General features: G+C 60.0%; 50 protein-coding genes and 1 pseudogene (2 of these 51 cut by a window edge). 27 read left to right on the forward strand and 24 right to left on the reverse strand.

What is annotated here, in order from left to right:
* Nucleotides 1-860, forward strand: partial view of an arginine decarboxylase gene (gene speA, locus HBN68_RS09560; protein WP_094992045.1) — the 3' portion only. 1057 nt of this gene lie to the left of the window's left edge; only the last 860 of its 1917 coding nucleotides appear in the window; its start codon lies off the left edge, out of view; it ends in the stop codon at nt 858-860.
* Nucleotides 861-928: 68 nt separating this feature from the next.
* Here the strand turns inward: speA and HBN68_RS09565 are convergent, their stop codons facing one another.
* Nucleotides 929-2278, reverse strand: a complete 1350-nt coding sequence (locus HBN68_RS09565) for an MATE family efflux transporter (RefSeq protein ID WP_169963799.1) — start codon at nt 2276-2278, stop codon at nt 929-931.
* Between the two features lie 115 nt (nt 2279-2393).
* Between HBN68_RS09565 and HBN68_RS09570 the strand changes: the two genes are divergently transcribed.
* Nucleotides 2394-7286, forward strand: coding sequence for an alpha-2-macroglobulin (locus HBN68_RS09570; protein ID WP_169963802.1), 4893 nt, complete (start codon nt 2394-2396; stop codon nt 7284-7286).
* Between the two features lie 75 nt (nt 7287-7361).
* On the opposite strand, the gene HBN68_RS09575 is transcribed toward HBN68_RS09570, so the two are convergent.
* Complete coding sequence (locus HBN68_RS09575; protein WP_094992048.1) at nt 7362-7655, reverse strand: hypothetical protein; 294 nt, start codon at nt 7653-7655, stop codon at nt 7362-7364.
* 92 nt (nt 7656-7747) lie between these two features.
* Between HBN68_RS09575 and pbpC the strand changes: the two genes are divergently transcribed.
* The 3 genes and pseudogenes from pbpC to HBN68_RS09595 all read left to right on the forward strand — a co-directional run bounded on the left by pbpC (nt 7748) and on the right by HBN68_RS09595 (nt 14157).
* Nucleotides 7748-10084 (forward strand): peptidoglycan glycosyltransferase PbpC, encoded by a 2337-nt coding sequence (gene pbpC / locus HBN68_RS09580; RefSeq protein WP_169963804.1) that lies wholly within the window; start codon nt 7748-7750, stop codon nt 10082-10084.
* Between the two features lie 310 nt (nt 10085-10394).
* Nucleotides 10395-12291: pseudogene (locus HBN68_RS21975) on the forward strand (collagen-like triple helix repeat-containing protein).
* Between the two features lie 183 nt (nt 12292-12474).
* Entirely contained in the window at nt 12475-14157 is a 1683-nt protein-coding gene (locus tag HBN68_RS09595; protein WP_094992051.1) for a POTRA domain-containing protein, read from the forward strand.
* A 55-nt stretch (nt 14158-14212) separates the two neighbouring features.
* Here the strand turns inward: HBN68_RS09595 and HBN68_RS09600 are convergent, their stop codons facing one another.
* Entirely contained in the window at nt 14213-14623 is a 411-nt protein-coding gene (locus HBN68_RS09600) for a response regulator (RefSeq protein ID WP_169963808.1), read from the reverse strand.
* A 52-nt stretch (nt 14624-14675) separates the two neighbouring features.
* A complete protein-coding gene (locus HBN68_RS09605) occupies nt 14676-14903 on the reverse strand; it encodes a Flp family type IVb pilin (RefSeq protein ID WP_094992053.1) in 228 nt (75 codons plus the stop codon).
* A 342-nt stretch (nt 14904-15245) separates the two neighbouring features.
* On the opposite strand from HBN68_RS09605, the gene cpaB reads away from it, so the two are divergent.
* The 8 genes from cpaB to HBN68_RS09645 are packed head-to-tail and all read left to right on the forward strand — an operon-like array spanning nt 15246 to nt 22660.
* Complete coding sequence (gene cpaB / locus HBN68_RS09610) at nt 15246-16181, forward strand: Flp pilus assembly protein CpaB (RefSeq protein WP_169963810.1); 936 nt, start codon at nt 15246-15248, stop codon at nt 16179-16181.
* Nucleotides 16182-16211: 30 nt separating this feature from the next.
* Nucleotides 16212-17438 (forward strand): type II and III secretion system protein family protein, encoded by a 1227-nt coding sequence (locus HBN68_RS09615; protein WP_094992055.1) that lies wholly within the window; start codon nt 16212-16214, stop codon nt 17436-17438.
* Nucleotides 17435-18625, forward strand: coding sequence for a pilus assembly protein (locus tag HBN68_RS09620; RefSeq protein WP_169963813.1), 1191 nt, complete (start codon nt 17435-17437; stop codon nt 18623-18625). The genes HBN68_RS09615 and HBN68_RS09620 overlap by 4 nt, the downstream gene beginning before the upstream one ends.
* Entirely contained in the window at nt 18622-19899 is a 1278-nt protein-coding gene (locus HBN68_RS09625; RefSeq protein WP_169963815.1) for a CpaF family protein, read from the forward strand. Before HBN68_RS09620 ends, HBN68_RS09625 begins: the two co-directional genes overlap by 4 nt.
* A gap of 10 nt (nt 19900-19909) precedes the next feature.
* Nucleotides 19910-20794 (forward strand): type II secretion system F family protein, encoded by an 885-nt coding sequence (locus HBN68_RS09630; protein WP_169963817.1) that lies wholly within the window; start codon nt 19910-19912, stop codon nt 20792-20794.
* A 1-nt stretch (nt 20795) separates the two neighbouring features.
* Entirely contained in the window at nt 20796-21680 is an 885-nt protein-coding gene (locus tag HBN68_RS09635) for a type II secretion system F family protein (protein WP_094992059.1), read from the forward strand.
* A 14-nt stretch (nt 21681-21694) separates the two neighbouring features.
* On the forward strand, nt 21695-22378 hold the full coding sequence (locus HBN68_RS09640; protein WP_169963819.1) for a tetratricopeptide repeat protein: 684 nt from the start codon (nt 21695-21697) through the stop codon (nt 22376-22378).
* A gap of 12 nt (nt 22379-22390) precedes the next feature.
* Nucleotides 22391-22660: a DUF3613 domain-containing protein gene (locus tag HBN68_RS09645; protein ID WP_094992061.1), complete on the forward strand. Its 270-nt coding sequence runs from the start codon at nt 22391-22393 to the stop codon at nt 22658-22660.
* A 55-nt stretch (nt 22661-22715) separates the two neighbouring features.
* Here HBN68_RS09645 and HBN68_RS09650 read toward each other — a convergent pair whose 3' ends face one another.
* Both HBN68_RS09650 and HBN68_RS09655 read right to left on the reverse strand, forming a co-directional pair.
* Entirely contained in the window at nt 22716-23492 is a 777-nt protein-coding gene (locus HBN68_RS09650; protein ID WP_169963821.1) for a response regulator transcription factor, read from the reverse strand.
* A 119-nt stretch (nt 23493-23611) separates the two neighbouring features.
* Nucleotides 23612-24085, reverse strand: coding sequence for a prepilin peptidase (locus HBN68_RS09655; RefSeq protein WP_169963823.1), 474 nt, complete (start codon nt 24083-24085; stop codon nt 23612-23614).
* Between the two features lie 71 nt (nt 24086-24156).
* Between HBN68_RS09655 and HBN68_RS09660 the strand changes: the two genes are divergently transcribed.
* Nucleotides 24157-24597 carry a TadE/TadG family type IV pilus assembly protein gene (locus tag HBN68_RS09660; protein WP_094992064.1) on the forward strand — a complete coding sequence of 147 codons (441 nt, stop codon included), beginning with the start codon at nt 24157-24159 and terminating at the stop codon, nt 24595-24597.
* The gene (locus HBN68_RS09665) at nt 24594-27356 is read left to right on the forward strand and encodes an ATP-binding protein (protein ID WP_169963847.1); all 2763 of its coding nucleotides are present in this window, start codon (nt 24594-24596) and stop codon (nt 27354-27356) included. The genes HBN68_RS09660 and HBN68_RS09665 overlap by 4 nt, the downstream gene beginning before the upstream one ends.
* Here the strand turns inward: HBN68_RS09665 and HBN68_RS09670 are convergent.
* The 7 genes from HBN68_RS09670 to HBN68_RS09700 all read right to left on the reverse strand — a co-directional run bounded on the left by HBN68_RS09670 (nt 27341) and on the right by HBN68_RS09700 (nt 34120).
* Nucleotides 27341-29326 carry a pilus assembly protein TadG-related protein gene (locus HBN68_RS09670; RefSeq protein WP_169963849.1) on the reverse strand — a complete coding sequence of 662 codons (1986 nt, stop codon included), beginning with the start codon at nt 29324-29326 and terminating at the stop codon, nt 27341-27343. The genes HBN68_RS09665 and HBN68_RS09670 overlap by 16 nt on opposite strands.
* A gap of 146 nt (nt 29327-29472) precedes the next feature.
* On the reverse strand, nt 29473-30078 hold the full coding sequence (locus HBN68_RS09675) for a DUF4136 domain-containing protein (RefSeq protein ID WP_094992067.1): 606 nt from the start codon (nt 30076-30078) through the stop codon (nt 29473-29475).
* Between the two features lie 27 nt (nt 30079-30105).
* On the reverse strand, nt 30106-30732 hold the full coding sequence (locus HBN68_RS09680; protein WP_094992068.1) for a DUF4136 domain-containing protein: 627 nt from the start codon (nt 30730-30732) through the stop codon (nt 30106-30108).
* A gap of 24 nt (nt 30733-30756) precedes the next feature.
* Complete coding sequence (locus HBN68_RS09685; RefSeq protein WP_169963851.1) at nt 30757-31506, reverse strand: methyltransferase domain-containing protein; 750 nt, start codon at nt 31504-31506, stop codon at nt 30757-30759.
* Nucleotides 31503-31808: a MazG-like family protein gene (locus tag HBN68_RS09690; protein WP_094992070.1), complete on the reverse strand. Its 306-nt coding sequence runs from the start codon at nt 31806-31808 to the stop codon at nt 31503-31505. Before HBN68_RS09690 ends, HBN68_RS09685 begins: the two co-directional genes overlap by 4 nt.
* Before the next feature lie 101 nt (nt 31809-31909).
* Nucleotides 31910-32764: a MaoC/PaaZ C-terminal domain-containing protein gene (locus HBN68_RS09695; RefSeq protein ID WP_169963853.1), complete on the reverse strand. Its 855-nt coding sequence runs from the start codon at nt 32762-32764 to the stop codon at nt 31910-31912.
* Nucleotides 32765-32767: 3 nt separating this feature from the next.
* Complete coding sequence (locus HBN68_RS09700; protein WP_094992072.1) at nt 32768-34120, reverse strand: 3-oxoacyl-ACP reductase; 1353 nt, start codon at nt 34118-34120, stop codon at nt 32768-32770.
* Nucleotides 34121-34242: 122 nt separating this feature from the next.
* On the opposite strand from HBN68_RS09700, the gene HBN68_RS09705 reads away from it, so the two are divergent.
* Nucleotides 34243-35517, forward strand: coding sequence for an acetyl-CoA C-acetyltransferase (locus HBN68_RS09705; protein WP_169963855.1), 1275 nt, complete (start codon nt 34243-34245; stop codon nt 35515-35517).
* An 11-nt stretch (nt 35518-35528) separates the two neighbouring features.
* Here HBN68_RS09705 and HBN68_RS09710 read toward each other — a convergent pair whose 3' ends face one another.
* On the reverse strand, nt 35529-36560 hold the full coding sequence (locus tag HBN68_RS09710; RefSeq protein ID WP_094992102.1) for a bile acid:sodium symporter family protein: 1032 nt from the start codon (nt 36558-36560) through the stop codon (nt 35529-35531).
* Nucleotides 36561-36642: 82 nt separating this feature from the next.
* Between HBN68_RS09710 and HBN68_RS09715 the strand changes: the two genes are divergently transcribed.
* The gene (locus HBN68_RS09715) at nt 36643-37437 is read left to right on the forward strand and encodes a helix-turn-helix transcriptional regulator (protein ID WP_094992074.1); all 795 of its coding nucleotides are present in this window, start codon (nt 36643-36645) and stop codon (nt 37435-37437) included.
* Between the two features lie 203 nt (nt 37438-37640).
* Nucleotides 37641-38534: a PA4780 family RIO1-like protein kinase gene (locus HBN68_RS09720; RefSeq protein ID WP_094992075.1), complete on the forward strand. Its 894-nt coding sequence runs from the start codon at nt 37641-37643 to the stop codon at nt 38532-38534.
* Between the two features lie 62 nt (nt 38535-38596).
* On the opposite strand, the gene HBN68_RS09725 is transcribed toward HBN68_RS09720, so the two are convergent.
* Nucleotides 38597-39460, reverse strand: a complete 864-nt coding sequence (locus HBN68_RS09725; RefSeq protein WP_169963858.1) for an MBL fold metallo-hydrolase — start codon at nt 39458-39460, stop codon at nt 38597-38599.
* A gap of 95 nt (nt 39461-39555) precedes the next feature.
* Here HBN68_RS09725 and HBN68_RS09730 point away from each other — a divergent pair, with 95 nt between their 5' ends.
* Genes HBN68_RS09730 through HBN68_RS09740 form a run of 3 tightly spaced genes read left to right on the forward strand, consistent with a single transcriptional unit; the run spans nt 39556 to nt 42314 of the window.
* Nucleotides 39556-39885: a metalloregulator ArsR/SmtB family transcription factor gene (locus tag HBN68_RS09730; RefSeq protein ID WP_094992077.1), complete on the forward strand. Its 330-nt coding sequence runs from the start codon at nt 39556-39558 to the stop codon at nt 39883-39885.
* A 49-nt stretch (nt 39886-39934) separates the two neighbouring features.
* Nucleotides 39935-41500, forward strand: a complete 1566-nt coding sequence (locus HBN68_RS09735) for a bifunctional protein tyrosine phosphatase family protein/NAD(P)/FAD-dependent oxidoreductase (RefSeq protein WP_169963860.1) — start codon at nt 39935-39937, stop codon at nt 41498-41500.
* Nucleotides 41501-41507: 7 nt separating this feature from the next.
* Nucleotides 41508-42314, forward strand: coding sequence for a sulfite exporter TauE/SafE family protein (locus HBN68_RS09740; protein WP_169963862.1), 807 nt, complete (start codon nt 41508-41510; stop codon nt 42312-42314).
* 13 nt (nt 42315-42327) lie between these two features.
* On the opposite strand, the gene cueR is transcribed toward HBN68_RS09740, so the two are convergent.
* The 3 genes from cueR to HBN68_RS09755 all read right to left on the reverse strand — a co-directional run bounded on the left by cueR (nt 42328) and on the right by HBN68_RS09755 (nt 45606).
* On the reverse strand, nt 42328-42729 hold the full coding sequence (cueR, locus tag HBN68_RS09745; protein ID WP_169963864.1) for a Cu(I)-responsive transcriptional regulator: 402 nt from the start codon (nt 42727-42729) through the stop codon (nt 42328-42330).
* A gap of 12 nt (nt 42730-42741) precedes the next feature.
* Complete coding sequence (locus tag HBN68_RS09750; protein WP_094992081.1) at nt 42742-45123, reverse strand: heavy metal translocating P-type ATPase; 2382 nt, start codon at nt 45121-45123, stop codon at nt 42742-42744.
* 102 nt (nt 45124-45225) lie between these two features.
* Nucleotides 45226-45606 (reverse strand): hypothetical protein, encoded by a 381-nt coding sequence (locus HBN68_RS09755; protein ID WP_094992082.1) that lies wholly within the window; start codon nt 45604-45606, stop codon nt 45226-45228.
* Nucleotides 45607-45754: 148 nt separating this feature from the next.
* Here HBN68_RS09755 and HBN68_RS09760 point away from each other — a divergent pair, with 148 nt between their 5' ends.
* Nucleotides 45755-45964, forward strand: a complete 210-nt coding sequence (locus HBN68_RS09760; protein WP_094992083.1) for a heavy-metal-associated domain-containing protein — start codon at nt 45755-45757, stop codon at nt 45962-45964.
* Between the two features lie 184 nt (nt 45965-46148).
* Nucleotides 46149-47345 (forward strand): multidrug effflux MFS transporter, encoded by a 1197-nt coding sequence (locus HBN68_RS09765; protein WP_169963866.1) that lies wholly within the window; start codon nt 46149-46151, stop codon nt 47343-47345.
* Between the two features lies 1 nt (nt 47346).
* Here the strand turns inward: HBN68_RS09765 and HBN68_RS09770 are convergent, their stop codons facing one another.
* Both HBN68_RS09770 and HBN68_RS09775 read right to left on the reverse strand, forming a co-directional pair.
* Nucleotides 47347-47517, reverse strand: a complete 171-nt coding sequence (locus HBN68_RS09770; RefSeq protein ID WP_162841622.1) for a hypothetical protein — start codon at nt 47515-47517, stop codon at nt 47347-47349.
* A gap of 123 nt (nt 47518-47640) precedes the next feature.
* Nucleotides 47641-48654: a zinc-binding alcohol dehydrogenase family protein gene (locus HBN68_RS09775; protein WP_094992085.1), complete on the reverse strand. Its 1014-nt coding sequence runs from the start codon at nt 48652-48654 to the stop codon at nt 47641-47643.
* A gap of 122 nt (nt 48655-48776) precedes the next feature.
* Here HBN68_RS09775 and HBN68_RS09780 point away from each other — a divergent pair, with 122 nt between their 5' ends.
* Nucleotides 48777-49682: a LysR family transcriptional regulator gene (locus tag HBN68_RS09780; RefSeq protein ID WP_094992086.1), complete on the forward strand. Its 906-nt coding sequence runs from the start codon at nt 48777-48779 to the stop codon at nt 49680-49682.
* A 39-nt stretch (nt 49683-49721) separates the two neighbouring features.
* Here HBN68_RS09780 and HBN68_RS09785 read toward each other — a convergent pair whose 3' ends face one another.
* The gene (locus HBN68_RS09785; RefSeq protein ID WP_094992087.1) at nt 49722-50675 is read right to left on the reverse strand and encodes an adenosine deaminase; all 954 of its coding nucleotides are present in this window, start codon (nt 50673-50675) and stop codon (nt 49722-49724) included.
* A gap of 223 nt (nt 50676-50898) precedes the next feature.
* Between HBN68_RS09785 and HBN68_RS09790 the strand changes: the two genes are divergently transcribed.
* On the forward strand, nt 50899-51984 hold the full coding sequence (locus tag HBN68_RS09790) for a calcium:proton antiporter (protein ID WP_169963868.1): 1086 nt from the start codon (nt 50899-50901) through the stop codon (nt 51982-51984).
* Between the two features lie 38 nt (nt 51985-52022).
* Here HBN68_RS09790 and HBN68_RS09795 read toward each other — a convergent pair whose 3' ends face one another.
* From HBN68_RS09795 to HBN68_RS09805, 3 genes are all read right to left on the reverse strand, one after another.
* Complete coding sequence (locus HBN68_RS09795) at nt 52023-52706, reverse strand: SDR family oxidoreductase (protein WP_169963870.1); 684 nt, start codon at nt 52704-52706, stop codon at nt 52023-52025.
* Nucleotides 52707-53116: 410 nt separating this feature from the next.
* Entirely contained in the window at nt 53117-53719 is a 603-nt protein-coding gene (locus tag HBN68_RS09800) for a YigZ family protein (RefSeq protein ID WP_169963872.1), read from the reverse strand.
* 62 nt (nt 53720-53781) lie between these two features.
* Nucleotides 53782-54702, reverse strand: coding sequence for a LysR family transcriptional regulator (locus HBN68_RS09805; protein ID WP_169963874.1), 921 nt, complete (start codon nt 54700-54702; stop codon nt 53782-53784).
* 123 nt (nt 54703-54825) lie between these two features.
* Here HBN68_RS09805 and HBN68_RS09810 point away from each other — a divergent pair, with 123 nt between their 5' ends.
* Both HBN68_RS09810 and HBN68_RS09815 read left to right on the forward strand, forming a co-directional pair.
* Nucleotides 54826-56175: an aspartate aminotransferase family protein gene (locus HBN68_RS09810; RefSeq protein ID WP_094992092.1), complete on the forward strand. Its 1350-nt coding sequence runs from the start codon at nt 54826-54828 to the stop codon at nt 56173-56175.
* An 80-nt stretch (nt 56176-56255) separates the two neighbouring features.
* Nucleotides 56256-57099, forward strand: the 5' portion of a protein-coding gene (locus HBN68_RS09815) for a CoA-acylating methylmalonate-semialdehyde dehydrogenase (RefSeq protein WP_094992093.1). Its footprint extends 650 nt past the window's final position; the window shows 844 of its 1494 coding nt (coding positions 1-844); it begins with the start codon at nt 56256-56258; the stop codon falls past the right edge of the window.

Raw genomic sequence — 57099 nt, forward strand, 5'->3', positions numbered from 1 at the left:
ACGCCATGCTGGTGGTGCAAGTGACCGACGTCGAGAAACACAACGACGACGTGCCGGTGATCGAGAACAAAGAAAGCCTGCCCGAAACCGTGCAGTGGCTGATCGACCTGCTGGGCCCGACCGACATCGAGATGGTGACCGAAACCTACTGGCGCGCCACCCACTACATGAGCGACGTGGCTGCCCAGTATGCCGATGGCAAAATCAGCCTGGCCGAAAAAGCCCTGGCCGAGCAATGCTACTTTGCCGTGTGCCGTCGCCTGCACAACTCGCTCAAAGCGCGTCAGCGTTCGCACCGTCAGGTGCTGGACGAACTCAACGACAAGCTGGCCGACAAGTACATCTGCAACTTCTCGGTGTTCCAGAGCCTGCCGGACACATGGGCAATCGGCCAGGTATTGCCGATCCTGCCGCTGCACCGCCTGAACGAAGAGCCGCTGCGCCGCGCCGTGCTGCAAGACCTGACCTGCGACTCCGACGGCAAGATCAAGCAATACGTCGACGAGCAGAGCATCGAAACCAGCCTGCCGGTTCACAGCCTCAACGAAGGCGAAGACTACTTGCTGGGCATCTTCCTGGTGGGCGCCTATCAGGAGATTCTGGGTGACATGCACAACCTGTTCGGTGATACCGACTCGGTGAACATCTACCAGAAGGCAGACGGCAGCGTGTACCACGCCGGTATCGAGACCCACGACACCATCGAAGACATGCTGCGCTACGTGCACTTGTCGCCTGAAGAACTGATGAACCACTACCGCGACAAAGTGGCCAGCGCCAACATCAGCGTCAAAGAACGCGCCCAGTACCTCGACGCCCTGCGTCTGGGCCTGACCCGTTCCTCGTACCTGTCTTCGTAACCGTTCCAAGCCAGATAAAAACGCCGCCCTCGGGCGGCGTTTTTTATGCGCGCACAACCCCCCCCGGTTCAGGTGTTGGGGTTGAACCACTGATCCCTGCGCTGCATCCCCCATGCATACCCCGCCAGCGTCAGACTGCGCAGCACCATGAACAACAGGAAACTTATCCACAGCCCGTGGTTGCCGAAGCCTTGCATCGCCCACGCGACAGGCAGGGCGATGATGACGCTGATGACCATGGCATTACGCATTTCGCGGGCGCGCGTGGCGCCAATAAAGAGCCCGTCCAGCAGGTAACTCCACACGGCAATCAACGGCAGCAGCGCCAGATACGGCACGTATTGAAAGGCTGTTTCGCGCACGCTCGGGATGTCAGTTTGCACCGTGATAAACAGGTGCCCGCCAAACAGAAACAACACCGCAAAACCTGCGCTGGCGATCAGCGACCAGCCACTGGCGACCACCATTGAACGGCGCAAGGCCGTGCGGTCCCTGGCGCCGATGGCGTGACCGCACAGGGCCTCCACGGCATGGGCCAGGCCGTCGAGCGCATGGGCCGCCAGCAGTAAGCCGTTGAGCAGCAGTGCGTTGGCCGCCACGGTGGCATCGCCCAGCCGCGCACCTTGCAAGGTAATGAGGAAAAACACCGATTGCAGCATCAGGCTGCGGATAAAAATGTCGCGGTTGACCCCCAGCAACGGCTTCCAGTTTTGCCACACGCGTAACGCCTGCCACACCACCTTGCCCGGAAAGTGCCGCAGCGCGCCGCGTGTCAGCCACAGCCCGAGCAGAGCGCCGCTCCACTCGGCAATCACCGAGGCACGGGCCGACCCGACCACGCCCCAGTCCAGCCCCAGGACAAACCAGAGGTTGAGCGCGATATTCACCAGGTTGGTGGTGAGCAAAATCCCCAGCGGGGCCCGGGCGTTTTGTGTGCCGAGGAACCAGCCCACCAGCGCATAGGTGGCCAATGCGCCGGGCAGGCCAAACAGGCGGGTATAGAAGAAATCCAGCGTCAGCGCGTGCAACGCGGGGGAGGGCTGCATCACGGTCAGGGCAAGGCTGCTGAATGGCAGTGCGATTGCCCCTAAAAATAGCGAGAGGAGCACACTGAGCAGCAAACCCTGTAACAGAATCTGGCGCAGCGCCGTGCCATCGCCCCGTCCTGCAGCTTGGGCCGCGAAACCGGTGGTGCCCATGCGCAAAAAGCCCATCATCCAGGCCAGAAACACATACAGGCTGGCGCCCACGGCAACGGCGCCCAACTGATGCGCGTGGGGCAGGTGGCCGATGACCGTACTGTCGACCAGCGCCACCAGTGGAACGGAAATATTGGACAAAATCATCGGCGCCGCCAGCGCCCACACCCGTCGATGGGTGAGGCGGTCGCGCCAGTCAGCAAGTAGGGAAGACGACATGCAGGCTCCTTGAGGGAGCGGCATTGTAGCTGACGCGGCCTATACCCAGCGGGGTGAGGGGCCGGGGTATTTGTTATATAGTCGTGCCCTTCATTGCCTAGCCAACGAGTACACCATGCTTAACAAAGGACTGTTCCTGGCCTGCGCACTGGCGCTGCTCAGCGCTTGTGATGCTTCCTCTACCGCCAGCCCTCCTGCGCCGTCGGCGGCGGTCGGCACGCAAGCGGCCAAGCCAGTGCAGGATGTCAAAGCCCTCGCGCAACGCTACGCAGGGCGCGAGTTGAGTGTGGTGGATGTCTCCGAAGTGCAAGTGGACGGTGCCAGCACCCTGTCCGTGAGTTTTTCGGTGCCACTGGACCCGGATCAGTCCTTTGCCGAAAAACTGCATCTGGTGGATGCCAAATCCGGCAAGGTCGATGGTGCCTGGGAGCTTTCCGACAACCTGATGGAACTGCGCCTGCGTCACCTTGAGCCGCAACGCAAACTGATCCTCACCGTCGACCCCGGCCTGCGCGCGGTCAACGATGCCAAACTGGCCGCCGAGTATGTCAGCCGTCTTGAAACCCGTGACCTGCAACCCACGGTCGGTTTTGCCAGTCGCGGCACGTTGCTGCCGACACGGTTGGCTGAAGGCTTGCCCGTCATCGCGCTCAATGTCGATAAAGTCGATGTGGAGTTTTTCCGCGTCAAACCCCAGTCGTTGCCTGCATTCCTTAGCCAGTGGGGCCGCAACAGCAGCCTGCAAAGCTACGAAGCCAAAGACCTGCTGGGCATGGCCGATCTGGTGTACGGCGCCCGGTTTGACCTGAATCCGGCACGTAACACGCGTGAAACCGTGATCCTGCCAACCTCCGGTATCAAGCCTTTGCAGCAGCCGGGTGTGTACCTGGCGGTGATGAAAGCCTCCGGCACTTACAACTATTCAGCCCCGGCCACCTTGTTCACCCTCAGTGACATTGGCCTTTCCGTACACCGTTATCAGAAACGCCTGGATGTGTTCACCCAGGCACTCGAAGGCGGCAGTGCGCTGGGCGACGTGGAGCTGGAACTGCTCGACGGCAAGGGCAAAATGCTGGCGCAGGGCAAGACCGACAAGGACGGTCATGCCGAGCTGGCCCTGCCGCCCAAGGCTGAGGTGCTATTGGCGCGTCAGGGCGATCAAACCAGTCTGTTGCGTTTGAATACGGCGGCGCTCGACCTGGCCGAGTTCGACATCGGCGGGCCGCAGGCGCATCCGTTGCAATTTTTCGTGTTTGGCCCACGCGACCTGTACCGCCCCGGCGAGACCGTGCTGCTCAATGCCTTGCTGCGCGACCGTGATGGCAATCCGGTCAAGCCGCAGCCGGTCAGCGTAGAAGTCCGTCGCCCGGACGAGCAGGTCAGCCGCAAGTTTGTATGGGAGCCCGACGCGTCCGGCTTCTATCAATACCCGCTGCAACTGGCAGCCGAAGCCCCCACCGGTCGCTGGCAACTGGTGTTCGACCTGGGTGACGGCAAGCCGCAGCTCTATGAATTTTTGGTGGAAGACTTCTTGCCCGAACGCCTGGCGCTGGAGCTCAAGGGCAGTGATACACCGCTGCGTCCCGATCAAACCGCCGACATTCACGTGAACGGCCGCTACTTGTATGGCGCGCCGGCTGCCGGGAACCGCTTGAGCGGGCAGGTGTATGTGCGTCCATTGCGTGAAGCGGTTACAGCATTGCCAGGGTATCAGTTCGGTTCGGTGACCGAAGAAGAGCTGACTCAGGATTTTGAGCTGGATGAAAGCGTGCTCAACGCCCAGGGCGAAGAAACCCTGCGTCTGGAGAGCAAATGGAGCGACGCCAAATCGCCGCTGCAACTGATTGTGCAAGCCAGCCTGCAAGAGTCCGGCGGGCGCCCGATTACCCGTCGCCTGGTGCAACCGGTGTGGCCTGCCGAGCGTCTGCCGGGCCTACGCGGTCTGTTCGATGGCACTGAAACGGATGGCGACGGCCCTGCTGAATTCGAGGTGCTGATTGCCGATTACGCGGGCAACAAACTGGCGGCTGACAACGTCACCGTCCGGTTGGTGCGCGAGCGTCGGGACTACTACTGGAACTACTCGGACAACGACGGCTGGAGCTATCACTACAACGAGAAGTTTCTGAACCTGGGCGAAGAAACCGTGAACCTCAAGGCAGGTGGCACGGCCAAGGTCAGCTTTCCGGTGGAGTGGGGCCCGTATCGGGTTGAAGTGCAAGACCCGAAAACCGGTTTGATCAGCAGCCTGCGTTTCTGGGCGGGTTATCAGGCGCAGGACAATGCCGAAGGCGGCGCTGTACGTCCCGATCAGGTCAAGCTGGCGTTGGATAAAGCCGCCTATCTCGATGGCGAAACCGCGCACGTGACGGTGACACCTCCGGCCGCCGGTAAAGGCTATCTGCTGCTCGAAGGCAGCGACGGTCCGCTGTGGTGGGAAGAAATCGACGTTCCGGCCGAGGGCAAAACGTTCGAGATCAAACTCGACCCGAGCTGGGCACGCCACGACCTGTACGTCAGCGCACTGGTGATTCGTCCCGGCGAGCGCAAAGCCAACGTGACGCCCAAGCGTGCTGTGGGTGTGCTGCATCTGCCCTTGGACCGCACGCAGCGCAAACTGGCGCTGACCCTCGATGCTCCGCAAACCATGCGCCCCAAGCAGCCATTAACGGTCAAGGTTCAGGCTAAAAACGCTGACGGCAGCGTCCCCAAGCACGCCCATGTGCTGCTGGCAGCAGTGGATGTCGGGGTGTTGAACATCACGGATTACCCGACGCCAGACCCTTACGCGAGCCTGTTCGGGCGCAAGGCCTATGGCGCTGACCAATTGGACATTTATGGGCAACTGATTGAAGCCGGGCAAGGCCGCCTGGCCAGCCTGGCCTTTGGCGGTGATGCAGGGCTGGCCAAGGGCGGCAAGCGCCCGGCCACCAGTGTCACCATCGTTGCCCTGCAAAGTGCGCCCGTGACCCTCAACGAACAGGGCGAAGGTGAAGTCAGCCTCGACATCCCCGACTTCAATGGCGAGTTGCGCGTGATGGCCCAAGCCTGGACCGACGACCGCTACGGCATGGCGCAAGCCAAAACCGTGGTCGCCGCGCCGCTGGTGGCCGAACTGGCCGCACCGCGTTTCATGGCGGGGGGTGACGAGACCCGGCTGGCGCTGGACGTGTCCAACCTGACGGCCACGCCACAAACCCTTGAGGTGCAGTTGAATGCCGAAGGCCAACTGAGCCTGTCAGGTCTGAGCAGCCAAAAACTCACCCTCAGCCCCGGTCAGCGCAGCACCTTGCAGGTGCCGGTCAAAGCGCTGGGCGGCTATGGCACCGGCAAGGTGAGCGTGACCGTCAATGGTCTCAACCTGCCCGGCGAGACGCTGCCCCCTTTCACCCGCGAATGGACGCTGGGTGTGCGCCCGGCTTACCCGGCGTTGCTCAAGCACTACCGCGCCGTGCTCAACGATCAGCCATGGACGTTGCCAGAAGCCGGGCTGCAGGCCTTAGAACCGGCCGGGCGTGAAGCCTTGCTCAGCTTGTCGAGCCGTCCGCCGTTGAACCTTGGCGAGCAGATCCGTGCGCTCAAGGCGTACCCGTATGGCTGTTCCGAGCAGACCACCAGCGGTCTGTACCCGGCGTTGTATGCCGATGCCGCCTTGCTCAAGCGTCTGGGACTGGAAGGCGAGCCGGATGCCGACCGTAAACGCAAAATTGAACTGGGCATCGAGCGCCTGCTGGGCATGCAGCGGTACAACGGCAGCTTCGGCCTGTGGGGCGCAGACGGTCAGGAAGAGTACTGGCTGACCGCATACATCACCGACTTCTTGCTGCGCGCGCGCGATCAAGGCTATGCCGTGCCCCCTGAAGCGCTGAAGAAGGCCAGTGAGCGACTGCTGCGCTACACCCAGGAACGCAACCTGATCGAGGCGGATTACAGCGAAAACCTCGATCACACCCGTTTTGCCGTGCAAGCGTACGCCGCGCTGGTGCTGGCCCGCAGCCAGCAGGCGCCGTTGGGTGCTTTGCGCAGCCTGTTCGAACGTCGCAGCGATGCGCGCTCCGGCTTGCCGTTGGTGCAGTTGTCGATTGCCTTGCAGAAGATGGGTGACCAGCCGCGTGCCGATCAAGCGCTGGTCGCCGGTCTGGCCGTGACGCGCAAACCCAATCAATGGCTGGGCGACTACGGCAGTCCGCTGCGCGATCAGGCACTGATTCTGGCACTGCTCGAAGAGAACAACGTGATGAGCGGCCAGCGCGAAGCGCGGGTGTTCGCGCTGGCCGACCAACTGGCCGCGAGCCAATGGCTGTCGACTCAGGAGCGCAATTCGCTGTTCCTCGCCGGTCGGGATTTGCTGAGCCAGCCAGAGCAACCGTGGGCCGTGCAACTGGCCAGTGGCAGCGAAACCCGTGAGCTGAACAACGCTCAGCCGGGTCTCAAGCTGGAAGGGCCATTGCTGGCTTCGCCCCTGAGCCTGCGCAATGAAGGCAGCGTGCCGGTGTACCAACAGCTGACGATTTCAGGGTATCCACAGCAAGCGCCGCCTGCGGGAGGCGAAAACATGAGCATTCGCCGTGATTACCTGGGCATGAACGGCGAACCGCTGAACCTGAACAACTTGCAGAGCGGCGATCTGGTGCTGGTGCACTTGGCCGTAACGGCCAAGCAACGGGTGCCGGATGCCCTGGTGGTTGACCTGTTGCCAGCGGGGCTGGAGCTGGAAAACCAGAACCTGGGCCAAAGCGCGGCCAGCCTTGAGAACGCCAGTAGCCAGGTCAAACAATGGCGCGAATCCATGCAGAACGCGGGTGTGCAACATCAGGAATACCGCGATGACCGTTATGTGGCAGCGTTGAATCTGGACGGCTACGGCACTACGCACTTGCTGTATCTGGCGCGGGCTGTGACACCCGGTACCTACCGCGTGCCGCCGCCGCAAGTGGAGTCGATGTACCGCCCGAACTGGCAAGCCGTGGGCGAGACGCCCGGTGACATGGTGATCAAGGGCCGGTAAGCCCGGTCGCCGCTGACACGCGGCACGAGGCTGGAGCAGGGGGCATCGACGGCATCCCTGCAGCCTCGTGGCGTGTCAGCTAATGACCCAGCTCAACACCCACAACCCCAGCAACAGCCAGATTACGCCGCCGATGATGGAAGCCCGCATGAAGGCGCGCACCGCGTTGTACAAAAACAGCAGGCCGATCACCAGCACCGCAATGCTGACGATCGAGGTGTCCATGCCGAGCGCACGGGCCATGCCATCAATGAAATTACTGCCGGCCTGGGTGATTGCATTGAACAGACCGCTCAGGCTTTCAACGATCCAGCGAACCAGCGTGCCCAACCAAAGGCCCAGATTTCCTACAAAACTTTCGACGTGCATGGGGATGTTCCGATTAAGAAGACGGCCACTGTGCCAGAGATACCCCTTGGGCAACCAGTCAGGGCGCAAAGTTGCGTAACGGGCGGATGTTAATGGGATCGCGGCTTAAAAAATGCCTGCGCGGGTTGTTCGTCGCTATTGTGCTGCTGTGTGCCGCACTGTGGCTGGCCGACAGGATCTGGCCGCTGCCCTTGCCCCAGGATGATCTGGCACGCGTGGTGCTGGCCGAAGATGGCACGCCGCTGTGGCGTTTTGCCGATGCCAACGGCGTGTGGCGTTACCCGGTGACTACCGACGAGGTGTCGCCCTATTACCTCGACGCTTTGCTGACCTACGAAGACCGCTGGTTTTTCCATCACCCCGGTGTTAATCCGCTGGCGCTGGCGCGTGCGGCCTGGCAAAACCTCAGTGGCGGACGCGTGTTGTCGGGCGGCAGTACGTTGTCGATGCAGGTGGCGCGCTTGCTTGACCCGCATGCACGTACGCTGCCCGGCAAGCTGCGCCAGCTGTGGCGCACGGCTCAGCTGGAATGGCATTTGTCCAAGGAGCAAATCCTCAACCTGTACCTTAACCGCGCACCGTTCGGGGGCACTTTGCAAGGGGTGGCGGCTGCCAGTTGGGCGTACTTGGGCAAGTCTGCGCAACACCTCACGCCTTCGGAGGCCGCGCTGCTGGCCGTGTTGCCGCAAGCCCCCAGCCGTTTGCGCCCGGACCGCCACCCGGCGCGCGCGCAGGTGGCGCGCGACAAAGTGTTGCGGCGGCTGGCCGAGTACGACGTGTGGCCGCACACCGTGGTGGACGATGCTTTGCAAGAGCCGCTGCTGTTGGCGCCGCGCCTGGAACCGAGCCTCGCCCCTTTGCTGGCGCGGCGTTTGAATCGCCCCCACAGCCCGCCGTTGATACGTACCACGCTGGACGCCAACCTGCAGCGTCGTCTGGAAGACCTGTTGTTGGGCTGGCGGGCGCGCTTGCCCGATCACACCTCGGCGGCCATCGTGGTGGTAGAAACCGACAACATGGCGGTACGTGCCTATTTGGGGTCGGTGGACATCAACGACGCACGGCGCTTTGGTCATGTTGACATGATCAGCGCCATGCGCTCGCCGGGCTCAACGCTCAAGCCATTTTTGTACGGGATGGCGATGGACGCCGGGTTGATTCATTCCGAGTCGCTGCTCCAAGACGTGCCCCGGCGCTACGGCGACTACCGGCCGGGGAATTTCTCCATGGGCTTCAGTGGCCCGGTCTCAGCCAGCGCCGCGCTGGCCATGTCCCTCAACTTGCCTGCGGTGCAGTTACTTGAAGCTTATGGACCGAAACGGTTCGCGGCAGATATGCGCAACGGCGGCGTGCCGTTGACGCTGCCCGCGTTGGCAGAACCCAATCTGGCGTTGATTCTGGGTGGCGCGGGCAGCCGCCTGGAAGATTTGGTCAGCGGCTACAGCGCGTTGGCCCGCGACGGCAAAAGTGCCAATTTACGCTTGCAGCCTGACGATGAGCTGCATGAGCGACGCCTGCTGTCGCCGGGCTCGGCGTGGGTCATCCGGCGCATTCTGAGTGGTCAGGCACGCCCGGACCGTGACCCGCGCGCCGAACTCGTCCAACGCCCCTCGCTGGCGTGGAAGACCGGTACCAGCTATGGCTTTCGCGATGCACTGGCCATTGGCGTAGGCCCGCGTTACCTGATTGGCGTGTGGATCGGGCGCCCGGACGGCACGCCGGTGCCGGGTCAGTTCGGGCTGGCCTCGGCAGCACCGCTGATGCTGCAAGTGCACGATGTACTGAGTAACCGCGACAGCCAACGTGGCATCGTTGCACCGGTGCAGGCAGTGCCGGCCAATGTAGGTGTGGCTGCAATTTGTTGGCCGTTGGGCCAGCCGTTGAGCAAAGGCGATCCCAATTGCCGCCGCCAGCGTTTTGCCTGGACGCTGGACCACACCACGCCGCCGACTTTGCTGGCGGCCGATCAGCCGTTGGGCGTGGGGCTGCGCGAAAAAATGTGGGTCAACCCGCAAGGGGAGCGCGTCGGGCCGCAATGCCCCGGCGCGCACCCCCGAGAAGTAGCCCTGTGGCCCGCGCCGCTGGAGCCTTGGTTACCGCGGGCGGAACGACGGGACGCTCGCTTGCCGCCAGCCTCCGTCGAGTGCCCGCCACCGGCGCTGCATTCGGTCACGCCGTTGTCGATTGTCGGCGTGCGCGAAGGCGACCGGTTGCGCAGGCCTGCGGCGAGTGTGCAAGCGCTGCGGCTCACCTTGACAGCGTTGGGCGGCGACGGGCGTCGTTGGTGGTTTCTCAATGGTGTGACATTAGGGGACAGCGCCCATCAGGAGGCACTCACCACCGCCCTTGAACAACTCGGGCGCTACGAGCTGAGCGTACTGGACGAAGGCGGTCAAACCGCACGCGTCGAATTCAGCGTGGTGGAGTAATGGCGAGTCGTTGCCCGTCAGCGACTGCGTAGTGCAAAAAAACGCTGCTAATTGTGTTTATCACGTTGGTGATAGGGCCGCAGTGAGTCTATGCGGCGTGTTGATAAATAACGATTTTTGAATCACTCACCCTGACAAAAGTATTAACCCAAAAGGGCAAGGAAACGCCTGTTATAGAAGGGGTTAATACCAAGTTGTGAATTGTTCAAAGCGTCCCTCGGGGTTGTTATGTCTGCCACGGATAAATGTATTTCTGACGACAGATCAGAAAACGTTTGAACTCAGGCAAGCAGGTGCAAGGGACTCAATCATGAATACTCAACTGTGGTTAAAAACAAGTACTGCCCTACTGTTGGTAATGACTGTCAGCCTCAGTGGCTGCCACAGCGGTGGTGGCGGGTCTAAAAGTCATGTAGCGGCCAGCACACCTGATAGCAGCACGGGTGGCGGCGATGGCGGCACTGATGGTGGAACCGGTGGCGGTACAGATGGAGGCACTGGCGGCGGCACGGGTGGCGGTACAGGCGGCGGCACGGGTGGTGGAACTGGTGGCGGGACAGGCGGTGGAACCGGTGGCGGCACAGGCGGCGGCACAGGTGGTGGAACCGGTGGCGGCACAGGCGGTGGCACGGGTGGTGGAACCGGTGGCGGCACGGGTGGTGGAACCGGTGGCGGCACGGGTGGTGGAACCGGTGGCGGCACAGGCGGCGGCACAGGTGGTGGAACCGGTGGCGGGACAGGCGGCGGCACAGGCGGCGGCACGGGTGGTGGAACCGGTGGCGGCACAGGCGGTGGCACGGGTGGTGGAACCGGTGGCGGCACAGGCGGTGGCACGGGTGGTGGAACCGGTGGCGGCACAGGTGGTGGAACCGGAGGCGGCACTGGCGCAGGCACGACCCCATTGGTGACCGGTCAAGTCGTCGGTCAGGTGGGGGCAGCACTCGGCGGCGTGGGCACGACCGTCAGTGATATTGGCACTTCTCTGGCCGCTGTCCCGGTGGTCGGTGTGGCAGGCGGGCTGGTGACCAATACCGGGAACGCGGTGACCTCTGTCACCAATGGCGTCACCAATGGCCTTGGCTCGTTGGGCACCAATAAAGACTCGCTGGGCATCACTGTGGCAGGCGCAACCAATGCCGTAAGCGATGTCGGCAAGGGCGTGACCTCCCTTGGCACAGGTGTCAGTACGTTGATCGACAACACACCGATCAGCCAGATCCCTGTGGTCGGCGGGGTGGTCAATAAAGTCACGGATGCAACGGGAGGTTTGGTCGGCAATGTCGGCACAACGGTCACCATGATCGGCAACACCCTCACCGGTGCAGCCACCACGGGCCCGTTGAGCAAAGTGACCGGCGGGCTGAATGACAAAGTGGTGGTGCCAGTGATTTCACTGGTGGAGAACACCACGGGCAAAGTGGGAACAGCGACCGGAATCGGTGCGCCTGTAGATGGCCTGCTGAATAAGGTAGGGGGCGTCGTCGGCGGTCTGGGCGACAACGTGGCGGGGACAGGGAATGGCAATGCGGTGACCGGCTTGGTAGGTGGCGTGCTCAACGGTGTCGCCGGTGCCACTGACAAAGCGGGCGGTTATGTCAATCCGGCGCCTGCTGCGGGTGGGGGAACAGGCAGCGGAACCGGGGGTATCGGCGGTTTGCCGGGTGTCGGGGGGGGCGGGCCTGCTGGAGACTGTGGGCGGTGTGGTCAACGGGGTCAGCACCGGCCTGGCTGGTGGTAGCACCAGTGGTGTGGTGGATGCGACAGGCGCCAACGGCAATGCCATCGGTAATACCGTGGCGTCTGTTGGCGGCGCGCTGGGCGGCACGGGGGTTGCGAATAATGCAGCGGGCGCCCCGCTGGCAGCGGTCACCACCACGGTGGGCACAGCGCTTAATCCGGTCACCAGCGCTGTGACGACGGTGACGCAAAACGTTGGCGCCGCCACAGGTGTGGGTGCTCCGGTCAGTGGCTTGCTCAATCAGGTCGGCGGCGCGGTCAGCAGTGTTGGCGTCAAAGTGGATGCGGGCAGCAACAACCAAGTCGTGAGCGCAGTCGGTCAAACGGTCAATACCGTGGGCGCAACGGTGGGTGCGGTCGGGGGGCTGTTGAACGGCGGCACCACCGCTGAAGGCGGTGCGGCAACCGGTGGTTTGGGCGGTTTGGGTGGGGTACTCGGAGGCCTGGGCAATCTGGGCAAGAAAAACTAACGAATTGCACCTGGCCGGTTCGACGGCCTCACCTACAGCGCCTACGCTTGGTTGAGACGAGAGGTTCTGATGAGCCTCTCGTCTTTTTTTTGAGCCAAGGATCTAGGGCTTGCACCGGGTAGCGTCGCCCTGAGATGACGCGCCCACCTGGTTATGTCGCTGTTGTTGACCATGGAGTGTCATATGCGTACTTACGTTCCCCTCGTACTTTTTGTGCTGACCCCGTGCGTCACGGCCGAGCCCTTGCCGCGCTACCTGAACAGCAACGAAATGATGCAGACCCTGCCCACCCCTAACCTGCCGGTAGATGCTTATCGCCCGCAAAAGCCTGCGTTGCAATTGCCCAAGCCGGGCGCGGTCGAGCCGCCACCGTTGGTGATGGGCACCAAACTGACCATCCGCAAATTGCAGATTGAAGGTGGCACTGTGTACCCGCTCAAGGAGTTGGGCGCCGCCTATCAATCGTTACTGGGCCATGAGATCACCCTGGCCCAATTGATCGATGCCACGCGCACCATTACCCAGCGCTACCAAGCGGATGGCTATTTGCTGTCGTACGCGTTTTTGCCGCCGCAAAATTTTGATCAAGGGTTAGTGCGCGTGGTGCTGGTCGAGGGGTATATCCGCGATTACACCGTGCAGGGTGATGTGGGGCGTGTGAAGGGCTTTATTGATGAACTGGTGGACAAGCTCAAGGGCGAGCGTCCGCTGACCCGCAAAACCTTCGACCGTTACGCAACGCTGATGGGCCGTCTTCCCGGTGTGACGCTGCAAGCTCAAGTGCCACCCCCCGGCACTACAGATGGTGCCTCGACCCTGACCATTAACGCCAGCCGCAAACCCTTCACCACCAGCATGAGCCTCACCGAAGGTAGCCGTGACAGTACGCAGGCACTGTTCGGGGTCAGCAGCAATTCACAAACGTCGATGGCCGAGCAGTTGAGCATCAGTGGGCTGTTCCCGCCGGGCAACGACAAAGAGCATTACTACCGCATCGACTACAGCCAGTATCTGAACGCCGAAGGCACTCAGTTAAGCCTGTACGGAGCGCGCTATCGCAGCGACCCGGGCAGCAGCATTGCCACCAGCGACGGCTTCGAACTCAAGCCGCATCGCGAAAACGACCGCTTCTCGGTAGGCGTCAGTCACCCGCTGATTGCAGCGCCCAATCAATGGCTGAGTGTCGGTGCCCGGTTGTATGGCGTGAATGACCGTACCGATTACGACGTGGTCGGTTACCCGGTCAGCCTCAGCGAAAAAACGGATGTGCGCGCCCTGGCGTTCGAGGGCGACTGGCGCAAGTCTGATAAACAGCAGCTGCGCATCGTCAGCGCCGGTGTCTATCAGGGCATGAAAGGTTTGGGCGCCAAGAGTGAAACCAACCTGACCGGCAATCAGTACGACCTGGATTTTTTTCGGCTGCGTTTATCCGGCGTGCAGAGCGACAGCTTTTTCGAGAATTGGCAGGGTGTGATGTCCGGCGCCCTGTACTGGAGTGCAGACAGCTTGCCCGACAGCGAACGGGCAGTGTTTGGCGGGCAAAACTTTGGCCGCGGTTACCCCGACGATCAAGCGTCCGGCGACAAGGGGTGGGGGGTCGCCTACGAGGTCAATTACAGCTTCAACCGCGAGGGTGCGTGGGTGAAACTGCTTCAGCCCTACGTGGTGCTGGACAAGGCCAAAACCTGGTTTAACGATTTGCCGTTTAAGGGCTCGGACATGTCCTCGGCGGCAGTCGGGCTGCGTTTTGGCGACAAGCGTTATTACAACATTGCCCTTGAAGCGGCCAAGCCGATGTCCGACATGGCGCTGGACAGCTTCAACCGCCGCCCGCGCTACACCTTGAGTTTCAGTTATCAGCTATAGCGAGCCAGGCCCGCGAGGGCAACCTCGCGGGCTTTTCGGCGCGCAAATCGGGGCTTCAGCTGTCGATGGACTTGGGGTTCGGCTTAGGGAAGAGGCTGTCCAGCGTATCGAGCAGACGCATGTGATAGATGGGTTTGCGGAACAGGTCCAATACCTGCAAACGCAACAGGTCGCTGACATCATCCATGTCGGCATGTCCGGATACGACGATCACCGGCAGGTGTTGACGCGAGGTGTGTTCACGCAAGCGCCTGATGAGGGCAATACCACTCTCTTCTGGCATGCGCAGGTCGGTAATCACCAGGGCAATGTCCGGGTGGTTGGTCAGCTGTTGCAAAGCGATCTTGACCGAGGTGGCGAGGTGGCAACAAAAGCCTTCGCCCTCCAGCAACTCGGCCAGTTCAGAAAGTCCATCCTCTTCGTCATCCACTAGGAGAAGCTGTTGGCGTGTCGAAGAGGAGGTCATGTTGCATTCCTGAAAAAGGGTAGGGTGCAGAGTGTAGGCCTGATGCACAGACCTATGTCACTGGCGTTCCGCCCAATCCTCTGACCAAGTCGTTGAATGTGGACTTGACCACACCCGACAGCGGCGTGACAAACAATGCAAGCACCACGGCAACCATCGCGGCAATCAGGGCGTATTCAATACCTGAAGCGCCATCCCGGCGTTTGATCAGTTGCCGGGTCTGGTACACGCAAAACGCCTGAGTCGGCACATACACTTTCAGAACAGTATCTAGAAGCATCTGACTTCTCCTTAGTGCGCCGCAACGGGCACTGTGTAACGTGGGTGCTACATACTTCCGATGTGCCATCAGAGCATTGTCAACAAAGCCGGACCTCACAACTGTAATAAAGGATTAATCACAAAGTACTAATCCAAACGGACGATGAGGTGCGGATCCTAAAAACGTAAACAAATCAAAGTCCTTAAATCTCCTGTCAGAAATAATCCGGTCAGTAATGGCGTTTTGTCCTACCTGCGCTACCTTCAAATAGCGAAATGGTTGCAACCGTCCGACCGTTCATAGCTACCTGATTGCGCATGATTTTTTGTCTGCCGTACGCAGTGGGGAAGGGAGAACCATATGAACAATCGCCGCAGTCTGGTGCTAGCAGCGGTGCTGTTTTTAGGGGCCATTGCCGCCGGTTTTTGGGGGCTGATGCTGACCCGTCATCAGCCTGTGCCTCCTGCCCCTGTGGCGCAGGTGGTGGAGCAAGGTGTGGCCAATGTTGAGGACCAGACCAAACATGCCGTGGTGGTGTTAACCCGCGATGTAGCCCCGCATGTGGCCCTGACTGCCGATGATTTGACGCTGGAAAAATTGCGCACGGCGCCTGTCGGCAGCCTTACCTCTATCGATCAGGCGGTGGGTCGCACCCCGTGGCGCGGGCTGAATGCTGGCACGTGGCTCAATGAGCAAAGCTTTGAAATCGGCGGGCCGTTGGCGCGCATGATTCGCCCTGACGAACGCGCACTGGCGGTGGCGATTGATGAAGTGGCCGGCGCTGCCGGGCAGTTCGGTCCCGGGGATTACGTCGATATTTTGCTGTTTCTGCGTCAGGACACCGCCAACCCTGAACCTTCGACCCAAGTGGTGTTGCCCGCAGTGCGGGTCCTGAGCATCGGCGATGAATTAGGCCTGAGCAGCGATGGCCAGCCACTCAGTCAGGCGCTGACCGCCGAGCAGGCGCAGCAACAAGCCCAGCGGCGCGTGGCGGCCCGCACCGTGGTCCTGGCGATCCCGGAGCCACTGGTCAATCAACTGATGCTCGCCGCACAAGCTGGCACTTTGCGCCTGGCGGTGCGCAGCGCACAAGAACAACGCTTGAGCAAATACTGGTCAGGTGAGCAGGATGCTGCGGCCAATCTGGAGACCGCCAGGCGCAGCCTGTATCAGTTCAATCAACTGGCGATGGCCAGTCCGCTCAAGGCGCCACTCAATGCCCCGACCGGTGTGCCGCGACCCCGTGGCATCGAAATCATCCGCGGCAATCAAGCAGCCCAGCCGTCAACCCAATAAGAAATGCCCGATCTGCAAGGAAGCCCTCGCATGAGTCAACGTTGTGTGCCGCTGTTCAAACAAGTTGTCTGGACGCTGATGTTGAGCGGCCTGTCTGTGCAAATGGCTGTGGCGGCATCGGCCCAATGCGCGTCACTGGGGGCGTTGCCCGCTGTGCTGGAAGTGGCGCAGGGCACCCAACAAGCACTGGATTCACCCGTCAGCATCACCCGCATTGCCGTGGGTGACCCGACCATTGCCGATGTACACGCCAATGGCGACAGTGCCTTTTTACTGACCGGCGTTGCGCCGGGTACTACCAGCCTGATGGTCTGGACCGCCTGTTCCAAATCACCGCGCCAGAGCATGGTGTTCGTCAAGGGCAAAGCGACTGCAGCGCTGACCAGTGCCGCGCTGTCACCGTCTGAAGACCCGACGTTGCCCAGTCAGGTACAGACGGATATCCGCTTCGTAGAAGTCAGCCGCACCAAGCTGCAAGAAGCCAGTACCTCGATTTTCGGCATGGGCAGCAACTTCCTGTTCGGTTCGCCGGGCTCGCTGATTACCACGGCGGAAAACGTCATCACCGGCGGTCCTCCGGCCAACAACAAGTACTTCAACATCGGTTTTGGCGGCGGGCGTGTCAGGGCCATGATTAATGCCCTCGAAGGCAGCGGCTTTGCCTACACCCTGGCGCGCCCGAGTCTGGTGGCGCTGAGCGGCCAGAGCGCAACGTTTCTCGCCGGCGGCGAAGTGCCAGTGCCGGTGCCCAGCAGTGGCAGCGACAACGTGTCGATCGAGTACAAAGAGTTCGGCATCCGCCTGACCTTGACCCCCACCATCGTAAGCCGCGACCGCATCGTGCTCAAAGTCGCCCCTGAAGTCAGTGAACTGGACTACACCAATGCGGTGAATATCGCGGGCACGATGGTGCCGGGTCTGAATGTGCGCCGCACCGATACCAGTATTTCCTTGGCCGATGGCGAAAGTTTTGTCATCAGCGGCTTGATCAGTTCGCGCAACAGCTCGCAGGTGGACAAGTTTCCGGGGTTAGGCGACATCCCGATTCTCGGGGCCTTTTTCCGCTCCTCCAACATCAGCCGCGAAGAGCGCGAGTTGCTGATGATTGTGACCCCGCACCTGATTCAACCGTTGGCGGCCAATGCCCAATTGCCTTCTCTGCCCGGAGAAAAACTGCGCAATTACGACCCCAATTGGTACCGCTTGTACTTCCTCGAAAACGGCAACTTTAATCGCCGTAGCGGGTTATCCAAATGAGCCAGAGCTTGAGCCAGACGTTTCTCGCATTGACGCGAAACAACACCGATCTTGAGTGGTTACAAGGCGCACTGGCGCCCATGGGCCAAGTGGTGGGCGCTGGCACGGGCAGTCTGGATGAGTTGCTGGCGCTGGTGGATGTCACCTTCGCCGGGCTGGTGTTCGTGGGACTGGACCGCGAGAAAGTGGTGTCGCAGTGCGCATTGATTGAAGGCGCGCTGGAAGCCAAACCGATGTTGGCCATCGTGGCGCTGGGCGATGGCATGGACAATCAGTTGGTGCTCAACGCCATGCGCGCCGGTGCGCGGGATTTTGTCGCATATGGTTCGCGCTCCAGCGAAGTGGCCGGGTTGGTTCGACGCTTGAACAAGCGGCTGCCCGCCGTTACACCCAATGCGCAGCTGGGCGGCCTGACCGTGATGTACAGCGCGCAGTGCAACGCCGATGGCGCCTTGCTGTCCAGTCATCTCGGGCTGGTCGTGCAGAAGAGCGATCAGCAAACCCTGTTGCTTGATTTGGGTTTGCCCCGTGGCGACAGCCTCACGCTATTGGGGCTGGAAAGTTCGTTCTACTTTGGCGATGCCCTGCGCCACTTGCGGCGACTGGACAGCACGCTGATCGACAGCGCCTTCACCGCCGCCCCCGGCGGTTTGCGCATCCTGGCCTACAGCGACAGCGATGAACCGCTGGAGCACACCAGCGCGGCCGAGCTGTACATGCTGCTCAGTGCTTTGCGTCAGCATTTTCAACACATCGTGGTGAACCTCACGGGCCAGCCTGACAGCGAAGCATTGCGCACATTTGTCAGCCATTGCGACAAGTTGTTGTGGTACACCGACCAGAACATCCTCGACTGCCGACGCAATCTGGCGATCCTCAACCTGTGGCGCGCCAAAGGCATGAAGCTCGAACATGCGCGGCTGTTGGTGGACCGTTACCTGCGGGGTGTGGCGCCCGACGCCGACGCTCTGGCCAAGACGTTTGGCCTGGAAGTGCTGGTCAGCTTGCCGCCCGCCGACGAGTTGCGAATGAACGCCAAAAACCAGGCCACCACGCTGTTCGAGCTGGGCCCGCGCGAGGCCCTGAGCCAAGGCCTGAAAACCTTGGGTGAGCGCTTGGCCAAACGCTCGCAAGGGCTGGCCAAGCCGCCCGCCCATTGGCTGACACGCCTCTGGGGGCCTAAATGAGCAGCGAGAAACTGTTTGGCGCGGGCCTGCACAGCAAGAATGGCCATGCCGATCACGACAGCCTGAAACTGGTGCTGCACCGCTACATCATCGATGCCATTGAAGAAACCGGGAAAAACCTGCTGGAAGACTCGCGCCATGCGCTGGCCCAGTTCGTGACGGACAAAGTGGCCGAATACGTGTCACGCCTGCACCTGGCGATCTCACGTTATGAAATGGAGCGTCTGGCCGAGGAAATCGTGGATGAACTCACCGGGTTTGGCCCGCTGGAAGTGCTGCTGCGCGACCCGGCGGTGACCGAAATTCTGGTCAACGGCCCGTACCGGGTGTTTGTCGAGCGCGACGGCATTCTGCACCAGAGCGAGTTGCGTTTTATCGACGACCACCATGTCGAGCGGGTGATGCAGCGTATTCTCGCGCCGTTGGGGCGCCGCCTCGACGAATCCTCGCCCATGGTGGATGCCCGCATGCCCGACGGCAGCCGGGTCAATGCGATCATTCCGCCAATCGCCTTGGACGGCCCGTGCCTGTCGATTCGTAAGTTTCGCAAGGACATGCTCAAAAGCACGGACCTGATGGCCATGCAAACCATCGATCAGGCGATTTTCGACTTCATTCACGAAGCCGTGAGCAAGCGTTGCAACATCCTCATCAGCGGCGGCACGGGCACCGGGAAAACCACCTTGCTGAATATCCTCAGCCAGTTGATCAACCCCTATGAGCGGCTGGTCACTATCGAGGACGTGGCCGAATTGCAGCTCGGTCACCCGCACGTGGTGCGCCTGGAAACCCGTGCGCCCAATGCTGAAGGCCATGGTGAAGTCAAAGCCAGCGACCTGATTCGCAACGCCCTGCGGATGCGCCCCGACCGCATCATTCTCGGGGAAATCCGCGGGGTTGAAGTGCTCGACGTGTTGACCGCGATGAACACCGGGCACGATGGCTCCATGAGCACCGTGCACGCCAACACCGCACAGGATGCGCTGTTGCGACTGGAAACACTGGTGGGCCTGACCGGGCGCACAGTGGCGGAGAAAACCCTGCGCCAAATGATCTGCGCCGCGCTGGACGTCATCATCCAGCTCACGCGCATGCCAGACGGGCGTCGCTGCGTCAGTGAAGTGTTGGAAGTGGTGGGCGTGCGCGATGATGTGTACGTCACCAACACCCTGTTCCGGCTGGATCGACGCACGGGGTTTGGCTTTATGCGCGAAGCGCTGAACCCGGCAGGCGACAAATTACGTCGCGAGCCGATTGCGAACCTTCACGGCTGAGGGGCAGAACATGATCCCGGCCTTGCTGCTGTTACTGATTGCCTTACTGATGTTGGGCCTGGCGCTGTTTATTGTTTTTCGCGTCTTGCGTAATCCGACCACCAGCCGGGTGCTCAGTCGGCTGGCCGAAGGGCAGCCGCCACCGGCCGCAAAATTCGGCGGTCTGGCCTGGCTGGACCGCGCCTTCTTGCAGGCCGGGCTGCCACGGCCGTCGGAGCGCCTGGGGCTGTGGCTCGGCGTGTGGGCCGCGGCGATAGTGGTGGCGGGGCTCGTGGGTGGCTGGACGTTGTCAGTCGCCTTTGCGGTGTTGCCGCCTGTGTGTCTGAAACTGTTCCTCAGCTGGCGTTATCACCGACAGGTGCGGCGCATGGTTGAGCAGTTGCCGCAGTTGCTCGACCACTGTGTACGCAGTTTGAAGGCCGGGCGCACCTTGGCCGATGCGGTGCTGAATGCAATCGAGGCGTCCAGTGATCCCCTCAAAACCGCCATCAGTCGCGTCTCGCGCAACGTGCAACTGGGTGTCAGCTTGCCCGAAGCGGTGCAGGACTTTGCCGAGCTTTACGAGCGTGAGGAGTTTCGCCTGTTTGCCCTCGGCTTGAAGGTCAACAACCGCTATGGCGGCAACGCCAGCGAACTGCTGGAAAACCTCATCACCCTGATCCGCGAGCGTGAACAAGGGGCACGCCAGCTCAAAGCCATGACCGGTGAAACACGGTTTACGGCCATGGTGCTGGCGGCCTTGCCGGTGTTGGTGATGGTGTATTTCATGCTGACCAATCCCGAGTACCTGCCCAAGATGTGGAACGACACGTCCGGGCAGCACTTGTTGCTGACAGCGCTGGCAATGCAGGTGATTGGCTGCTTTACCCTATGGCGCATGGTGCGGAGCGTATGACATGGCCTTGCTGATAAGCGTTGTCTTGTTGCTGGCCGCCCTGGCACTGGTGATCAACACCGTGATCCAGCAGCGGATGCGCCAGCAACGCGTCATGCAGCGTCTGGAGGGGGCGAAAACCGGGCCGGGCAAATTCAGTTCATGGCTGCGCGCGGTGGGCAGCAGCAAGGTGGGCCAGCGCTCGGTGTCGCTGGATAACGAAACTCAGGCGTTGCTCACCCGGCTGGGCTGGCGCACGGCCAGTCAGCGCTCATTGTTTGCCGCTTTTCAGGTGGGCACCCCGGTGGTGCTGGCCGGACTGGTGTTTGTAGGCCATAAGGTGTTTTACCCCGACGCGGGCAACCTCGGGGTTGCACTGTTGTTCGGGTTGGCCATCGGCTACTTGATCCCCAAACGCTTACTGGCATTGGCGGCTGCCCGGCGCCAGCAACAGATCGCGAATGAGGTGTCCACGTTTATCCCGTTGCTGCGCATCCTGTTTGAGTCCGGCATGGCGGTGGAGCAAGCGCTGCGCGTGTTGAGCCAGGAGGGGCAGCAATTGTTACCCGTGTTGACCGGGGAACTGCGGCTGGTGCTGGCCCGTGTCGACTCCGGGCTGGAGCTGGGTCAGGAACTGCAAAAAACCGCGAGCCTGCTGGCGGTCGATGAGTTCGACGATACCTGCGTGATTCTTCAACAACTGATCCAGCAGGGCGGCGGCGCAATGAAGTCGTTGCAGGCGCTGAAAGCGTTGCTGGATGACCGGCGCCTGACGCGCATGCAGGAATACATCTCGAAAATGTCGGCCAAGATGTCCGTGGTGATGATGGTGTTTCTGTTTCCTGCATTACTGATTGTATTGGCCGGCCCCAGTTTTATGGCTATTTCGCGGGCCTTTGGCTCTTGACCGGGAGGGTGAGCATGAAAGCTGTGATCGTCGCGTGTGGGCTGCTGATGCTGGGCGGCTGTGCGACCGGGGGCGCGAGTAACCCGCCCTGGCTGGCCTTGAGTGGCAGTTGCGCCAAGTTGAGTGGCGATCAAGAGTTGTCGATGAACCTGGCCGACGATATGGCCAAGGAAGGCAAACTGCACGCCAGTCTGGCCAACCTGCAAAGCTTGCCTGAGCGCTATGGGCAGGTCCAGTTGCGTAAGGCACGCATCTATCGCCAGTTGGGCCGCAGCGAGGCGCAAGCCCTTTATCAAAGCTTGCTGGGCACCTGTCTGGCGGCCGAGGGCGAGCATGGTTTGGGACAATTGGCGGCGGGGCGCGGAGACAACGCGCGAGCGCTGGCCTACCTGCAAAAAGCGGCCAGTCTGGCGCCCACCGATGACAAGATTCGCAATGACTTGGGGGTGGTTTACCTGAACCTGCTGCGCATCGACGACGCACGCTTTGAATTTTTGACCGCGCTGGAGCTCAGCAAAGATGACGACGCGTTGGCGGCGTTGAACCTGGTGACGCTGTTGATCTATCAGGACAACTGGAAGCAGGCGGCGGAACTGGTCACCCGTGCCGGATTGACGCCGGAACAAGTGACCGAAGCCCAAGCGCGTGCGCAAGCACTTAAAGCCCCGGCCAGTAATCAGGTGGCGGTGCTCAAATAACGGAGGTGTGCGATGGCAATAAGCGTACGTGTCGGGGTGTTACTGCTGTGGGTGCCGTTGAGCGCACTGGCCATCGAGCCGGGCCCGGCGTCACGTTATCAGCAGGAAACCGAAAACTGGTTGCAGATTCAGGTCAGCGGTAAAGAGCGATCGAACGTGCCGCAAACGGTCACGCCGCAGGAGCGCGAACAAAGCCTGCAACGGTTGCTGAAAAGTTACGATCACGAAATCCCTGAGTACTACAAACAGGAATCGGGCAGCGGGGGCGGTACGTCCAATTAAAACGCCCGCCACCGCCTGTACTCGCTGGGCCGGCGCGCGTATAGGCGTGGGGGCTTCAGTGGGCCGTCAGCCGGTGCTGTTTGGCGCTGGCATTGGGTGACAGCGCCAGTGCCAGCTGGGTACGGTTGTTCATGTGGGTCAGGCGCAGCACTTGCGACACGTAGAGTTTGACTGTGTTTTCCGTGATGCCCAGGTCGCAGGCGATCTGGTAATTGGTCTGGCCCTTGCCCACCAGACGGGCCACGTCCAGCTGGCGTGGTGACAACTGCTGAAAGATGGCTGGCATGATTTCAGACACGTCGTCACTGGCGCCCTCATCGGCGGCTGACAGCGGCGGGCGTCTTACCGATTCCATGTCCTGATAAAGGTCGTCAATCGAGTCCGCCAAAAACTGTAGCTTCTGATTCAAGTGCCCAAGTTGCGCGCTTTTCATGCGTTCGCGCACGCGCTCTTCCTGACGCTGAATGCCTTCGAGCAATTCATTGAGGTCGACCGGTTTTTGGTAGTAATCCGCAATGCCGATACGCAAGGCCTTGATCACGTCCTGTTTATCGGCACGGCCGGTCAGCAGAATGCTTTCAAACAAGCGCTTTTTACCGGCGAACTTTTGCAGGTGTTGGGTCAGTTCGATGCCATTCATCTCCGGCATGTGCAAATCGCACAGCACCAGACCGATTTCGGGGTCTGCGCAGAAACTTTCAATCGCTTCGCGGCTCGATTCACAAGGCACACACCGGTAGCCGCTGCTTTCCAGAAACTCGCAGAGTTCTTCGACGATCAAGGGCTGGTCGTCAACCACCAGCACTTTTATGAGTGGGCTAAGCTTGTTCACGCGTTACTCCATGCCTGGCAAGCCAATTCAAGGCAACTTGCCCCTCTCATCATGAGAAGGCTGGTTTAAAAGTAGACCCACTTTCCCTTGCTGTACACGGAATAAATCCTACGCATGCACTAGGGCATGCACAGCCAAACCAGGGTAAAACCCGCCAGCAAAAAGGGGGCGAAGGCGATTTTTTTTGACAGATTCCCGGGATCTTCAACATCAGGCGTTGTAACCCGTTGATAAAGCAGCGGCAGGATTTTTGACGCGATCAGCATCCACAGCACAGCACACACACCTGCGCCGATCACCGTGCCCAACACCGTCAGACGATCGGTGGCCAGGGCGAGGGCGATCAGCAGTTTTACATCGCCGGCGCCGAACGTATTGAGCGCATACCCAGGCAACGTCAGCACCAGCACGATCAGCAGCGCGACCCCGGCTTCGCTGGCGGGTGCGCCGAGCCAGGTGTGGCCGCTCCAGAGCAGATACAGCACGGCCAGCGCCATACCGCCCAGTGTCAGGGTGTTGGCAATCTGGCGCTGGTACAGATCCTGAAGTGCGCAAGCACTTAACCAGAGGTACAGGACTATTAGCGGTGTCACGTAATCGGCGTCCCTTTTTGGCGAATGATTCTATGCTCATATGACGTGTGGTTTTCAGGGTAGACGCAGTCATGAAAACAAGCCTCTCCACAAAGGAAAAAGGCGCAGCGGCCATCGAATTTTCGCTGGTGTTTGTGGTGTTTTTCGCCGTGTTTTACGGCGTCGTAAGTTACAGCCTGCCGCTTTTGCTGATGCAGTCGTTCAACCACTCCACGGCTGAAGCGGTGCGCCGCAGTGTGGCGCTGGACCCGACCGTCTCCCCCGCGACGTACACGCAAGATGTACAAAATCGCGCCTTGAGCGTGTTGAGTGACCAACTCTCTTGGGTGCCGACCGCCTTGAAAAGCAGCCTTAATAAACAGGCGGTCTATAGCGGTGGGGTGCTAACCGTCACCGTCAGCCTGCCAGCCTCCGCGTTAAGCGCCATCATGCCGGTGCTGGTGCTGCCGGGGAACATCAAGGTGCCCAGCTTGCCGACCACCTTGACGGCTCAATCGAGTTTGCAGTTTTGATCAGCGGCGAGCGCCTGTTCGGGCGGCTACTGGGCCGGGCTGATGAGCCCGTTGCGTTGGCGCCTACCCCGCTGCTTGTAGAGGCGGGTATTCAAATACGGCTCGATCAGCACGGCCATGTGCTGGAGATACAGGCCGCGCAGCCCCATGCATTGGTCATGGCGATGGGCAATGGTCCGCCGCGGCTGTTAATCGATTATCTGGTGCCGGGCAGCACGCTGGCCCTCGAAGGCACGCCCCGAGATTGGCATGGGCAAAGCCTGGACCTCATGTTTCAGGTCGGCGGTGGCCCTGTTGTGCATACCCGCGGCTGGGTACAGCCACAGGGTGACGGCTGGTTGCTGCAACTGTTGGACATCAGCGATTTGTTGTTGGGCCAACAGCAGGCGCGCCACCGCGAGCTCACCCACCTGCTCACCACCCACATGGGCGAGCAATTGCGCCGCTGCGGCACAGCGCGCGTGCCAGCGGTGGTGACCGATCTGTTGCAGCAGGTGGCGCAGCATTGGCATATCCCGTGTGTGGCGCTGGCCTTGCCAGACGCCACGCAGACCGAATGGCGTATCTACAGTGTTTACCAGCGCCATGATGCGCCTGCGTTGTGGGACGTCGACCAAGCGCTGGGCAGCACCCTCGACAGCTTCAATGGTCACGTCCCCCAGCGTTTTGAAGCGCTGCATGGCATCAATGACAAGCCCCGGCTGAGCGGGCTGTTTGGCAATACCGATGGCTTGCTGGTGCCTTACAACGATCATCAAGGGGTGAGTGCGTGGCTCTTGTTCGGCCACTACCCGGCCAGTCGTCACGCCCCGTCCATGGGCGACAACGATTGGCTACAGGTGTGCGCGGCATTGGCGGGGCCGCTGCTCAATCGCCTGCGCGAGCAGCAACACGTGCAGCAGATGGAGCGCATGGAGGCGTTACAGGGCCTGCTGGGCAGCGGCTGGTGGGAGTGGTCGCCCAGCACGCAGCAACTGATGCTTGCCCCGCCTTTGGCTGCGAGCCTGCTCCCTGCTCAAGCTGCTCATATGTCCCGTGACGCGTGGTTGGGGCTGTTTCATCCGGCAGACCGGGAAGAGCTGGCCAGCCGTTTCAATGATTTGTTGTCCCACGATACCCCCCTGTTGTTGTGCGTGCGCTTGCACCAACCCGACAGTAAGCGGCCGGTGACCTGGTATCGCATTCAGGGCCAAGTGCTGGGCGCAGAGGGCGGGCCACGTGTGGTGGGGTTCATGCTGGATGTCAGTGACATGCAAAACCAGCAACAGCAAGCGGCGGCGGCCCATGCGCGGCTCGACAACCTGATTGCCAGCTCTCCGGCCGTGATTTATGTGCAGCGCTATGCCGAGGGCGCGTTGCTGCCTGAATTCTTCAGCGCCAGCTTGCAACCTTTGTTGGGCTGGACGCGGGAAGCGTGCACGGCCGCCGCGTTGATCGAATGGGTGCACCCGGAGGACCGTGAGCACTACTTCGAGCGCACGCGACGACTGCTGCGCGAAGGCAGTGTGCGCAGTCGCTATCGACTGCGCGACCTCCAGGGCGACTACCACTGGTTACTGGACGAGGCCAAGTTGCTGCGTGACGACTTGGGATTGCCGGTCGAGGCCGTGGGCCTGTGGCTGGACATCACCGATGCCACGGAAGCCGCGGAGCGGGTCAAGCACAGCGAAGAGCGCTATCGCATGCTGGTGGAAGATTCCCCGGCGATGATCTGCCGCTACACCCCCGACTTGACCCTGACCTTTGGCAATCGCCCGTTAGCCAATTACCTGGAGTGCGCGCCCGAACAGTTACCGGGCATCAACCTCAGCGGCTGGTTGTCGCCGGAGCAACATCTGGCGTTTGTACAACGTTTGGCCACCTTGACCCCTGAATTCCCGGTCAGTACCGCCGAAATCAGCCTGCAACTGCCGGGGCGCGAACACGCGTGGTGGGTCTGGTCGGACCGCGGCGTGTTTGATGAGCACGGGACGTTGATCGAAGTGCAGGCGGTGGGGCGCGACAACACCGAAGTGCGGCGTTCGCAACAGCAGCTGACCCAGAGCGCCAAAATGGCCACCCTGGGCGAGATGGCCACCGGGCTGGCCCATGAGATCAATCAGCCGCTGAACGTGATGCGCATGGCCATCGTCAATGTGCTCAAACGCCTGAGCAACGGCGATGTGCAGATCGATTACCTGCAAGACAAACTCAATCGCCTCGACACCCAAGTGCAACGTGCGGCGCGGGTGGTAGACCACATGCGGGTGTTTGGTCGGCGTTCGGAGATCGAACAGCAAGTGTTTAACCCCGCCATTGCCATCGATGGCACGCTGTCACTGCTCAGTGACGGGCTGCGCGGCAAAGGCGTAGAGATTCGCTGCGAAGGACTGGACTGCGCCGTCAACGTGCGCGGCCATGTCGACCAACTGGAACAGGTGCTGATTAACCTGCTGGTCAACGCCCGTGATGCCTTGCTCGGCAAGCGTGAAAAAGACCGTGACTTCGCGCCGTGGATCGGCCTTGGCATCGAAACAGCCCCCCGCCACGTGCGGTTGTGGGTACAGGACAACGCAGGCGGCATCGACCCTCGGTTGCTGGAGCGCATCTTCGAACCGTTCTTCACCACCAAACCCGTCGGCGTAGGCACGGGGCTGGGGTTGTCAGTGAGCTACGGCATCATCGACAACATGGGCGGACGGCTCAGCGTCAGCAACACCGAACACGGCGCCCGGTTTTGTGTGGAACTGCCCGTGGCGGAGGATCAGAGCACGAGTTGAGCGCGGCCGCCTTGATTGCAGGACAGGTTGGCGCCCACTTCAGCATTACCCAGACTGACCCCTAGTGCGCCCAAGAGCGTGTTGAGGATCGGGTCCAGCAGGTTTGACAGCACGCCGCTCAACGCGGTGGACAGGATCCCCGTCACTTGGTTGACCAGCCCGGCCACTCCCGTAAGTGCATCGTTGGCCACGCTGCCTGTTTGTGGCGTGTACGTCACCAACAGGTTGTCAGACAGCGAGTCCCCCAGACTTTTGATAATGCTTGCATTGCTGTTTAGCGGGGTTTTGTAAGCAGGCGGATTGTTAACCTCGGGGAGCAGGGGGACGCTCCATGTTTGCGGCTGGGAGTTGGCCGCTATTTGAGTTTGAACCTTCAACCCTAGCCCGCCCCCTTTGCCGACCTGCAACGGGCCGCATAGCAAAATGACTGAGCACGTGGTGACATCAATACTGATCAGTTTTACCGGATCTACCGCCAGGTAGTTCAGCTTGTTGATTTCAACCGACGCGGGAAATGCACCGTTGGCTGGCGGGCTGCCAATGCTCAGCTTCGCGGCCGCTGTCGACGTTTGTGCTGTCAGGCTTTTGGTGGCCGGACTGGAGCAGTTGTAGGCGGTGACATAGCTGTTGGCACTCGCCGCTTCCAGATAAATATCCAACGATGACGCAATGCTCAGGGATGTCCGCTCACAGGCTACAACACACTGCAAAACCCCGATTAAATTCAGATTCAGCAACTTGTTCACGATACTGGTCAGAGGCGAAAGCAGTTGGGTGATCGCAGACGTTATCTGCGACACCAGTTTGAGAACGGCGAGATCAATATGGATGTGAGTTTGAACTTGCGCTGTTTTAACGTAGATGCGATTGGTGCCGAAAATGGGATCTTTAATAGCCAACGCCGGGTTGCCAACTACAGACATTTGCGGTGGTTCAATCACTTTGACCGACACCGTGACGGTGCCTACCAATGGAATATTCGACGTGATATCGGCGGCCGCAGCGCTTTTGCCATTTGAAAGTTGCACGATCCCTTGCAACAGGTCAAAGACCTTCAAGTTGGTGTTCAACCCAGCGTTCGAGGTGCCATTCTGGATTTTCAGCAAGTCGCCCAGTTTCAGTATTTGCGTGTTAGCGGCAATCAGCTTGATGGCGGTCAACGCTTGCACGGCGACCGTAGCGCCCGCTCCTCCTTTTTGCAGCACATTAATGGCGGCGTTAATCAGTTGAGTCGCAGAGACATTGGTGTTGAGCAACTGAGTGTAATCACCGGCATTGAGGTTCAAGTCGATGGCCAGTTGATCAAGATAGCTCAGCAAGTTGATATTGGTGTTTGCCAAGCCCTGCCATGACGCAAGGCTCAAGTTCAATTTGCCGCCCAGCAGGCCGCCCACAAGGCTGTTCAGAAGAGGGGAGTTACTTGAGTTTATGTCTGCCAATGAAGTTCTGATCGTCAGTGCGGCCAACGGTGCGCCCCCCGTGGCCCCCACCGCGCTCGCCGTCAATCGGGTATTGAAGCCAAATTTCCCGTCGGAAAACAGGTTCCACAAGCCGCCCGCCACACTGGTTGGCACTACCGTGGTGGTAATGACGCGAATGGCGTCAGACTTGCTTGCATCGGCGCTGAATGTGCGCAGCATGTCGCTACCGGTCACCAGTGTGCCGCAAGTGGCGCTTAAGGTTTGTGTACTGCCGGGAGGGAAGTTGTTGCGCGTCGCGCTGGCGATAGCGTACGTGGTGGCCGTGTTGGTGCCGGTCGCCAGGCAATTGCCGCCCCGACTGACGGCCTCCAATACCGCGACATCCGCGACCCGTTGCAACTTGCGTTGCTCCAGGTACAAGCGGCCGCTGTCGACTACCAACAACATAAACAACAGCACCAGGCCGAAGGTCAGGGCCGCCATCAAACCAATTGCTCCCCGCTGCGAACGAGGGCTGCTAAAACGGATGCCACGCAATTGGGGAGACATCGAGCACTCCTTTGCCGGCTTGCTGCCGAGCGCAACTCTCCAAGGGTGCAAGGGAGTGTAGTCAAGGTGCGCAGCACGCGCTGGCAAGTTGCCAGTCGGGGGACTGAACGGCAGCGACTACAGGGTATGCAGTTGCTGCCGGGCGGTCATTTGGCCTGCGGTTTGGGCGGGTAGTCGCTGAGGATCTTGCTCACGGCTTCGTGAATCGCCGCGCTGCGTTGCGCAGGCGTCGGGCTTGTGTCGACCACTTTTTCAGCACTGCCACGCCACACCAGTTGGTCGGTTTTGGCGTCGATCAGGTCAATTTGAAGGGTGCCTACCTGGTAGTTGATGTTGCGCACTTCATCGTAGACCGGCGCGCCCCAGTAACCTTCCCACGGGCCGCCCCAATAACCGCCCCACGGTCCACCCCAAGGGCCGCCGTAGCCATAGCCGTAATTAGTCACCACTTGCTCCTGACGCTCAGCAACGATCAAGTAGGTCTGCACCCACAGGTCGGCCTTGGTTGCAGGGGTCACTTGGCGCAAGCCGCGCTGGTCCAACTGATAGGCCACGGCCTGGGTGATGCGTTGTTGGGTCAGGTCGCTTTTCAGCATCGGGTTATTGGGGACAAATTGCAGTGCGGGTTCCTTCCAGGCCCACGTGTGGAAGCTGGCGAAATCAACGGAAGGGTTGTAGTCGTGCGTGACCTGCATCGATTCGCAGGCGCTGAGCAGCAGTGCCAGCCCCACGAGCGCTATTCGACGTAGCATGATGATTCTCCACTTCAACGATGAGTCTTAATGAGGAGGATAGGCCTGTACTGCTGTGTTCAGCGATTCGCGTAAAGCGTTGCCGCGCTCGCTCAGGCTGCCCTTGCTGCTGGTTTCGGCGCTGGAACTCCAGACAGGCTCACCGGTTTTGCCGTCGTACAGGTTAAGCCGCACCACCATGACTTCCACTTCGTACGTTCGAATGATGGGTACGGTGTTGTACATACCGAACTGATTGCCATAACGACTGTAGCGATCTCCATAGAACCCGCCGTAACCCGCCCCATAACCATAGTCGTCCTGAACCTGGCGCAAGCGTTTTTCTGTATGTAAATCTGCACTGACCCGTAAATCCGGTGCGCGGCCAGGCTGGACCGGGCGCAAGCCTCGCTGGTCCAGGGCTGTGCTCACGGCTTCGGCAATCTGTGCCGAGTCGGCCCAGGCCGAACCTGCAGGCAGGCGGTCGTTGAGCCAGGCCCAGCTCTGGTAGCGAGCATAGTCGCGCGGGGGCGCCGGGTAGGCGCTCAAATCAATGGCGTTGGCAGCCTGCGGCGGGGCGGCAGGCATAGGCAGCGACGTGGCGGTATACGGGTTGGGGCTTTGGCAGGCGCCCAGCCCCAGGCTCAGAATCACAAGCGCAATGCGGCGATACATGAAACTCCCCCAAGAGGTGAACAGTTAACGCGGGCGGCATACCCAATGCAGGTAACGACCCAACCCTGCAAACGCAGGGTGGCGACGATGGGCCAGCTCCATCTCAACCAGTGCGTCGAGTTCTGCGCGGGCCTGGAACTCGACCGGCATGTAATCGTGGAATACACGCACGCCACTTTGGCTTTCAACCTGCCAAAGACCTTGCATGGCCTGCCCCAGCTCCCGTGGATCAAGGGGCTGCTGCGGGGTGAGGCTCTGCTTTTCGCCAGCCATGTCGTTCTTGCGCATTTTGCGGAAGTGACCTTTGAGCAGGTTGCGGTAGATCAGCGCATCCCGGTTGTAGAACGCCAGCGACAGCCAGCCGCCCTGGGCTGTCAGTTGATGCAGAACCGGCAGGATCGCATGGGGCTCGGCCAGCCACTCCAGCACCGCATGACACAGCACCAGGTCGTACGGTTCGGTCAGTTGGCCCAAGAGCTCTTGCCAGGACGCCTGAATAAAGGTGCCGCTCTGGCCTGCTTCGGCAAAGCGTTGACGCGCGCCTTCAAGCATTGGGGCAGCGGGCTCCGCCAGCGTGACATCATGGCCTTGTTCGGCCAGCCACAGCGACATGTGCCCCAGCCCCGCGCCGATGTCCAGCACGCGCAAGCGGCGTTTGGGCAGTGACTCTTTCAGGTCGGCTTGCAACACGGCGAGGCGGATCGCCCCTTTGGCGCCGCCGTAGATTTTTTCCGCGAAGCGGGTGGCCAGCAGATCGAAGTGACGGTCGCTCATTGGCCGAAACGCCTTTCGCTGTCCGCCAATTTGCTGCGTACCACGTCGTTCATGTCCAGGCCGAGTTCGCTGCACAGCAACAAGAGGTAGAGCACGATATCGCCGACTTCCTGACCGGCATGGGCCAATTTGTCAGCGGGAAGCTGGCGGGACTGGTCTTCGGTCAGCCATTGAAAAATTTCCACCAGCTCGGCCATTTCAACACTGGCGGCCATGGCCAGGTTTTTCGGGCTGTGGAAAGGTTTCCAGTCGTTCTTGTCGCGGATGCGGTGCAGGCGTTGGGTCAGTTCGTCGAGGTTCATTGCAGGTGTGCTCTCCAGAAGGCGCAAAGCTTGCGACCGAATGGACGTGGGCGCAAGTAGTCGCTGGCGCATCCGACAACCGCGACGCGTGGGAGGGCTATTTAACTCAACGGCCGCCAACGCCCGACCATGTGCACCAGGTCGGGATGACCATTGACCTGGAAGTCGCCACTGGAACCGCCAGCACTGCTTTGCAAAATCACTTCTGCAGGCAGGCGCACCGGTTTTTTGAAGTCCACCGAGATTTCGACGTTGGCCGCTGGCAAGTGCGAACTCAACGCGGCCAGCGTCCGGGCTTCAAGCCACAGCCCGTGGGCAATGGCCGTCGGCAGGCCGAACAGTTTGGCGCTGGCGGTGCTCAGGTGGATCGGGTTGTAATCCCCGGACACCTTGGCATAACGGCGACCGATGTCTTTGGCGGCATACCAGCGCGTCAACTCGGTCATGCCACCTGCAACAGGGGTGGCAGGCTGGTGCGCCTCGCCCGGTAAATCGACACCTTTACACAGCAAGGTACTTTGCGCCTCCCACAGTGGGCCGATCAAATCGTCCACCCGTGTGATCACGTCAAACGTCGCGCCCTTGGGGTGTTTTTGCAGGTTGTGCGCGTACACGCCAATGCGCAGTTGAGAGACGCTGCCCATGGGCCGCATCACGCGAATCTGGTTGCTCAGGTGGATCAACCCCAGCAGCGGAAACGGAAACGCCTGGTCGGTCAGTAACTGCATTTGCAACCCGAACGCCAGGATGTGCGGATACGTCGGTGGCAACAGTGAACTGGCGGGCAGGTCGCACACCTCGCGAAAGGCCTCCAGCGGTTTGGCGTCCACCGCCACCCAGCAACGCAGCCCTTTATCGGGCAAGGTGTCGCCGGTGATTTTACGCTTGCTCGCCGCGTGGGCGTACAGCGCCGTCAGGTGCGGCGGGGTGTCGAGGTCAAGCCAATTCACAGTCATGGCTCAGGCCCCCAATACACTTTGGCCGCACACCCGCAGCGCCTGGCCACTGACGGCGCCCGACCCCGGTTGAGCCAACCATGCCACCGCTTCAGCGACGTCCTGGGGCAAGCCGCCCTGGCCCAGTGAACTCATGCGTCGACCGGCTTCACGCAGGGCAAACGGGATGTGCGCAGTCATCTGCGTTTCAATGAAGCCCGGCGCCACGGCGTTGATACTGATGCCACGTTCACTCAGCAACGGCGCCCATGCGTGGGCCAGACCGATCAACCCGGCCTTGCTCGCGGCATAGTTGGTTTGCCCGCGATTACCGGCAATGCCGCTGATAGACGCGAGCAAGATGACCCGCCCGTTGTCATGCAGGGTGCCGCTGTCGAGCAGGGCTTTGGTCAGCACTTGGGGCGCATTCAGGTTCACGGCCAGCACGGCGTCCCAGTATTCGGGGGTCATGTTGGCCAGGGTTTTGTCCCGGGTGATGCCTGCGTTGTGCACCACGATGTCGATGCCCTCCGGCAGCTGTTCAATCAATTGCGCGGCGGCGTTTTCGGCGCAAATGTCCAGCGTGATGCTGCGCCCACCCAGGCGGGCAGCGAGGGCTTCCAGGTCGTTTTTGGCCGCAGGGACGTCCAGCAGGATGATGTCGGCGCCGTCTCGGGCCAGGGTTTCGGCAATGGCCGCGCCGATGCCGCGGGCAGCACCGGTGACCAGGGCCTTGCGCCCGGCCAGTGGTCGGGTCCAATCACTGACTTGGGGCGCGCAGGCCGACAGGCGCAGCACTTGGCCGCTGATGAATGCACTTTTGGGCGACAGGAAAAACCTCAGTGCGCCTTCCAGTTGCTCTTCGGCACCCTCGTCGACGTACAGCAGTTGCAACGTGCTGCCGTTGCGCAATTCTTTGGCCAGTGAGCGGCTGAACCCTTCAAGGGCGCGCTGGGCGCTGGCGGCAAATGGATCGCGTTGGGTGTCGGGTGCACGGCCGAGGATGACCAAGTGCGCGCTGTGTTGCAGGCTGCGCAGTAAGGGCTGAAAAAATTCGCGCAGTTGCTTGAGTTGATCGGTGTGCAGCAAATGGCTGGCATCAAAGACTACCGCTTTGAGCGTTGGCCCCTGACCGGGAATCCACGGGCTGGTGACTGAGGGTTCTGGGCCGTAGCTGAACACGGCGTCCGTGAGTTTGCTGGCAAAGGCCGTGATGTGTTCACTCAGCGGGCCACCGCCGATCAACAACGGGCCTTCTACCGGACGCAGACGCCCGGCCTGCCAGCGTTCCAGTCGCACCGGTGACGGAAGCCCTATCGCACCGACCAGACGCTGGCCGAGGGATGAGTTGGCGAAGTCGATATAACGGTCTGACATGGAACACTCTCCGACACATGGGGTTCAAAGGGTTGACCACAAAAATACAAGGGTCGTTCGTTAAAGGGTGATAGCACCTACGCTGTAACGACCAATGGTGACTCAATTAAAGGGGAAATCTTATGACTCAGCGGCGTGTGGCGATTATTGGCGGCAACCGAATTCCGTTTGCCCGGGCTAACGGTGCGTACGCGACGGCCAGTAATCAGGCGATGCTGACGGCCGCGCTGGAAGGGCTGATCGAACGCTTTAACCTGCACGGTGAGCGTCTTGGCGAAGTCGTGGCCGGTGCGGTGCTCAAGGACTCGCGGGATTTCAGCCTCACCCGCGAGTGCGTGCTGGGCTCGCGTCTGTCGCCACAGACCCCGGCCTACGACCTGCAACAAGCCTGTGGCACTGGACTGGAAGCCGCCTTGCTGGTGGCCAATAAAATCGCGCTGGGGCAAATCGAATGCGGGATCGCGGGCGGTGTCGACACCACATCTGATGTGCCGATTGGCCTGAACGATGGGCTGCGTCGGTGGTTGTTGCAGCTCAATCGCACCAAGGCGCCGCTGGACAAACTCAAGGCGGTGTTGCACTTGCGCCCGCAGTTTTTAAAACCCGCGTTCCCGCGCAACGGCGAGCCGCGTACCGGGCTGTCGATGGGCCAGCACTGTGAACTGATGGCGCAAACCTGGCATATCCCGCGCGCCGAACAGGACGCCTTGGCCCTGCACAGCCATCAGGCGCTTGCCACGGCGTATCACGAAGGTTGGGAAGACGATCTGGTGACGCCCTTTTTAGGCCTGACCCGGGACAACAATCTGCGCACGGATTTGACCCTGGAGAAACTGGCCGCGCTCAAGCCGGTCTTTGAACGCAGCGCCAAAGGCACGCTGACGGCCGGTAACTCGACGCCGCTGACCGATGGCGCCTCGGTGGTGTTGTTAGGCAGTGAGGACTGGGCCAAGGCGCGCGGCTTGCCGATTTTGGCGTATCTGCGCGATGGCGAAACCGCAGCGGTGGATTTCGTCCATGGTGCCGAAGGTTTGCTGATGGCTCCGGTGTATGCCGTCCCACGCTTGCTGGCGCGTAATGGCCTGAGCTTGCAGGACTTTGACTACTACGAAATACACGAAGCCTTTGCCGCGCAGGTGCTGTGTACGTTGAAGGCGTGGGAAGACCCCGAGTACTGCAGAACCCGTCTGGGGCTGGACGCCCCATTGGGGGCGATTGACCGCAGCAAGCTTAACGTCAAGGGCAGTTCGTTGGCCGCGGGGCATCCGTTTGCGGCCACCGGCGGCCGCATCGTGGCCAACCTTGCCAAATTGCTGGACGCCGCAGGCCAAGGGCGCGGGCTTATCTCCATTTGCGCGGCGGGCGGGCAGGGCGTCACTGCGATTATTGAGCGCTGACCCGTTGCTGATTACATCGGCGCTGGCGCGGCATTGGGGGTAAGGCTTTCGGCCTCTTGCCGCTGGCGGCTGGCATAGTTTTCTGCCATCACCGAGCACACGATCAGTTGCAGCGGGTGATAGATCATGATGGGCAGCAGGATCAAGCCCAGCCCGGGGTTGGCGCCGAAGATCAGCGCGGCCATGGGCGCCCCGGCCGCCAGGGATTTTTTGCTGGCACAAAACACGGCGGCAATTTCATCCGGCGTGCTGAATTTCAGCGCGCGAGCGGTGCGAGTGGTCATCCACAGAATGACCGCAAGCAGCAGGGCGCTGCCGACGAAGGCGCTGAAAATCACCGAAGCCCCTTGTTGTTGCCACATCCCCGAGACCATCGAGTTGCAGAATGCGGCGTACACCAGCAGCAGAATCACCAACTTGTCGACGATGCCGGTGTAACGCTTGTGGCGGGCAAAAAAGCGGCCGAACAGCGGGCGTACCAGCTGCCCCAGCACCAGCGGCAGTAATAACAGGGCGCACAGGTCGAGCAGGGTGGCACCGAGGTCGATCCCGCCCGTGCCGCTGCCGACCACGAAACTCACCAGTAATGGCGTCAGGAAAATCCCCAGCACACTCGACAGGCTCGCATTGAGAATCGCCGCGGGTACGTTGCCGCCTGCGCTGCCCGTGAGCGCCACCGAGGAGGAGATGGTCGACGGCAGCGCGCACAGGTAAAAGAAGCCCAGCATCAACAACGGCGGTACATGACTGCCCAGCAGCAGGTCGGCCACCCACCAGATCAGGGGGAAGACGACAAACGTGAAGCCTTGCACCATTAGGTGCAGGCGCAGGTTTTTCAGGCCGTGGCGGATCTGCTCGCTGGACAGGTTGACCCCATGCAGGAAGAACACCAGGAACACGCCGATATTGATGACCCATTCTGCGTGCATCGCCCCGCCGGTGCTGCCGAATGCAGGGAACACGTACGCCAGAAACGTGGCTAGCAACATGCCGCACAGAAACCAGTCGGTGAATAGGCGTTTGAAGTGTTTGAGCACAGACATGGCAGGCACCGCAATATTGTAAGAATTGATGACGTAGCCTAACGTTGGCCCTTTCTGACGTATCGCGACATAAGGCCAATCCATGCCGCCAAACGGACAACGTGGCCCTCAACGGGCGATTCCACAGTTGGATGCACTGCCTCGGCCGTTATATGCACGGGCTGAGAGTTTGGGGGCGGGCTCGTGGACGCCGCGTCATCGGCATGACTGGGTGCAGTTTTCTTACGCCATCAGCGGCGTGTTGGGCGTTCACACGGATGAAGGCAGTTTTTTCGCGCCGCCGCAGTGGGGCATCTGGATTCCGGCGGGGCTAGAGCACGAAGTCATTACGTCCATGCGTGCCGAAATGCGCAGCTTGTATGTGCGTCGCGAAGACTGTCGATGGGCGCCGGATCACTGCCGTGTGCTGGAAGTCACGCCGCTGGCTCGCGAGTTGATCAAACGCTTTTGTGCGTTGCCCGTGAATTACCCCGAACACGGCAGCCCGGAGCAGCGTCTGGTGAGTGTGTTGCTGGACCAATTGGCTGAATTGCCGGAGGTCGGGTTTTCGTTACCGTTGCCCCGTCACCCGCGCTTGCTGGTGTTGTGCAATGAATTAATTGAAGCCCCCGATGCCGAAGTCAACGTGGGGCTGTGGTCGGGCCGGTTGGGCATGTCCGAGAAAACCCTGATGCGATTGTTTCAGCGTGAGACAGGTTTGAGCTTTCGTGGGTGGCGGCAACGGGTGCGATTGTTGTCGTCGTTGCAGGTGCTCGAAGCGGGAGGCCATGTCACGCGGGCTGCTTTGTCCTGCGGGTATGAGTCCACATCGGCCTTCATCGCGGCGTTCAAGAAAATGTTTGGCGCCACACCCGGCGAACTGTTTCGTCAACACTGAAGCTGGGGATATTAGGCGGTGCCGGGCAACCGGGGCTCGTCTATTATTCAAAAGCTTTGACGCAGGATGCGGCTGGCAGATTTGAGTACAGGGAGTGCTGCAAGCGACTTGGAATACAGTGCCCCTCTCCCCGTGGTGCGCGGATTGCCGTATAACGAGTGACTTTCGCGTGTTTGGTAATAAAGGACCCACAATAAAAGCTGATGAAGACTCCAAAACGCTTAGAACCCCTGATCGAGGACGGTCTGGTCGACGAGGTGCTGCGCCCACTCATGAGTGGCAAAGAAGCAGCTGTGTACGTAGTCCGCTGCGGCAATGAGCTGCGATGCGCCAAGGTTTACAAGGAGGCTAACAAACGAAGTTTTCGCCAGGCCGCCGAATATCAGGAGGGTCGCAAGGTTCGTAACAGCCGTCAGGCCCGAGCGATGGCCAAGGGCTCGAAGTTCGGTCGTAAAGAGACCGAAGACGCCTGGCAAAATGCCGAAGTGGCTGCGCTGTTCCGTCTGGCTGGCGCCGGGGTGCGGGTTCCAAAACCGTTCGACTTCCTTGAAGGCGTGCTGTTGATGGAGCTGGTGGCCGACGAATACGGCGATGCGGCGCCACGTTTGAACGACGTGGTGTTGGAGCCGGATCAAGCCCGTGAATACCACGCGTTTTTGATTCAGCAGATTGTGCTGATGCTGTGCACCGGTCTGGTTCACGGTGACTTGTCCGAGTTCAACGTCCTGCTGACGCCGACTGGTCCGGTCATTATCGACCTGCCGCAAGCGGTCGATGCGGCTGGTAACAACCACGCGTTCAGCATGCTGGAGCGGGACGTTGGCAACATGGCGTCGTATTTCGGCCGATTTGCGCCGGAGTTGAAAACGACCAAATACGCCAAGGAAATGTGGGCGCTCTACGAAGCGGGCACCTTGCACCCGAGCAGTGTATTGACGGGCGAGTTTGATGAGCCGGACGAGCTGGCCGATGTGGGCGGCGTCATGCGCGAGATCGAAGCGGCGCGCCTCGATGAAGAGCGACGTCAGGCCGTGCGGGCCGCCGATGAGGCGCCACCCGGCAAAACCGAAGAGCCGCCACCACCGTGGATGCAGTAATTCGCTGAAACAAAAAATCCGGCTGCGGCCGGATTTTTTGTGGGCGCGTTAATGACCCTGGCTTAGAAGCGGTTCAGCGGGACTTTCAGGCTGTGCACGCCCTGGTCATCCGCAGGCGGCAGGTTACCCGCGCGGATGTTGATCTGGATCGCCGGGATTAACAGCTGCGGCACAGACAAGGTGGCGTCACGGGAGGTGCGCATTGCCACAAACCCTTCAAGGTCGATGCTGTCATTGACATGAATATTGTGCGCCCGCTGTTCGCCCACGGTGGTGGTCCAGGCCACGTCGCGGCCCTCGGGCGGGTAGTCGTGGCACATGTACAGCCGGGTGTGCGGTGGCATCGCCAACAGGCGTTTTATCGAGTGATACAGCTGCTTGGCGTCGCCACCGGGGAAGTCGCAACGCGCGGTGCCCACGTCGGGCATGAACAACGTGTCACCGACAAACACATGGCTGCCCTCGATCTGGTATGCCATGTCCGCCGGGGTGTGCCCGGGCACGTGCAGGGCGCGCACTTCGAGCGGGCCGATGTGAAACACCTCGTCAGGGGTAAACAATTTGTCGAATTGCGAGCCGTCCTGCCGGAATTCAGGCTCAAGGTTGTAGAGGTCGCGGAACACACCCTGCACGCGGGTGATGGGCGCTCCGATACCAATCTGGCCGCCGAGTTTTTTCTTCAGGTAAGCACTGGCCGACAGGTGATCGGCATGGGCATGGGTTTCCAGCAGCCATTGCACGGTCAGGCCTCGGGCTTCAACAAATGCCGCAATCCGGTCCGCGCTCCGGGTGCTGATACGCCCGGCAGCGGCGTCGTAATCGAGCACCGGGTCGATGATCGCGCAGGGGCCATTTATAGCTGCGTAGACCACGTAGCTGACAGTGGACGTAGCGGGATCGTAAAAGCCCTGTATTTCGGGGTGCATGGCGGCCTCACATCATTCGATACAATTCATAATATATTGAAACATATATTATTGAATCGTAAACTGTCGACCGTTATATCGGCAGAGAATTTTTAATGTCTGGACAGCTCACCCACCACGAAATAGGTCTGCTGCGCGATTCAGCGTCCAAAGCCTGCATGCTGCTCAAGGCGCTGGCCAACGAAGATCGCCTGCTGCTGTTGTGCCAATTGACACAGGGCGAACGCAACGTGGGCGAGCTTGAAGGGCTGACCGGCATTCGGCAGCCCACGCTGTCTCAGCAGTTGGGTGTGTTGCGCGACGAAGGATTGGTCAATACCCGGCGCATGGGCAAGTTCATCTTCTATTCACTCGCCAGTTTCGAAGTGGTCTCGGTCATGCAAACCCTGTCGGGGTTGTACTGTGGTCAAGCGCTTAAGCAGTAAGGCGTAGCGGGACCCGATCCATTCATTTTTGTTGTGCCTGGAGTGCTCAATGGAGCAAAACATCAAGCGAATCGACGCGTGCTTTTCGGTGACGGGTCAAATCGGTCAGTCTGATCTCCAAACGTTAGCGGGGCAGGGGTTTCGCAGTGTGATCTGCAACCGGCCCGATCATGAAGGCGGCCCCGAACAACCCGAACACACGGCACTCCGTGACGCAGCGCAGGCCCTGGGTTTGAGTTTTGCGTATGTGCCAGTGGCCACCACCGGGGCGACGGCGCAGGACGTCGAACAGATGCGCGCTTTGCTTGCGCAACTGCCGACGCCCGTTCTGGCGTTTTGCCGCACCGGCAATCGCTCTTCGAAACTGTATGAACTGGCGACCCGAGGTGCCCGCAGTGCGGCCTCCTATGACGTGGTGGTGATTGGTGGCGGTTCGGCCGGAATTTCAGTGTGCGCGAGTTTGCTAAAACGGGATGCAGCGTTGCGCATCGCCGTGGTTGAGCCCAGCGCCGAGCATTACTACCAGCCGGCGTGGACGCTGGTGGGTGGCGGCGCGTATGACGTAAAAAACACCGTGCGCCCAACGGCTGACGTGATGCCCAAGGGCGCCACATGGATCAAGGCGTCGCTGTCCGCCTTTGCTCCCGAACGTCACGTGGTGCTGCTCAGTGATGGCAATGAGTTGGCCTATCAGCAACTGATTGTGTGCCCGGGGCTTGAACTGGCCTGGGAAAAAATTGAGGGTCTTGAAGACACGCTGGGCCAGCATGGCGTGACCTCCAACTACCGTTATGACCTCGCGCCGTATACCTGGGAGCTGGTGCGCACGTTACGCGGCGGCAAGGCGTTGTTTACCCAGCCGCCCATGCCGATCAAGTGTGCGGGTGCTCCGCAAAAAGCCATGTACCTGGCCTGTGACCACTGGCGCAAGCAGGGCGTGCTGGACGCGATTGCGGTTGAATTCAACCTGGCGGGTGCGGCGTTGTTCGGCGTATCGGCCTTTGTACCTGCGCTGATGAAATACGTTGAAGCCTACAACGCGACGCTGGCGTTTCAGTCCACACTGGTGAAGGTCGACGGTCCTAATAAAACAGCATGGTTTGAGGTCACTGACGCGAACGGCAACGTGACCCGTCAACAGAAAACTTTCGACATGCTGCATGTCGTCCCGCCGCAGCAGGCCCCGGATGTGATTCGTCGCAGCCCCTTGGCTGACAGTGCGGGCTGGTTCGAAACCGACCCGGCCACCTTGCAACACCCGCGTCACGCCGAGATCTTTGCCTTGGGCGATGTGTGCGGCACGCCAAATGCCAAAACCGCCGCGGCGGTGCGCAAGCAAGTCGTGGTAGTGGCTGAGAATCTCATTGCCTTGCGCAAGGGGGCTGCGTTGCCCCTGCGTTATGACGGTTACGGTTCCTGCCCGCTGACAGTTGAGAAAGGCAAAGTGATCCTCGCCGAGTTCGGCTATGGGGGCAAACTGCTGCCCACTTTCCCGCTTGACCCGACCGTGGCCCGTCAGTCGGCGTGGTGGCTCAAGGCGTCATTCCTGCCGTGGTTCTACTGGCAAGGGATGCTCAAGGGGCGCGAGTGGTTTACCGACTGCTCGGGAAGCTGAGCCAGGTATGTTGACCATTCTGTTTGGCCTGTTGGTGGGCGTGGTGCTGGGGTTGACCGGTGCCGGGGGCGGCATTCTGGCGATTCCGGCTTTAACGCTCGGGTTGGGTTGGTCGCTGGCGCAAGCCACGCCTGTGGCGTTGCTGGCGGTAGGCACTGCTGCGGCATTGGGTGCGCTCGACGGCCTGCGTAAAGGGTTAGTGCGCTATAAAGCGGCCGCGCTCATGGCATTGGTCGGCTCCATTACCTCACCGGTGGGGTTGTACCTGGCCACGTTGTTGCCGGCTAACGTGCTGGTGCTGCTGTTTGGCTGCGTGATGATTTTTGTGGCCGGGCGCATGTTTTTACAGGCCCGCGCCGATGGTCGGAAGGGGGCGAGTGAAGGGGTGCTGGAAAAAAACTGCATGCTCAATCCTGCCACCGGGCGCCTGACGTGGAATGCGCGTTGTAGCCTCACACTGGTATCGATCGGCGCCACCTCGGGGTTGCTAACGGGGCTGTTGAGCGTGGGCGGGGGCTTCTTGATCGTGCCTGCGTTTCGCAAGTTCAGTGATGTGCGCATTCATGCGGTGGTGTCCACCTCGCTGATGGTGGTGGCGTTGGTGTCACTCGGCACCCTGGGCAACTTGATGCGTCAGGGCGTGAGCCTGTCCACCGACGGCGTGCTGTTTATTGTCGCGACACTGGTCGGAATGATCGCGGGTCGGGTGATTTCGCCCCACGTCTCCGCTCAGTTGCTGCAACAAGGGTTTGCCGTGTTGTGTGCGCTCGTCAGTGTGCTGATGTTCGCCAAAGTGCTGATGTTCAACCTTTGACAAACGCCTCTGTTTACGCGCAACAACGCCCCGACGCCAGGCCCTTGAGGATCGGGCAGTCGGGGCGATGGTCACCCTGGCAGGTATCGACCAACTCTTGCAGGGTGTCGCGCAGGCTGGTCAGTTCGACGATCTTTTGGTTCAGCTCATCGATGTGTTGACGCGCCAGCGCTTTCACATCGCTGCTGGCACGTTGGCGGTCTTGCCAGAGGGCCAGCAGCTTGCCCACTTCTTCCAGTGAAAATCCCAAATCCCGCGAACGCTTGATGAAGGCCAGGGTGTGCAGGTCGTCGTCACTGTACAGCCGGTAGCCGCTGTCACTGCGATGGGCGGGTTTGAGCAGGCCGATGGATTCGTAATAGCGAATCATCTTGGCGCTCAATCCACTGTGCCTGGCGGCTTGACCGATGTTCATGACGACTGTCTCCTACTCAAGGTCCTTGGGTTTCCAGAACTTCAGCAACAACGCGTTGCTGACCACACTGACGCTGGAAAAAGCCATCGCTGCCCCGGCCAGTACCGGGTTCAAAAAGCCGAAAGCCGCCAGCGGAATGCCGATCACGTTGTAGATAAACGCCCAAAACAGGTTTTGACGGATTTTGGCGTAGGTTTTGCGGCTGATGTCCAGCGCGGCGGGCACCAGCCGCGGGTCGCCGCGCATCAAGGTGATACCGGCTGCGTGCATGGCCACGTCTGTACCGCCGCCCATGGCAATGCCGATATCGGCGGCCGCGAGGGCCGGAGCGTCGTTGATGCCATCACCCACCATGGCGACCACGCCGGTCTTTTTCAACGCAGACACCGTAGCGGCTTTGTCGGCGGGCAGAACTTCGGCGTGAACGTCCTGAATACCCAGCGCCTCGGCTACCACCCTGGCACTGCCTTTATTGTCGCCGGTCAGTAAATGGCTGCTGATATGGCGTTCGGTGAGTTGTTGCACGGCAGACAGTGCCCCCGGCTTTAACGTGTCGCCAAAGGCGAACAGGCCCAATACTTTGGGCTGCGGGCTTTGCTCGATCAGCCAGGACAAGGTACGGCCTTCAGCCTCCCAGGCCGCGGCGGCGTCGGCCAGCGGGCCGGGAGCGAGGCCGGATTCGTCCAGCAAGCGACGGTTGCCCAGCGCCAGACGACGGTCCAGCAAGGTGCCTGCAATGCCTCTGCCCGTCAGCGACTGGCTGTCCGTGACATCGGGCACTGTCAGCTGACGCGCTGCGCAGGCATCGAGTACGGCGTTGGCCAGCGGGTGCTCGCTGCCGCGTTGCAGCGCTCCGGCAGCTTGCAGCAGTTGCGCTTCATCACCGTCGATGGCGCTTAAGTGGGCGATTTGCGGGGTGCCGGAGGTCAGCGTGCCGGTTTTGTCGAAGACCACAGCGCTGACTTCATGGGCGCGCTCAAGGGCTTCGGCGTCTTTGATCAAAATGCCATGCCGCGCGGCGACGCCGGTGCCGGCCATGATCGCGGTCGGGGTGGCCAGACCGAGCGCGCACGGGCACGCGATCACCAGCACCGCCACGGCGTTGATCAGCGCGGTCTCAATCGGCGCGCCGTAGAACCACCAACCGAGTAGCGTCGCCAGCGCAATCAGCAGTACCACGGGGACAAAAATCTGACTGACTTTATCCACCAGCTTTTGAATCGGTGCCTTGCCCGCCTGCGCGTCTTCAACCAGGCGAATGATGCGCGCCAAAACGGTTTCAGTGCCCAGCGCCAGGGTTTTGATCACCAAACGGCCTTCACCGTTGATGGCGCCGCCGGTGACTTTATCCCCCGGCTGTTTTGGCACGGGCAGGCTTTCGCCGCTGATTAGCGCTTCGTCGGCATGGCTTTGACCTTCGACCACTTCGCCGTCCACCGGGAAGCGTTCGCCGGGTTTGACCAGCACCAGGTCGTTGAGGCGCAGGTCGCTGATGGCTACATCCTGTTCCTGCCCGTCGACCACCCGCAGGGCGCGTTCGGGACGTAAGGCCTCAAGCGCCCGGATGGCGCTGGCGGTCTGGCGTTTGGCGCGACTCTCAAGGTATTTGCCCAGCAGCACCAGTGCGATCACTACGGCTGAGGCTTCGAAGTACAGGTGCGGCATGCTGCCGGGGGCGGCGATGGCCCATTCATACAGGCTCAGGCCGTAACCGGCGCTGGTGCCGAGCGCGACGAGCAAGTCCATGTTACCCGCACCGGCTTTGACGGCTTTCCAGGCGGCGACATAAAAACGTGCGCCCAGGATGAACTGCACAGGCGTGGCCAGCAGAAACTGCGCCCAGGCAGGTAGCATCCAGTGCAGACCGAACGGCTCGACCAGCATCGGTAACACCAGCGGCAATGCCAACACGATGGCCGCCACCAGTGACCAGCGCTCACGGCGCAGGCGTTGGTGTTGATCGTCTTGTGTAGCGTGTACGTTTTCTGTGAGGTGGGCGCTGTAGCCCGCCGTCGTCACAGCTTTAATCAACTCGGCAGGGTCGACATGCCCCAGCGATTCAATATGCGCCCGTTCACTGGCCAGGTTGACGCTGACGTTTTTCACCCCGGGAACTTTAGCCAGCGCTTTCTCGACCCGGCCAGCACAGGAAGCGCAGGTCATGCCGCCGATGGTCAGTTCCACCGTTTGGCTGGGCACGCTGTAGCCAGCTCGGGCAACGGCTTCAACCAGCAGCGGCAAGCTGTCGGCAGGCGCCTCGACACGCGCCTGTTCGGTGGCCAGATTGACGCTGACCGATGTCACCCCCGGCACGTTGGCCAGTGCTTTTTCTACGCGGCCAGCGCAACTGGCGCAGGTCATGCCGGCGATCGGCAAGTCGTATTGAATGGGCACGAACAATCCTCCTCAAGAAGTTATCTATCCCTAGAATCGACCTTGACCCGATGGGAAGGTCAAGGCGCTTGTTGATTGTGGCGGCCGTCTTCTGGGCGGTGCTTAATATTCGAGCTGGGCAGGCGTGAGGTAAGGGCCGCTCGCTCGCATTGCAATGCGATATTTGCGCACATCGCCCGCTTTCAAGGTGATGGTTTGAGACGGCAGGGCCAGCATGCCCGGCAGACAACCCGGGGCCTGGCCCGGCAATGACTTGAGGCGCAGGTTGATACGCCCGGGCGGGAGGTTGAAGGACGTGGCTTGTTCCTGAAACAAGCGGCCCGCCAGTTGGTCATCTATATAGAGGCCGATTTCACAATTGGTGGGCACTTCAAGGCGCTCGCGGGAAATGATCAAAACACCGTAGTCCTGATCAGCGTTTGCCCACAACGGCAAGCTGGCAAGACCTAAAAGGCTGACTAGGCTCAAAGCGGACCAGCGCATGGCTACGTATCCTGTTTTCTAATCGGAAAGTTTGCAGCTTGGCCGACCGCGAAACAGATTGCCAGTATCGTGTCTCTGCACCAGGGCTTGACCTTGCCATCATGGCAAGGTGGACACTTTGAACCTCTCTCACCAAGGAGTGAACACAATGCACGTACTTAACGTTTCCGGTATGACCTGTGGCGGTTGCGCGAACTCGGTAACACGGGCGGTCCACGGGGTGGACAAGGACGCCAAAGTTGAAGTGGATCTGGCGAAGAAAACCGTCACAGTGGATAGCAAATTGCCCAAGCTGGATATCATCGACGCGATCACCAATGCAGGGTTTGAAGCGCGTTCCATGAGCGCTCAGCATTAACACACCTGGCATTTTCTGTTGCCAATCGCAGCTGCACGTTGCTGCTCGGCAACAGAGGAGGCCATGGGGTCACGATGGAATGTAATCGCCAGTTTATTAGCTAGCTCGCTATCTTTATGTTCAAGATCCGTCAGCACAGCTAGACTACCGGGTCGCGCTGACACTCGTCCGACCTGGATCCCTGATGAACTTTAGAACCATTTTGATTCTCGGTGCCTTGAGCGCCTTCGGTCCCTTGGCCATCGATTTTTACTTACCGGGTTTCCCGGCGATGGCTCAAGCATTCGCGACCGATGAAAAACACATTCAACTCACTCTGGCGGTTTACTTTCTGGGCTTGTCCATCGGCCAGTTGGTCTACGGCCCCATTGCGGATCGGTTTGGGCGGCGCGTGCCTTTGTTGGTGGGCGTCGGGCTGTTCACTGCGGCGTCTTTTGCCTGTGCCTTTGCGCCCTCGCTGGATTGGCTGATCGGGGCGCGCTTTGTCCAGGCCCTTGGCGGTTGTGCAGGGATGGTGCTGTCGCGGGCGATTGTCAGCGACAAGTGCGATGCAGTGGGCTCAGCCAAGGTGTTTTCGCAACTGATGCTGGTCATGGGGCTGGCGCCGATCCTTGCTCCCATGCTCGGCGGCCTGCTGGTGAATGTGTACGGCTGGCAGGCGATTTTCATTGTCCTGACGGGTTTCAGTGCCCTGGCAGCGCTCGCCGTGGCGCTGGGCCTGCCGGAAAGTTTACCGGCCAATGTGCCGCGTCAGCCGTTGTCCGGCGCGTTGCGCCAATACGGCCGGTTGCTCAAGGACCGTGAATACCTGGGGCATGCGCTGACCAGCGGGATTGCCATGGCCGGGATGTTCGCCTATATCGCGGGCTCGCCGTTTGTGTTCATCAAGTTGTATGGCGTCCCGGCCGAGCACTACGGTTGGCTGTTCGGCAGCAATGCGGCGGGCTTCATTCTTGTGGCACAAATCAACGCGCGGTTACTGGCCAAGCGTGGCCCTGCCTTTTTGCTGTCGCGCATGGTGTGGGTGTACCTGGCCGCCGGGTTGACTCTGTTGGGCGTCAGCGCCTTGCACACGGCGCAACTGTGGCCGCTGTTGATCCCGCTGTTTATCTGCATCGCCAGCCTGGGTTGCATCATTCCCAATGCCTCGGCCTGCGCCATGAGCGGGCAGGGCGCACGGGCGGGAAGCGCTTCGGCATTGCTCGGTTGCCTGCAGTTCAGCGTAGCGGCGGCGGCGGCATGGCTGGTGGGGGTTTTACACGATGGCAGCGCCATGCCGATGGCCATGGTCATCAGCTTGTGCGGGATTTTGGCGGTGTCGATTGCGCTGGCAACCCGGCGGCTGTACACCGCGCGGATTGCCGCTCAAACGTCGATTTGATTTAGCCAGCCATTCGTTCAGGCAATCTGTGCGGGGCTTGCAAACGTGTACGCAGCGTATCCACAAAGGCTCTGGCCTCGGACTCGCTGCGAAAATTGATCGCTTGTTGGTCGATTTGAACCTGCCACTGGCAGTCGCGGGATCTTGCTAACGCTTTTATCAGGATTTTCATTTCTGGCCTCCTCAGGTTCGCAAAGGAGGCCAGTGTATGCCCGATAACGCTGAGAAATATGACGGGCATCAAGTCTCTGACTGACGGTTACAAAATGGCCGGTCCAGTCCCGTCACCTGCCTCTCAAAATCCTTCCAGTACAATCTTGCCCTTGGACTTGCCGCTTTCCAGCAGCGTGTGGGCGCGACGCAGGTTGTTCGCGTTGATGGTGCCGAAATGTTCGCCCACGGTGGTGCGCAGGGTGCCAGCGTCGATCAGTTCCGCGACCCGGTTCAGCAAGTGATGCTGTTCAATCATGTCCGGGGTTTCGAACAACGAGCGGGTGTACATGAACTCCCAATGCAACGACAGGCTCTTGCGTTTAAGCAGTGAGATGTCCAGCGCCTTGGGGTCGTCGATCAGGGCCAGTTTGCCCTGCGGCGCCAATGCCTCGACCAGTTGCGCCAGGTGTTGATCGGTTTGGGTCAGGCTGGCGACGTGAGTTACGGCGTCGATACCGGCCTGCAGCAACGCTTCGCTCAGGGGCTGGCGATGATCGACGATCACATCGGCGCCCAGTTCGCGCACCCAGGCTTGGGTTTCCGGACGCGAAGCGCTGCCGATGACCTTGAGCCCGGTGAGCTGACTGGCCAGTTGGGTCAGGATCGACCCTACGCCGCCCGCCGCACCCACAATCAACAGGCGTTGGTGCAGGTCAGTCTTGCCTTGTGCGATGCCGAGGCGGTCAAACAACAGTTCCCACGCAGTGATGGCCGTTAAAGGCAGTGCAGCGGCTTCTGCGAAGCCCAGGCTTTTTGGCATATGGCCGACGATGCGTTCGTCGACCACGTGACGCTCACTGTTGGCACCGGCGCGGGCGATGGAACCGGCATAAAACACCTTGTCGCCGACCTTGAACAGACTCACATCACTGCCCACGGCCTTGACCACACCGGCCACGTCCCACCCCAGAACCTTGGCAGTGCCTGGGTCGGGCTGTGCGTTTTGCCGCACTTTGGTATCGACCGGGTTCACGGAAATGGCGTTGACTTCCACCAGCAGATCTCGCGGCCCGGCGACCGGTTCCGGCAGTTCAATATCTTGCAGGGCCTGCGGATCTTCAATGGGCAAAGAATGGTAATAACCGACAGCTTTCATAGGGCGCATCCTGAAGAGGGAGAAAACGTGGGGCGATAATTCGCTATTTCCTGCCGTCGTAAAACCGGCTAAAACGGCAGGCTCTTTCAATATATTTTTGATAATAGGCGGGTTTATCCACCATGCTGCGCTTTGATGACCTGCAAGTGTTTGTGCGCGCTGCCGATCTGGGCAGCCTGTCCGCGGCGGCGCGGGTGATGGACATGTCGCCAGCAGTGGCGAGTGCGGCACTCAAACGGCTTGAGGCTCAGTTGGGCTCGCGTTTGCTGGCGCGTTCGACCCGCAGCCTGCGTTTGACAGCTGAGGGGCAGGGTTTTCTTGAGTATGCCCGTAAGGCGTTGAGCAGTCTGGATGAAGGAAGGCGACTCTTGTCCCGGGGGCAGGATCAGGTCAGTGGGGTTTTGCAGCTCTCGGCGCCTTCAGACTTTGGCCGAAACGTTCTGTTGCCATGGCTTGATGCCTTTCAGCGTGAGCACCCGCAACTGACGGTTCGGCTACTGCTGGGGGACCGCATTGCCGATCTGTTTCGTCAGCCGGTGGACATCGCTTTGCGCTATGGCGAGCCGGAGGATTCCAGTTTGGTTGCCTTGCCGGTGGCGGCGGACAATCGCCGGGTGTTATGCGCGTCGCCCGCTTATCTGGCGCGTGCTGGCGAGCCGCATCAACTCGAACAACTGCTGCAACACAATTGCCTGCTGTATATGCTCGGCACACGCGTACACGACCACTGGCGATTTCATGATGGCAAGCGTGAGTCAGGCCTGACAGTGAGCGGGGACCGTTTCAGCGATGATGCGGATGTGGTGCGTTTGTGGGCATTGGCCGGGGCGGGAATTGCTTATAAGTCCTGGCTGGACGTGTCGGCGGATGTGCGAGCGGGAAGGCTCATCGTGCTGATGCCAGAGCTGGTGGGCGAGCGGGCACCGCTGAACATGTTGTGTGCTCACCGGGCACAGTTGAGCAAACCGGTGAAATTATTACGGGACATGCTTGGCGAGCGTTGTGCAGAACTGGCTCGGTACCCGTAATCGCCGCCGCACTCGACGGCAGCGATCACGGACAAGGCGTTACGGCTTGACCAAACGCGCATCCAGACCGTTTTGCGCCAAGCGCTTGGCCTGATCTTCGGTCATGCCCAAATGCGTGTGCAAGGCGTGGAAGTTTTCGGTCATGTACCCGCCGAAGTAGGCCGGGTCATCGGAGTTCACGGTGACTTTCACGCCGCGTTCCAGCATGTCGAGGATGTTGTGCTGAGACATGTGATCAAACACGCACAATTTGGTGTTGGACAGCGGGCACACGGTGAGCGGAATTTGCTCGTCGATAATGCGCTGCATTAAACGCTCATCTTCAATGGCGCGTACGCCATGGTCGATCCGCTCAATTTTCAGCAGGTCGAGGGCTTGCCAGATGTACTCCGGCGGACCTTCTTCGCCAGCGTGGGCCACTGTCAGGAAGCCTTCGGCGCGAGCACGATCAAATACGCGCACAAATTTGCTGGGCGGGTGGCCCATTTCGGAGCTGTCCAAGCCCACGGCGATAAATGCATCGCGGAACGGCAAGGCCTGATCGAGGGTTTTTTCGGCTTCTTCTTCGCTCAAGTGGCGCAGGAAGCTGAGGATCAAACCACTGGTGATGCCCAGTTGCTGTTCGCCGTCCTTGAGTGCAGCGGCAATGCCGTTAAGCACGACTTCAAACGGCACGCCCCGGTCGGTATGGGTTTGCGGGTCGAAGAACGGTTCCGTGTGAATGACGTTCTGCTCTTTGCAGCGCAACAGGTACGCCCAGGTCAGGTCGTAGAAGTCCTGCGAGGTGCGCAACACGTCCGCGCCCCGGTAATACAGGTCGAGAAACTCTTGCAGATTGTTGAAAGCGTACGCTTTGCGCAGGGTTTCGACGTCGTTCCACGGCAGGGCGATCTTGTTGCGTTCAGCCAGAGCGAACAGCAGTTCAGGTTCCAGAGATCCTTCAAGGTGCAGGTGCAGTTCCGCTTTTGGCAGGGCGTTTAGCCAGTCATACATATCAGTTTTTCTCATCAAATCACGTGCAGATGGCGGCATTCTACAGGCCCGGGCCGACATATTTGGTAAAACCCGACCAAGCTATTTGCCACACCTTTGTCATTGGTGAGGTGCGCAAGCGCGGAGTTGTGCATTCAGTGAACTAAGATGTAACGAAACGTTAGCGAGTTGCGGCAGTCTGTAACCCAACGACGTGTATTGGTTCTCAGGCAAAAGGCTCGCGATGCTGACTTTCTTAAAAGATGAAAAACTCCTACTACTGGCAATTGTCCTGGCGTGCGCTGCCTTCCCGCTGGAGCCCTGGCTGCTGCATAACGGGCAAGTGACAGCGCTGGTGGCTGGTGGCGTACTGATTGCAGCCATTGTGTGTGCATCCATGCGCGTGGCCCATCACGCTGAAGTGCTGGCTGAAAAGTTCGGTGACCCTTACGGAACGATGATCCTGACACTGTCAGCCGTTCTTGTTGAGGTCGTCATCCTTGCGATCATGATGAGCAATGAAGCATCTCCAACGTTGGTGCGGGATACGATCTATTCAGCCGTGATGTTGGATATCAACGGGATTCTGGGCCTGGCAGCACTGATGGGCGGGATCAAGCACGGTGAACAGTCCTACAACGACGATTCGGCGCGCACTTACAGTGTGATGATTCTGACGGCCATGGGCGTGTCGATGGTGGTGCCGGAATTCATCCCCAAGGCTGACTGGAAAATTTATTCGGCCTTCACGATTGGCGCGATGGTGTTGCTGTACACCCTGTTCTTGCGCATGCAGGTCGGGCCGCACAGTTACTTTTTCAGTTACAGCTACCCCGAAAAAAAGAGCCGTAAACGTGCGCCAGAAGGGGAACCCGCGAACCTGAAACTGTCGGTCGGGGTTTTGGTGTTTGGCATTATCGTGATCGGCGCCTTGGCCGAGGTGATGTCCAAGGCGCTCGACCTGGGGCTGGAAGGGACGGGCGCACCGCCCGTGATTACCGCGATTGTGGTGGCCGCGATCTCGGCGGCGCCAGAAATCTTGACGGCCCTGCGTGCAGCATTGGCCAATCGCATGCAGTCGGTGGTGAATGTGGCGCTCGGGGCTTCGCTGTCCACTGTTATCTTGACGGTGCCCGTGATGGAGGCCATGGCGCTGTACACCGGCCAGCCGTTCCAGATGGCCATGACGCCCGTGCAAACGGTGATGGTGTTGATCACGTTGGTCGTGAGTGCCATCAACTTGAATGACGGCGAGACCAATGCGATCGAAGGCATGACGCATTTTGTGCTGTTTGCGACGTTCATCATGCTGTCGCTATTGGGGCTTTGAGGCAAAGGGCGGCTTGAACGCGCCGCCCTCTGTTCTGCTTACCAGGGAATCGTCTGACCTTTGTAGTCGATAAAGTAATGCCCGCCTTTCCCTGCATATGCCTTCACTTGTTCAACCAGCCCACGGGTACTGGTTTCAACATCTATATCGGCGCCTTCACCGCCCATGTCGGTCTTTACCCACCCCGGGTGCAGGGTCAGTACGGTAGGCCGGTCTTCACCCAGTTGACTGATGAACGTATTCGTCATGGAGTTGAGTGCGGCCTTGCTGGCTTTGTAGAGGGCAAGTTCAGGCGCGTCAGGCGATTTAATACTGCCGAGCCCGGAACTCATAAACGCCAAAACCCCACTGCCTTTACGGATTTTGCTGACAAAGACTTGTGCCAGGGTGATCGGCGCTACGCTGTTGGTCAGGAACAATTGGCCGATGTCGGTCAGGCTGGCGCGCCCCGACGCTTGATCGTCCGGGCCCTTGATGCCAGCGTTCACAAACACCAGGTCATATACTTCGGTGCCCAGTTTTTGGCTCAAGGCCCGGATGGCCTCAACGTTGTCCAGATCCAGTTGTTCAATGCTGGCCTTGCCCAGTGCTTTAAGCTTTTCCACGTTGTCAGGGTTACGCACCGTGGCGGTGACGTTCCACCCATCTTTGATGAGTTGCTCGACCAAGCCCAGACCCAGTCCGCGTGAGGCGCCAATGATAAGTGCGTTTTTAGCTGTCATGAGTCGCGTCCTATGAAAGGTAAATGAGGATCACCGAACACGGTTTTACTCTTTCAGCCAGCCACTGCCCAGTCGTACAGTTTGGTTAAAAAATATACAAACCTGAGCGCCCGTTACAGAATGTGCGCTCAGGTTGGGTTTGCACGGGTTATCCACAGGTTGCTCCACAGGATCTGTGCGCAACCCGGGCGGCCGGCTATAAGTACGAGTGGCGATGGTCCGAAGCGGTATAAGTCAGGTTAACGCGCTGTTTGCACAGCGTTTTTCCTTTTCAGAAGTGGGTATCGATCAAAAAACGTACAAAGTGATGCAGGCCACGCCCGATAAGGGCTGTAGCCGTGTGTGCTCAGGTTATCCACAGTCGGGTGCACAGTGGTTGTGGGCAACTGTTTAGGTGGGAACAAAGCCTGTCAGCCTTCAACGTTGATCGGCTTGCGGATCAACATAATGCGGCCACGACTGAGGTCGGCCAGTTGCGCTTGCAAGACAGGAATATGCGCGTCGCAGACTTCCAGGCATAACTCCACCCCGTTGGCGGTGAAGGTTTCGTTGTTCAGCACGCCGTTGAGTTCTGACACGCGCAATTTGACCAGTGCCAATTCACTGAAGCTGCAAGCGCACTCAAGTGCGACCCGGGTGATAAGCGGTGACTTTTCGGCCGTTTGCAGGCATTTGTTGGCGCCACCCCCATAAGCACGTGCCAACCCCCCCGTGCCCAGTTGAATGCCGCCATACCAGCGAGTCACCAGCACCACAACGTGATCGCAATCTTGCGCTTCAATGGCCGACAGAATGGGGCGTCCAGCTGTGCCGCCGGGTTCGCCGTCATCGCTGCTGCGGTACTGATCGCCCAGCTTCCAGGCCCAACAGTTATGGGACGCGTTGAGGTCGCTGTGCCGCTCAATAAAGTCGTAGGCCTCTTGAGCACTGGTGATGGGCGCGGCATAGGTGATGAAGCGGCTCTTGCGGATTTCTTCGCGGTGCTCGCATGGACCGGTCAGGGTTGAAGGCATATCGGTTCCGGGCTGTGCGCGAGGCGTGGAGGCTCCGCGGCGGGGCTGAGGAGAAGTGAACGTTAGCGTGTCGATTCAAGGCTCTCAAGGAAACTTTCAAGGACCAGGTGAGGGCGGCGGCCTTTGCGGGTGACCGAGGCCAGGCTCAAATCATAAAAACGCGATTCGGGTTTGAGCGCACGCAGACGACCTTGTTGCACCCACAAACTGGCGTAATGGTCAGGCAGGTAGCCTATGTAGCGTCCGGTCAGAATCAGGAACGCCATGCCTTCGCGGTCTGAGGCGCTGGCGGTGCACTTGAGTGCCTGATAATGCGCCTGAATCTCTGAGGGCAGACGAAAAGTCGGCGCAATGGCGTCCTGATCGTTGAGGCGGTCGTCTTGTAGCTGGACGTCATCGACATAAAACAGTGGGTGACCGACAGCACAGTAAAGCAGCGACCGTTCGCTATACAGCGGTTGATATTCCAGACCGGATAACGCACTGGCCTGAGGCACAACGCCCACGTGCAGACGTCCGTCGAGCACACCTTGTTCAACTTCATTGGGCGAAATCATGCGGATCTGAATTTGAACGTCGGGCCCGCGTTCTTTGAGTTGAGCCAATGCGTGGGTGATGCGCATATGGGGGAGGGTGACGAGGTTGTCCGTAAGGCCGATGGTCAGCTCACCGCGCAAGTGTTGATGCAGGCCGTTGACCTCTGTGCGAAAGCTCTCTAACGCGCCAAGTAATTGCAACGCTGACTGGTAGACCTCGCGACCTTCTTCCGTCAGGGAAAACCCCGCGCGCCCGCGTTGGCATAGGCGCAAGCCCAGGCGCTGCTCCAGATCACTCATTTGCTGGCTGATCGCAGACCGGCCAATGCCGAGGACTGTTTCTGCTGCAGAAAAACCGCCGCACTCCACCACACTGCGAAAGATGCGCAACAAGCGAATATCGAAGTCGCTGACTTGCGCCAAGGCATCGGAACGACGGCTGCTCATAGTTTAGTAAACGCCTAACTGAAGGTTAGAAGAGTTGGATTTCATCGACTTTATAGGCGTGGCAATTTAGCTGCAACCACGATTTTGACCCGACACTGCACTCTGTCTTGCGAGGTTTTGCTGATGAACATGCCTGAAAACGCCGAGTTAAACGTAGCCAGCCAGCTAAAGCTGGATGCGCACTGGATGCCTTACACCGCCAATCGTAATTTTCATCGTGATCCGCGTTTTATCATCGGCGCCAAGGGCAGTTATCTGACGGATGATAAAGGTCGGCAAATTTATGACTCATTGTCAGGTCTGTGGACATGTGGTGCAGGCCATACACGCACAGAGATTCAGGAAGCCGTGGCCAAGCAGCTCGGCACGCTGGATTACTCGCCAGCCTTTCAATATGGCCATCCCTTGTCGTTTCAGCTGGCCGAGAAAATTACCGAGTTGACGCCCGGTAACTTGAACCATGTGTTCTTCACCGATTCCGGCTCGGAGTGTGCGGATACCGCTGTGAAAATGGTGCGTGCGTACTGGCGGCTGAAAGGCCAATCGACCAAAACCAAAATGATTGGTCGGGCACGCGGTTATCACGGGGTGAACATTGCGGGCACTAGTCTGGGGGGCGTGAACGGCAATCGTAAGTTGTTTGGTCAGGCCATGGCGGATGTCGACCATCTCCCGCACACCTTGCTGGCGAGCAATGCCTTTTCACGCGGTATGCCAGAGTTGGGTGGTATCGCGCTGGCGGACGAACTGCTCAAGTTGATCGAGCTGCATGACGCTTCAAATATCGCCGCGGTGTTTGTCGAGCCGATGGCAGGGTCTGCCGGGGTGCTGGTTCCGCCTCAGGGATATCTGAAACGCCTGCGTGAAATCTGTGATCAGCACAACATCCTGCTGGTATTCGATGAGGTTATTACCGGGTTTGGTCGCACAGGCTCAATGTTTGGAGCCGACAGTTTCGGTGTGACGCCGGACTTGATGTGTATCGCCAAGCAGGTCACTAACGGTGCGATTCCAATGGGGGCTGTGATTGCCTCTACCGAGATTTATCAGACATTCATGAATCAGCCGACGCCGGAGTACGCCGTCGAATTCCCGCACGGCTATACCTATTCCGCCCACCCGGTGGCGTGTGCAGCAGGGCTTGCCGCGCTGGACTTGCTGCAAAAAGAACATCTGGTCCAGAGCGTCGCTGAGGTTGCACCGCATTTCGAGAATGCGTTGCATGGTTTGAAAGGCGTGAAGAACGTCATCGATATCCGTAACTACGGTCTGGCTGGTGCGATCCAGATTGCTCCACGCGATGGCGATGTGATTGTGCGTCCTTTCGATGCCGCGATGAAGCTGTGGAAGGCCGGGTTCTACGTTCGTTTCGGCGGTGACACGCTGCAGTTTGGCCCGACTTTCAATAGCAAACCTCAGGATCTGGATCGCTTGTTCGATGCAGTGGGAGAGGCGTTGAATCAGATCGACTGATCCCTTCTATATAGAAGAGACATTTTTGGCTTTCGACGTGCGCGAAATGTGTGCGTCTGCAGACCTGTTTTGGAGTGGCAATGAGCACGATTCAACATTTGATCAATGGTGAGCTGGTAAGTGATTCCGGCCGTACTGCCGATGTGTACAACCCGTCGACCGGGCAGGTGATTCATCAGGTTCCTTTAGCCAGCCGCGAGACGATTCAACAGGCAATCGACACGGCAAAGGCGGCTTTCCCCGCCTGGCGTAATACGCCTCCAGCCAAACGTGCCCAGGTGATGTTCCGTTTCAAGCAGCTGCTAGAGCAGAACGAAGCCCGCATTTCTCAGTTGATCAGCGAAGAGCATGGCAAGACGCTGGAGGATGCGGCAGGTGAGCTCAAACGCGGGATTGAGAACGTCGAATACGCGTGCTCGGCACCGGAGATCCTGAAGGGCGAGTACAGCCGCAACGTAGGCCCGAACATTGATGCATGGTCTGACTTTCAGCCGATCGGGGTTGTGGCGGGGATAACGCCTTTCAACTTCCCGGCCATGGTTCCGTTGTGGATGTACCCGTTGGCCATTGTGTGCGGTAACTGTTTCATCCTTAAACCTTCGGAACGCGATCCAAGTTCGACCTTGTTGATTGCGCAGTTGCTTCAGGAAGCGGGTCTGCCTAAAGGCGTCTTGAGTGTGGTGCATGGCGACAAAGCTGCCGTAGACGCCCTGATTGAAGCGCCAGAAGTGAAAGCCCTGAGCTTTGTCGGCTCGACGCCGATTGCCGAATACATCTATGCCGAAGGGACAAGACGCGGCAAGCGTGTTCAGGCATTAGGTGGCGCGAAGAACCATGCGGTACTGATGCCTGATGCCGATTTGGATAATGCCGTGAGTGCGTTGATGGGGGCTGCTTATGGCTCATGTGGCGAACGTTGCATGG

Origin of the sequence: Pseudomonas sp. WS 5078 (genome assembly GCF_012985745.1) — a bacterium.
Taxonomy (GTDB): Bacteria; Pseudomonadota; Gammaproteobacteria; order Pseudomonadales; family Pseudomonadaceae; genus Aquipseudomonas; species Aquipseudomonas lundensis_A.

What these genes read in the sequence shown, in the direction of transcription:
- HBN68_RS09565 (WP_169963799.1), bottom strand. Translation starts at nt 2,278, where the DNA reads ATGTCGTCTTCCCTACTTGCTGACTGGCGCGACCGCCTCACCCATCGA.
- HBN68_RS09755 (WP_094992082.1), bottom strand. Translation starts at nt 45,606, where the DNA reads ATGCGCTGGTCCGCTTTGAGCCTAGTCAGCCTTTTAGGTCTTGCCAGC.
- cpaB (WP_169963810.1), top strand. Translation starts at nt 15,246, where the DNA reads ATGAACAATCGCCGCAGTCTGGTGCTAGCAGCGGTGCTGTTTTTAGGG.
- HBN68_RS09685 (WP_169963851.1), bottom strand. Translation starts at nt 31,506, where the DNA reads ATGAGCGACCGTCACTTCGATCTGCTGGCCACCCGCTTCGCGGAAAAA.
- HBN68_RS09600 (WP_169963808.1), bottom strand. Translation starts at nt 14,623, where the DNA reads ATGACCTCCTCTTCGACACGCCAACAGCTTCTCCTAGTGGATGACGAA.
- HBN68_RS09705 (WP_169963855.1), top strand. Translation starts at nt 34,243, where the DNA reads ATGACTCAGCGGCGTGTGGCGATTATTGGCGGCAACCGAATTCCGTTT.
- HBN68_RS09615 (WP_094992055.1), top strand. Translation starts at nt 16,212, where the DNA reads ATGAGTCAACGTTGTGTGCCGCTGTTCAAACAAGTTGTCTGGACGCTG.
- HBN68_RS09625 (WP_169963815.1), top strand. Translation starts at nt 18,622, where the DNA reads ATGAGCAGCGAGAAACTGTTTGGCGCGGGCCTGCACAGCAAGAATGGC.
- HBN68_RS09595 (WP_094992051.1), top strand. Translation starts at nt 12,475, where the DNA reads ATGCGTACTTACGTTCCCCTCGTACTTTTTGTGCTGACCCCGTGCGTC.
- HBN68_RS09630 (WP_169963817.1), top strand. Translation starts at nt 19,910, where the DNA reads ATGATCCCGGCCTTGCTGCTGTTACTGATTGCCTTACTGATGTTGGGC.
- HBN68_RS09770 (WP_162841622.1), bottom strand. Translation starts at nt 47,517, where the DNA reads ATGAAAATCCTGATAAAAGCGTTAGCAAGATCCCGCGACTGCCAGTGG.
- pbpC (WP_169963804.1), top strand. Translation starts at nt 7,748, where the DNA reads ATGGGATCGCGGCTTAAAAAATGCCTGCGCGGGTTGTTCGTCGCTATT.
- HBN68_RS09700 (WP_094992072.1), bottom strand. Translation starts at nt 34,120, where the DNA reads ATGTCAGACCGTTATATCGACTTCGCCAACTCATCCCTCGGCCAGCGT.
- HBN68_RS09735 (WP_169963860.1), top strand. Translation starts at nt 39,935, where the DNA reads ATGGAGCAAAACATCAAGCGAATCGACGCGTGCTTTTCGGTGACGGGT.
- HBN68_RS09725 (WP_169963858.1), bottom strand. Translation starts at nt 39,460, where the DNA reads ATGCACCCCGAAATACAGGGCTTTTACGATCCCGCTACGTCCACTGTC.
- HBN68_RS09790 (WP_169963868.1), top strand. Translation starts at nt 50,899, where the DNA reads ATGCTGACTTTCTTAAAAGATGAAAAACTCCTACTACTGGCAATTGTC.
- HBN68_RS09740 (WP_169963862.1), top strand. Translation starts at nt 41,508, where the DNA reads ATGTTGACCATTCTGTTTGGCCTGTTGGTGGGCGTGGTGCTGGGGTTG.
- HBN68_RS09635 (WP_094992059.1), top strand. Translation starts at nt 20,796, where the DNA reads ATGGCCTTGCTGATAAGCGTTGTCTTGTTGCTGGCCGCCCTGGCACTG.
- HBN68_RS09675 (WP_094992067.1), bottom strand. Translation starts at nt 30,078, where the DNA reads ATGCTACGTCGAATAGCGCTCGTGGGGCTGGCACTGCTGCTCAGCGCC.
- HBN68_RS09715 (WP_094992074.1), top strand. Translation starts at nt 36,643, where the DNA reads ATGCCGCCAAACGGACAACGTGGCCCTCAACGGGCGATTCCACAGTTG.
- HBN68_RS09760 (WP_094992083.1), top strand. Translation starts at nt 45,755, where the DNA reads ATGCACGTACTTAACGTTTCCGGTATGACCTGTGGCGGTTGCGCGAAC.
- HBN68_RS09805 (WP_169963874.1), bottom strand. Translation starts at nt 54,702, where the DNA reads ATGAGCAGCCGTCGTTCCGATGCCTTGGCGCAAGTCAGCGACTTCGAT.
- HBN68_RS09680 (WP_094992068.1), bottom strand. Translation starts at nt 30,732, where the DNA reads ATGTATCGCCGCATTGCGCTTGTGATTCTGAGCCTGGGGCTGGGCGCC.
- HBN68_RS09795 (WP_169963870.1), bottom strand. Translation starts at nt 52,706, where the DNA reads ATGACAGCTAAAAACGCACTTATCATTGGCGCCTCACGCGGACTGGGT.
- HBN68_RS09645 (WP_094992061.1), top strand. Translation starts at nt 22,391, where the DNA reads ATGGCAATAAGCGTACGTGTCGGGGTGTTACTGCTGTGGGTGCCGTTG.
- HBN68_RS09730 (WP_094992077.1), top strand. Translation starts at nt 39,556, where the DNA reads ATGTCTGGACAGCTCACCCACCACGAAATAGGTCTGCTGCGCGATTCA.
- HBN68_RS09710 (WP_094992102.1), bottom strand. Translation starts at nt 36,560, where the DNA reads ATGTCTGTGCTCAAACACTTCAAACGCCTATTCACCGACTGGTTTCTG.
- HBN68_RS09575 (WP_094992048.1), bottom strand. Translation starts at nt 7,655, where the DNA reads ATGCACGTCGAAAGTTTTGTAGGAAATCTGGGCCTTTGGTTGGGCACG.
- cueR (WP_169963864.1), bottom strand. Translation starts at nt 42,729, where the DNA reads ATGAACATCGGTCAAGCCGCCAGGCACAGTGGATTGAGCGCCAAGATG.
- HBN68_RS09640 (WP_169963819.1), top strand. Translation starts at nt 21,695, where the DNA reads ATGAAAGCTGTGATCGTCGCGTGTGGGCTGCTGATGCTGGGCGGCTGT.
- HBN68_RS09570 (WP_169963802.1), top strand. Translation starts at nt 2,394, where the DNA reads ATGCTTAACAAAGGACTGTTCCTGGCCTGCGCACTGGCGCTGCTCAGC.
- HBN68_RS09800 (WP_169963872.1), bottom strand. Translation starts at nt 53,719, where the DNA reads ATGCCTTCAACCCTGACCGGTCCATGCGAGCACCGCGAAGAAATCCGC.
- HBN68_RS09720 (WP_094992075.1), top strand. Translation starts at nt 37,641, where the DNA reads ATGAAGACTCCAAAACGCTTAGAACCCCTGATCGAGGACGGTCTGGTC.
- HBN68_RS09780 (WP_094992086.1), top strand. Translation starts at nt 48,777, where the DNA reads ATGCTGCGCTTTGATGACCTGCAAGTGTTTGTGCGCGCTGCCGATCTG.
- HBN68_RS09765 (WP_169963866.1), top strand. Translation starts at nt 46,149, where the DNA reads ATGAACTTTAGAACCATTTTGATTCTCGGTGCCTTGAGCGCCTTCGGT.
- HBN68_RS09620 (WP_169963813.1), top strand. Translation starts at nt 17,435, where the DNA reads ATGAGCCAGAGCTTGAGCCAGACGTTTCTCGCATTGACGCGAAACAAC.
- HBN68_RS09695 (WP_169963853.1), bottom strand. Translation starts at nt 32,764, where the DNA reads ATGACTGTGAATTGGCTTGACCTCGACACCCCGCCGCACCTGACGGCG.
- HBN68_RS09670 (WP_169963849.1), bottom strand. Translation starts at nt 29,326, where the DNA reads ATGTCTCCCCAATTGCGTGGCATCCGTTTTAGCAGCCCTCGTTCGCAG.
- HBN68_RS09660 (WP_094992064.1), top strand. Translation starts at nt 24,157, where the DNA reads ATGAAAACAAGCCTCTCCACAAAGGAAAAAGGCGCAGCGGCCATCGAA.
- HBN68_RS09785 (WP_094992087.1), bottom strand. Translation starts at nt 50,675, where the DNA reads ATGTATGACTGGCTAAACGCCCTGCCAAAAGCGGAACTGCACCTGCAC.
- HBN68_RS09690 (WP_094992070.1), bottom strand. Translation starts at nt 31,808, where the DNA reads ATGAACCTCGACGAACTGACCCAACGCCTGCACCGCATCCGCGACAAG.
- HBN68_RS09605 (WP_094992053.1), bottom strand. Translation starts at nt 14,903, where the DNA reads ATGCTTCTAGATACTGTTCTGAAAGTGTATGTGCCGACTCAGGCGTTT.
- HBN68_RS09775 (WP_094992085.1), bottom strand. Translation starts at nt 48,654, where the DNA reads ATGAAAGCTGTCGGTTATTACCATTCTTTGCCCATTGAAGATCCGCAG.
- HBN68_RS09810 (WP_094992092.1), top strand. Translation starts at nt 54,826, where the DNA reads ATGAACATGCCTGAAAACGCCGAGTTAAACGTAGCCAGCCAGCTAAAG.